Raw genomic sequence first — 41552 nt, 5'->3', positions numbered from 1 at the left:
GGCCCCCGGGCCCCCCCCCCCGCCCCGGCGGCCCCCCCCACGGCCCCGGCGGCGGTGGTGAGCAGGAGGACGGAGGCGGTCGCGGCGGCCACCCGGGCCGGGAGTGAGCTGTTCATGCGGACCACGACAGCACGCCGCCGGGCCCCCGGCGACCACAGGGCGCCCGCCCGGGTGGCCGCCCGCCCCGGCCACTCCCGCCCCGGCCAGTCCCGCCCCCGGTTACTCCCGCGCCAGCACGGCGATGGCCGCGAGCAGCAGCGCGGAGCCCGCCAGCAGGCCCACCGTCAGCGGCTCGCCGAGGAACAGCACGCCGATCACCGCCGCGGTCGCGGGCTCCAGCAGGACCAGCACCGCGGCCGTGGTGCTGGGCACGGTGGTCAGGCCGGTGAAGTACCAGCGGTAGGCGAACAGGGTGGGCACCGTGCCGAGGAAGAGCAGCGCGGGCACGGTCACCACCGGGTCGCCACCGGTCGGCAGGAGGCCGTGGAGGTCCTGGACGGCCGCGAGCGGGAGCAGGCAGAGCAGGCCGGTGGTGAAGGCGCCGGTGCCGGCCCGGGCCGAGCCGCCGCTGCGGGCCCAGAGGGTGAGGCCGCTCTGGCCGGCGCCCGCGAGGACGGCCAGCGCGACGCCGAGGGCCGGGCGCGGGCCCGCCGCCGGGGCGGCCACCAGGAGGGCGAGGCCGGCCAGGGCCAACGCCACCGCGGCCGCCGCCCGACGGGTCAGCCGCTCGCCGAGCAGCAGGTGGGCGCCGAGGCTGGTGAACACCGGCCCGGCGCCGATGGTGATCAGGGTGCCCAGTCCGAGGCCCGCCCAGCGCACCGAGCCGAAGTAGGCGCACTGGCTGACCGCGAGGCCGAGCCCGGTCAGCGCCGCGGCGCGCCACCGGGCGGCGCCCCGGTCGGCGCGGGGCCTGCGGCTCGGCAGCAGGGCCAGGCAGAGCGCGGCGACGCCGAAGCGCCAGCAGGAGACGCCCACCGGGCCGAGCCCGCCGGTGCGCATCAGCAGCGCGGACACGGCGCCGCCCACGCCCCAGGCGACGGCGGCGGCGGAAATGGACAGGAGGCCGTGCCGGAAGGGCACGGCGGTGTACGAGGGGGTCATGCGTCGGTACTCCACGATGAGGTGCCGGTTCGGGTCCGCTGGGAACGCGGGCGGCAGTCATCGCCCCGGCCGCGGGCAGGTCCCGTCGGGCCGGAGTGGGTGGAGTGGGCCGCCCGCTAGCGGGCCGGCGGGGGGAGGATCACAAGACGCACGGGGCCACCCTACGCCGCCCGGCCGCGGTGTTCGCGATCTTTTCCTCGCCCACGAACGGGACGTACGGTCGACCGGGCCGGGGGCTCCCGGTGGAACGCCCCACTCGACGAAGGAGCGGTACACGATGGACCAGCTGACGTACGACGAGGTCGAGGCCGCCGGGAAGCGGATCGCCGGGCGGGTGCGCCCGGTGGCGGTGGCGCCGGGGGACGACGGCGGGCGGACCTGGCTGGCCCTGGAGTTCCTCCAGCACACCGGCAGCTTCAAGGCCCGCGGCGCGCAGAACTTCCTGCTCGCGCACGCCGAGGCGGGCACCCTCCCGGACAGCGGGGTGACCATCGCCTCGGGCGGCAACGCCGGACTGGCCTGCGCCTGGGCGGCCCGTGAACTCGGCGTCCGGGCAACGGTGTTCCTGCCCGAGACGGCCTCCCCGGTGAAGCTGGCGCGGCTGCGCTCGTACGGCGCCGAGGTGCGGTTGGCGGGCCGGGAGTACGCGGATGCGCTGAGCGCCTGCGAGGAGTTCGCGGCCGGCAGCGGGGCGCTGTCCTCGCACGCGTACGACCACCCGCTGATCGCCGCCGGCGCCGGGACGGTGCTGGCGGAGATGCGCGCCGGGGTGCCCGGGCTGGACACCGTGGTGGTGTCGGTCGGTGGCGGCGGGCTGTTCGCCGGGGTGGCGGTGGCTGCCCGTGAGCACGGCGTCCGGGTGCTCGCCGTGGAGCCGTCGGGCAGCCGCGCGCTGAACGCCGCGCTGGAGGCGGGCCGCCCGGTGGACGTCCCGGTGGACTCCGTCGCCCAGGACGCGCTCGGGGCCCGCCGCGCCACCGTCCTCGCCGTGGACGCGGCCGCGCACGCGGGCGTCCGCTCGGTGCTGGTCGACGACGAGGCCATCGTGCGCGCCCGTCGGCAGCTCTGGGAGGACCGCCGGATCGCCGTCGAGTACGCGGCCGCCACGGCGCTCGCCGCCGCCGGCCTGGCCGAGGGAGAGCGGGTCGCCGTCCTGCTCTGCGGCGCCAACACCGACCCGTCCGATCTGGTGGATTAGCACCGCACCGCTGTACGGAGACCACTATTCCCATCATCGAAAGGACCGTCTATCATGCCGCCCCACTCGGCACTGATCGAATTCCGAGTGGGTCGATCGAATACGTAAGAGATCGGGGACAATGACGCCCCCTACCTGCAGGGATGTCCAGAAAAGAATGTAAACATTCAGTAATGAAATCTGTGCAGGGGGCCCTGAAAAGTCCTAGTGTGTGGCAACTCTCATCGCTCCGCCCACCCCGGAGCCCCCACCCACAGAGAGATCGTTCATGGCTTCCCTCAACCAGATCTCGCCGCCCGACCAGGGCACCGAATCCTCCTCCGGGACTCCCCACCGCTCACTGCGCCGCCACGTCGGGCTCATCGGCCTCATGTGGGCCTCGGTCGGCTCGATCATCGGCTCCGGCTGGCTGTTCGGCGCGAAGGAGGGCGTGATGGCGGCCGGACCGGCCGCCGTCCTGTCCTGGGGCATCGGCACGGTCGCGATCGTGCTGCTCGCGCTCGTGCACGCCGAGCTCGGCAGCATGTTCCCGGTCTCGGGCGGCACCGCGCGGTACCCGCACTACGCCTTCGGCGGCCTGGCCGGCATGTCCTTCGGCTGGTTCTCCTGGCTGCAGGCGGCCACCGTCGCGCCGATCGAGGTCGAGGCGATGATCGGCTACGCCCGGCACTGGTCCTGGGCGGGCGGCCTGCTCAACGACAACAACACCCTCACCGCCAGCGGCTTCGCCGTCTCCACCGTGCTCATGGCGGTGTTCGTCGCGGTGAACTTCCTCGGGGTGCGCGTCCTGGCCCGCACCAACAACATCGCCACCTGGCTGAAGATCTTCGTCCCGCTGCTCACCATCTTCGTGCTGGCCGCGACCAACTTCCACGGCTCCAACTTCACCTCGCACGGCTTCGCGCCGTTCGGCGCCCAGGGCGTGCTGGCGGCGATCAGCACCAGCGGCATCATCTTCGCCCTGCTCGGCTTCGAGCAGGCCATCCAGCTCGCCGGTGAGAGCCGCAACCCCAAGCGCGACATCCCCCGCGCCGTGCTCGGCTCGGTCGCCATCGGCAGCCTGATCTACACCCTGCTCCAGGTCGTCTTCATCGGCGCGCTGCCCGTCAGCTCCTTCGCCAACGGCTGGGACAAGCTCGACTTCCCCGGCATCGACGGCCCCTTCGCGGGCCTCGCCACCGTGGTCGGCCTCGGCTGGCTGGCGTGGGTGCTCTACATGGACGCCGTGATCTCCCCCGGCGGCAGCGGCCTGATCTACACCACCTCGACCTCGCGCATCTCCTACGGCCTGAGCCGCAACGGCTACGCCCCGCAGAGGTTCGAGGAGCTCGACAAGAACGGCGTGCCGTGGTTCGGCCTGGTCATCGCCTTCGTCACCGGCGTGATCTGCTTCCTGCCGTTCCCGAGCTGGCAGGAGCTGGTCGGCTTCATCACCTCCGCCAGCGTGCTGATGTACGCCGGCGCCCCGCTGGCCTTCGGCGCGATGCGCCGCCGCCTGCCCGCGCACGAGCGCCCCTACCGGCTGCCGGCGGGCGAGCTGATCTCCCCGGCCGCGTTCGTGGTCTCCAGCCTGATCATCTACTGGTCCGGCTGGCACACCCTCTCGCGCCTGGGCATCGCGATCGTGCTCGGCTACGTCCTGCTCGGCAGCTACGCCGCGTACGCGATCAAGAAGGGCCTGCCGAACGCGCCCCGGCTGAGCTGGAAGTCCGCCCAGTGGCTGCCGCCCTACCTGGTCGGCCTCGGCCTGATCTCCTGGCAGGGCAGCTTCGGGGACGGCACCGGCAACATCCCGATGTGGGCCGACATGGCCCTGGTGGCGGTGTTCTCCCTGGTCATCTACTACTGGGCGATCCGGGTGGCGCTGCCGACCGAGGCGATCGAACAGGAGATCGCCGACGTCGAGGTGGTCGACGAGGGCGGCCACTGACCGCCGACGACCGACAGGAAGGGCCCGCCGGCCGTGCGACCGGCGGGCCCTTCCGCGTCCTCAGAGGCTCAGCACCGTCCGCAGCGCCGTGGTGAGCTCGGCCTCCGCGTCCTGCGCCGGGCCGGGCGAGCGCCAGGCGACGAAGCCGTCCGGGCGGACCAGCACCGCTCCCCCCGGGCCGATGCCGTGCAGCGCGGCGAAGTCCGCCCCCGGCTCCGGCGCCAGGTCGTCCTCGGCGCCGTCGCCGATCCGGAAGCCGTCCAGCGGGACGGCCAGCCGGTCGGCCGCCCGCCTGCCGCCCGCCTGCCAGGCCCCGCCCTCGGGACCGGTGAGCAGCACCATCGCCTGCTCGTACAGGTCCAGCGTGGAGAGCTTCACGCCCGCGCGCCGCAGCCACTGGTGCGGGGCCCGGCTGCCCGGTTCGCCCGCCGACTCGAACTGCTCGGGGACCACCGGCCCGGACCGGTCCGCGCCGATCACCGCGCCCACCGGGTAGCGGTAGCCGAGCGCCACCGCCAGCACCCCGGCCTGCCGGCCCACACCCGGCGCCACCGCGTAACCCGGGTGGCTGTGCTCGGCGGACCGGGCCGAGGCCCGCTCGCCGGTCACCCGGGCCACCGGGAGGCGCTCCTGCCCGTACGTCTCCAGCAGCCGCGGCCCCGCCCAGCCGCACAGCACCGCGGCGACCTTCCAGGCCAAGTTGTGGGCGTCCTGGATGCCGGTGTTGGAACCGAACGCCCCGGTCGGGGACATCTCGTGGGCGGAGTCCCCGGCGAGGAAGACCCGCCCGGCGCCGTACCGCTCGGCCACCCGCTCGGCGGCGTGCCAGGGAGCCCGGCCGGTGACCTCGACGTCCAGCTCCGGCAGGCCGACGGCGGTGCGGATGTGCCGCTCGCAGCGCTCGTCGGTGAAGGCCTCCAGCGGCTCGCCGTGCTCGGGGTGCCAGGGCGCGTGGAAGACCCACTCCTCCTGGTTGTCCACCGGCAGCAGCGCGCCGTCCGCCTCCGGGTTGGTCAGGTAGCAGGCGATGAAGTGCCGGTCGCCGACCACCTCGGCCAGCCGCTTGGCCCGGAAGGTGATGCTGACGTTGTGGAACAGCTCGCCCTTGCCGGACCGGCCGATGCCCAGGCTCTCCCGGACCGGGCTGCGCGGACCGTCCGCGGCGATCAGGAAGTCCGAGCGCACCACCCGCTCCTCGCCGCTCTCCCGGCTGCGCAGCACCGAGGTGACGCCGTCCGCGTCCTGCTCGAAGGAGATCAGCTCGGTGCCGAACCGCAGGGCGCCGCCCAGCTCGCGGGCCGCCCGCCGCAGCACCGGCTCCAGGTCGTTCTGGCTGCACAGGCACCAGGAGCTGGGGCTGAACCGGGCCAGCCGGCCGCCCGGGTCGATCTCCCGGAACAGCCACTCCTGCTCGGCCCCGGTCAGCGAGGGCGCCTGGAGGATGCCGTGGTTGGGGGCCAGGATCGAGGCCGCCTCGCGGATCGCCGGCTCGATCCCGGCCACCCGGAACAGCTCCATGGTCCGCACGTTGTTGCCGCGCCCCCGCGGGTGGTGCGAGGTGTCGGCATGCTTCTCGACCAGCAGGTGCCGGACCCCGAGCCTGCCGAGGAAGAGTGAGGCCGACAGCCCGACCAGCGAGCCGCCCACGATCAGGACCGGCACCCGGTCGTCAATCTTCGGATTCATCGATTGCTCCGCCCTGTCAGGGGATTCCGCGGCCCGGCCACCGGGCCCGGCGCCGCCCTCGGCGGGCCCGCTCAGCCGGGGCCCCGCTCTTCCATCCCCCGCCGGAGGCGGCCCGTGCCGCCCCTTCGCCCGGATGGCCCGCAAATCTCGCGCCGCGCCCGGTGCGCCGCCCACGATCGACCTCAGGCCTGGCGCCGACTCGCCCGGCCGAACCCCCGTCGCACCGCCCTCCCAGGCCGGGGAGCACCCGCCGGGCACGGCCGACACGGCCCGCAGCGTGCGGCCCAGAGCAGAAAGTGGATCATGACAACTCTGTCCGAACCCCAGCCGAAGCAGCAGGACGAGGCCGACACCCGGCTGCGAGTGGTGCTGATGCTGGAGATCCAGGACGGCGCCCAGCAGCGCTTCCTCGACGTGTACGAGCAGTTGCGCCACCAGGTGGCCTCGGTCCCCGGCCACGTCAGCGACCAGCTGTGCCAGTCGATCAACGACCCGCGCCAGTGGCTGATCACCAGCGAGTGGAAGGACCAGGAGACCTTCCTGGAGTGGGTGGACAGCCCGGCCCACCGGGAGATGGTCAAGCCGATGCACGGCTGCGTCAGCGACAACTTCCGCTCGCTGCGCTACGCCGTGCTGCGCGAGACCTCCGCCGCCGGCTCCACCGGCACCCGGGCACCGATGGAGGTGCCGCCCGGGCTGCCGCGCACCACCCCGGCCGGGCACGTCGGCCCGCCCAAGGCCCCGCCGGGCCCGGACGGCGTGGTCCGCCACGCGCTGACCTTCACCGTCAAGCCCGGCAGCGAGCCCGAGGTGGCCCGCATCCTCTCCGGCTACGCCTCCCCCCGGGCCGAGGTCGACGAGCACACCCGGCTGCGCCGCACCTCGCTGTTCATGCTCGGCAACCGGGTGGTCCGCGCCGTCGAGGTGATCGGCAACCTCGGCGACGCGCTGCGCCACGTGGCGATGCAGCCCGAGGTGCGGGCCGTCGAGGAGGCGCTGAACCCGCACCTGGAGGAGGCCCGGCAGCTGGGCGACCCGCAGGCCGCCCGGGCGTTCTTCGCCAGGGCCGCGCTGCCCGCCCGGCACCAGGCGATCGCCAGCTCCCCCGCCTCCGCCCGGCTGCACCGGCACGCCGTCCTCTACCCGGTCCGTCCGGGCCGCGGACAGGACGTCGCCGAGCTGCTGGCCGAGCACGACAACCTGGCCACCGCCGACCCGACCGGGCCGGTCGCGGCCGCCACCGTCTTCCACCGCGAGGACGTGGTGGTGCGCCTGGTCGACCTGCGGGTGCCGGCCGAGGCCGACCCGGCCGCCGCCCTCGGCGTGGCCGACGACCGGCAGGCCGCCGTGCTCGCCGGACTGCTGGACCTCGGACCGCAGGGCGACCTGCGCACCGCCACCGGGCTCGGCGCCTTCCTCGCCGCCCGCGCCATGAACCCGGTCACCGACCGCAGTTCCGCCGACCCGATCAACAACTGACGCTCCGTCACATCACGGGAGAACTCCATGACCACCCAGTCCCCACGGATCGTCAGCGTCCACGACGCACCGGAGAACCGCCGCCACGGCGCCGAGCTGCGCACCATGCTCACCCCGACCAGCTGCGGCGCGACCAGCGGCTTCATGGGCCTGGCGATCGTCAAGCCCGGCGAGCGGATCCGCGAGCACTACCACCCGTACTCCGAGGAGTTCGTGTTCGTCGTCTGCGGCGACCTGGAGGTGGACCTGGACGGCGAGCCCCATCCGCTCAAGCCGGACCACGGCCTGATGATCCCGATCAACATGCGCCACCGCTTCCGCAACGTCGGCGACACCGAGGCCCGGATGGTCTTCCACCTCGGCCCGCTCGCCCCGCGCCCCGACCTCGGCCACGTGAGCACCGAGGGGACCGCGGCGTCCGGACCGCCGGAACACGCCAAGGTGGGCTCGTGACCCGGCGCGTCGCCGTCACCGGGATCGGTGTGGTCGCCCCCGGCGGGGTCGGCGTCCCGGCGTTCTGGGACCTGCTGACGGCCGGCCGCACCGCGACCCGGGGCATCACGCTCTTCGACCCCACCGGGTTCCGCTCCCGGATCGCCGCCGAGGTCGACTTCGACCCGGCGGCCCACGGACTGGGCCCGGCGGACGTCCAACGGGCCGACCGCTACGTGCAGTTCGCGATGGTCGCGGCCGACGAGGCGATCGCCGACGCCGGCCTGGACCTGGCCGCCGAGGACCCGTGGCGGATCGCCGTCTCGCTCGGCACCGCCGTCGGCGGCACCACCCGGCTGGAGCACGACTACGCCCTGGTGAGCGCGGCCGGATCCCGCTGGGACGTGGACCCCGGGCGGGCCGAGCCACAGCTGCACCGGGCCTTCGCCCCCAGCACCCTGGCCTCCGCGGTGGCCGAGCGGACCGGCGCGCACGGCCCGGTGCAGACCGTGTCCACCGGCTGCACCTCCGGCCTGGACGCGATCGGCTACGGCTTCCAGGCGGTCGAGGAGGGGCGCGCCGACATCTGCGTCGCCGGCGCCTCCGACTCCCCGATCTCGCCGATCACCGTCGCCTGCTTCGACGCCATCAAGGCCACCAGCGAGCGCAACGACGACCCGCAGCACGCCTCCCGCCCCTTCGACGCCGGCCGGGACGGCTTCGTGCTCGGCGAGGGCGGCGCCGTCCTGGTCCTGGAGGAGCTGGAGCACGCCCGCCGCCGCGGCGCCCGGATCTACGGCGAGATCGGCGGCTTCGCCACCTTCGGCAACGCCTACCACATGACCGGCCTCACCAAGGAGGGGCTGGAGATGTCCCGGGCGATCGACCACGCGCTCGTCCACGCCCGGGTGGACCGCACCGAGGTGGACTACGTCAACGCGCACGGCTCGGGCACCAAGCAGAACGACCGGCACGAGACCGCCGCGGTCAAGCGCTCGCTGGGCGCGCACGCCTTCAGGACGCCGATGAGCTCGATCAAGTCGATGGTCGGGCACTCGCTCGGCGCGATCGGCGCCATCGAGGTCGTCGCCTGCACCCTGGCGCTCGCCCACGGCGTCGTGCCGCCGACCGCCAACTACGAGACTCCGGACCCGGAGTGCGACCTCGACTACGTGCCGCGCACCGCGCGCGAGCTGCCGCTGAGCCACATCCTCTCGGTCGGCAGCGGATTCGGCGGATTCCAGTCCGCCGTCGTGCTCAACAGAACGGGGTGAGTTCCATGACGTCACGTCAGCAGGGCCGCCGGGCGGTGGTCACCGGCCTCGGCGTGGTGGCACCGAACGGAGTCGGGGCCGACGCCTTCTGGAAGGCCACCAGGCAGGGCGTGAGCGTCCTCGACCGGATATCCCGCGAGGGCTGCACCGGGCTTCCGCTCCGGATCGCGGGCCAGGTGAACGGGTTCGATCCGCAGTCGGCGATCGACAACCGCTTCCTGGTGCAGACCGACCGTTTCACGCACTACGCGATGGCCGCCGCCGACCTCGCGGTGGCGGACGCCGGGTTCCGGCCCGACCCGGAACAGCCCTTCGCGATCGGCGTGGTGACCGCGGCCGGCTCCGGCGGCGGCGAGTTCGGCCAGCGCGAGCTCCAGCAACTCTGGGGCCAGGGGCCGAAGTTCGTCGGCCCCTACCAGTCCATCGCCTGGTTCTACGCGGCCAGCACCGGCCAGATCTCGATCCGCGGCGGCTACAAGGGCCCCTGCGGAGTGGTCGCCAGCGACGAGGCCGGCGGGCTGGACGCCCTCGCACACGCCGTCCGCGCGATCGAGCGCGGCACCGACGCGGTGGTGGCCGGCGCCGCCGAGGCGCCGCTGGCGCCGTACTCGATGGTCTGCCAGCTCGGCTACTCCGAACTCAGCCTGGCCGAGCAGGCCGAGCTGGCGTACCTGCCGTTCACCGCGCAGGCCTGCGGCTTCGCCCCCGCCGAGGGCGGCGCGATGCTGCTGCTGGAGGACGAGCAGGCGGCCCGCCTGCGCGGCGCCCGGGTCCGGGCGGTGCTGGCCGGGCACGGCGCCACCTTCACCGGCGCCTCCCGCTGGGCGGAGTCCCGGGAGGGGCTGGCGGCCGCCATCCGGATCGCGCTGGACGAGGCCCGGATCGCGCCCGAGGAGATCGACGTGGTCTTCGCGGACGCCCTCGGGGTGCCGGCCGCCGACCGGGCGGAGGCCCTGGCACTGGCCGACGCCCTCGGCCCGGCCGCCGAGCGCGTCCCGGTCACCGCACCCAAGACCGGTACGGGACGGGCCTATTGCGGCGCCCCGCTGCTCGACGTGACCGCCGCCGTGCTGGCCATGGAGGACGGCGTGCTGCCGCCCACCCCCAATGTCACCGAGGTCTGCCACGACCTCGCCCTGGTGACCGGCCGCGCCCGCCCGGCCGAGCTGAACACCGCCCTGGTGCTCAGCCGCGGGCTGATGGGCTCCAACTCCGCGCTGGTCGTCCGGCGCGTGCGGCCCTGAACCACCCACACCTTCGAAGGGACACCCCCGTGAGCAACACCCTCAGTTATCCGGAACTCGCCGAGCTGCTCAAGGCCCGGGCGGGCGTCGCCGTCGACCCGGGCGACCTGGCGCGGCCGGGCGCGGAGTTCGACACCTTCGGCGTCGACTCGCTCGGCCTGCTCGGCGTGGTCGGCGAGCTGGAGAACCGGCACGGCCTCAAGGTCACCTCGGGCGCCGAATCGGCCAAGACCCCCGCCGAGTTCCTGGAGCTGATCAACTCCTCCCTCGCCACGAAGGCTGGTGCCTGAGATGCCCGGACACACCGACAACGAGATCGTCATCGCCGCTCCGCTCGACCTGGTCTGGGAGATGACCAACGACCTGGAGAACTGGCCGCAGCTGTTCAGCGAGTACGCCTCGGTGGAGGTGTTGGACCGGCAGGACAGCCTCGTCCGGTTCCGGCTCACCATGCACCCCGACGAGAACGGCCAGGTGTGGAGCTGGGTCTCCGAGCGGGAGACCGACCGGGACGCGCTCTCGGTGCGCGCCCGCCGGGTCGAACCCGGCCCGTTCGAGTTCATGGAGATCCGCTGGGAGTACGCCGAGGTGCCGGCCGGCACCAGGATGCGCTGGATCCAGGACTTCGCGATGAAGCCGACCGCCCCGGTCGACGACGCCGGCATGACCGGCCACATCAACCGGAACTCGAAGATCCAGATGCAGCTGATCCGGGAGAAGGTCGAGAAGCGGGCGGCGGAGCTGTGACCGGCGTCCACCGGGCACTGATCGTCGCCCGGATGAAGCCCGAGGCCGCACCGGACATCGCCGAGGTGTTCGCCGAGTCCGACCAGGGCGAACTGCCGCACCTGATCGGCGTCACCGGCCGCAGCCTCTTCCAGTTCGGCGACGTCTACCTGCACCTGATCGAGGCCGACCGCCCGCCGGGCCCGGCCGTCGCCAAGGTCGTCGGGCACCCGGACTTCCGGACCGTCAGCGACCGCCTGACCGCCTACGTGCAGGCGTACGACCCGGCCACCTGGCGGGAGCCGAAGGACGCGATGGCGCGGGAGTTCTACCGCTGGGACCGCTGACCCGGCGCCTCCCCGATGGGCCCGCCCCCGGCCGTGCGCCGGGGGCGGGCCCACGCGTGCCCGGCCGCAGCGCCCCGGAGCGGATCGGCCCGTCCCGGATCCGGCCGCCCCGGATTCACCCGGATCGCCCGGCCGTACGGGTGAACACTCCCGGGACTCCACCCGAAGGGCGCACGCTGCGTACCGGCGCTGCCACACTCCGGTGGCAGTCGGCCGCACGGTGGATGACCGTGGATCAGGCGCAACCCCCGCGAGTCCTCTTGCCCGGCACCGTGCCGGCAGTCGCGGTCCTGCGCACCGGAAGGATCATCCTCATGCGTTCTGCACGCACACTGCTCGCCGGGGCGGCCGTCGCCGCCATGATCACCGTCGGTACCCCCATGGCCTTCGCCGACGGTGCCGCCGACCAGGGCAAGAACCTGACCTGGCAGGAGAAGCAGGACAAGTCCGAGAAGACCTCCGACAACTCCAAGGCCACCGACGACAACAGGGGCGGTGCCGCCTCCGAGGAGCACAAGGGCGCCGACGAGCGCAAGGGCACCGACGAGCACAAGGGCACCGAGGAACACAAGGGCACCGACGAGCACAAGGGCACCGACGAGCACAAGGGCACCGAGGCCAAGGACGAGGACCACAAGAGCCCGCACGGCGGCGTGCACACCGGCGGCGGCGGTCTCGCGCTGTCCGGCAGCGGGCTCGCCTCCGGCGCGGTGCTGCTGCTCGGCGGCCTCGGGGCGGGCGCGTACGCCCTGCGCCGCGGCCGCCGCACCACCGGCGCGGTCGCCTGACGCCGGGGCACCCTGCTTCCGCCGCCTCCGGGCGCCTCCCCGCGCGGGGCTGGCGCACCGGGGGCGGTGGGCCGTCGTGGAACAGGTCGAGCGGAGGACAGGAATGACGGGCGGTCCCGCCTCTGGAACACCCCGGCTGCTGCGCGCGGGGATGGGCGCGGCAGCGGTCGGGCTGCTGCTGATCTACAACTCGGTGGACACCGGCTCGGACGCCGGCGCGGAGGACGGCCGGCCCGCTCCCCCGGCGGCCGCCGCGCCGACCGTCCCCGGTCCCGCGGGCGCCGCGGACGCGGACGCGGCGCCGCAGACGCCGGCGCTCAAACGCGCCAAGCCGACCCGGCTGCGGATCCCGCAGATCGCCGTGGACGCGCCGTTCACCGAACTGGCCGTCAACCCGGCCGGCCAGCTCGACGCGCCACCACCGGACGACAAGAACCTGGTGGGCTGGTACCGGGACGGCGTCACCCCGGGGGAGCGCGGCAGCGCGGTCCTGGCCGGGCACGTGGACACCGCCAAGGGCCCGGCGGTGTTCCTGCTGCTGAGCTTCCTGCTGCCGGGCAACAAGGTCGAGGTGAGCCGCGCGGACGGGACGGTCGCGGTGTTCTCGGTCGACTCGGTGGAGACCTTCGCCAAGAACGCCTTCCCCGACGCCAAGGTGTACGGCAGGACCCCCGACGCCCAGCTCCGGCTGATCACCTGCGGCGGCACCTACGACAAGAAGCGGCGGGACTACCTCGACAACGTCGTGGTCTTCGCCCACCTGGAGTCCTCGCACCCGGGCTGACCCGCCCCGCCCCTGCCGGGAGCGCGACGACCGCCGACCCCCTTCGCTCGGGGGCCGGCGGTCGCGCGTGCCGGTGGTCGTAACGTCGTACGGGCGTACTGTCGTACGGCGGCGGCTCAGCCGGTCACGAGGGCCTCGAAGGCGTGCAGGTAGGGGTTGACCGGGCGGACCGCGGTGACGGTCAGTCCGGCCTCCGCCATCAGCCCGACCATGCTCTCCTCGGAGTGCTTGGCACCGCCCACGTTGAGCATCAGCATCAGGTCCATCGCGGTGGTGAACCGCATCGAGGGGCTGTTGTCGACCAGGTTCTCCACCACCACGACACGGGCGCCGGAGCCGGCCGCCTTGACCACGTTGGCCAGGGTGCGGCGAGTGCTGTCGTCGTCCCACTCCAGGATGTTCTTGATGATGTAGAGGTCGGCGCGGACCGGGATCTCCATCCGGCAGTCGCCCGGCACCAGGCGGGCCCGGGCGGAGAAGGCGCCGCCGTCCTGGAGCCTCGGGTCGGCGCCCGCCACCACCTTGGGCAGGTCCAGCAGGGTGCCGTGCAACGCCGGGTGCTTCTCCAGCAGGCTGGCCAGCACGTGGCCCTGGCCGCCGCCGATGTCCGCCACCGAGTCGATGCCGGTGAGGTCCAGGTACTCGGCGAAGTCCTCGGCGGACTGCCGGCTGGAGGTGGTCATCGCCTTGTCGAAGACCTTCGCCGAGTCGCCCGCGTCGCTGTGCAGGTAGTCGAAGAACTCCTTGCCGAACAGCTCGGGGAAGACGTTGCGGCCGGAGCGCACGGCCTCGTCCAGCTTCGGCCAGGCCTCCCAGGTCCAGGGCTCGGTGCACCAGAGGGAGATGTAGCGCAGCGAGTTGGGGGCGTCCTCGCGCAGCAGCCGGGACATCTCGGTGTGCTCGAAGCGGTCGTCGCCGCTCGCCTCGAAGATGCCGTAGCAGGCGAGCGCGCGCATCAGGCGGCGCAGCTGGCGGGGCTCGGTGTCGAGTGCGACGGCGAGGTCGGTGACGGTGGTCGGGGTGTCGCCGAGCACGTCGGCGACACCGAGCCGGGCGGCCGCGCGGACGGCGGCGGCGCAGGCGGCGCCGAAGACGAGTTCGCGCAGGCGCATCGCGGCCTGGGGGCTGGTATGGGCGGGTGCGGTGGTCATGGCGGGTTCCTCGGGTCCTTGGGGGTTCCTGGGGCGGCGGGCGGCGAGGGGCGAGGGGCCGGCGGCGGGAGCGGGAGTGGGAGCGGGGAGCGACGGGCCGGCGGCCTGGGTGAGGGGGCGCCGGGGCTCAGCAGCGGCCGGCCGGCTCGGAGCGCTCGCAGGTGTTGCGGGCGAAGGTGTTGTCGGCGCCGGCGTCGCGGTCGGCGAGGTCGGCCGGACCGTTGCCGCTCAGTTCGTTGTCGGTGATCACGGCGCGGGCGTTGGAGACGCCGACGACGCTCCGGAAGAGGACGATGCCGCCGGAGAAGTCCGAGGTGCCCGTGTTGTCGCGGACCTCGTTCTCCGTCACCCGGGTGTCCTCGGTACCGGTGAGCACGATGCCGGCGCCCTGGATGGCGCCCAGGCGCGGGTTGGCCGGGCAGAACTTGTTGTTGCCGACGACGGTGTTGCGCCGGACGTCGAGGTTCCCGGCGCGGGGCACGCCCTCGTCGCCGACCACGAAGACGCCGGCGCAGTTGCCGCTGATCCCGTTGTCCTGGACGGCCAGCCCGCGCAACCGGCGGACGGTGACGCCCACCCGGTTGCCGGTCAGCTCGTTGCCCTCGACGACGGTGCCGCCGGTGTCGGGCGAGCCGCCCTCGCGGTAGGCGTAGTTGGCGAGGAAGACGCCGGACTGGCCGTTGTCGGTCGAGCGGTTGCCGCGGATGACGGCCCGGGTGGACATCTCCTGGCTGATGCCCTGCTGGGCGTTGTCGTGGACGTAGGTGCCGCTGACGGTCAGACCGGTGGTGCCGCTGGCGTCGATGCCGTTCTTGCGGAAGCCGGTGACGGCGAGGCCGTGGACGGTGACGTCGGACAGCGGGTGCTCCTCGGTGCCGACCACGCAGATGCCGTGGCCGGCGGCGGCGCAGGCGTTCTCGGTGCCGTCCCCCGGGACGATCACGCTGTCCCGGCCGGCGCCGCGCAGGGTGATGCCGGGGGTGGTGATGCGGACGCTGCCCCGGTAGGTGCCGGGGAACAGCTGGACGGTGTCACCGGGCCGGGCGGCGTCGACCGCCCGCTGAATCGATTCTCCTGGCCGGACGTGGTGCAGCGGGAGGCCACCGTCGGCGCGGGCCGCGGGGGCGGCGGCCAGGGCGGCGAGGACGGTGGTCAGGGCGGTGGCGGCGGCGGTGGCCGCGGCGAGGTGGTGGACCCGTCGCGTGGACATGAGTGGTGACCTGTTTCTTTCGGCGCGCGCGGTGTTCGTGCGGGTGTCGTGGTCCCCCGCACGGGCCGGCGGTATGGGCTGACGCGCTGTGCGCGGGCGGTGACGGCCGGTGGGTGCGGCCGTGTCGACGGTACGGGCGGCCGGATGGGCCCGCCACCAGGGCTGGGCTGCGGGACTGACGGGGCGTCGACCGGAGGTGGGACGGCCCGGCGTGGCGCGGGGTGGTGGGGGTCGGGCGCGTCCGGCGCTTCGGCAGCGGGCTCGGCGGCAGCGGGCTCGGCGGGTGCTTCGGCAGCGGGCTCGGCGGCCCGGGGTCAGCCCGCGGCCGGGGCCTGCGGCCCGAGGCGGACGGGCAGCGCGGCGAGGTGCCAGGCGGCCGGGTTCGGTCCGCGCTCGACGGCCTCCGGGCCGACCGCGAGAGCCAGCCGCGGGTACGTCCGCAGCAGCGTGTCGAAGGCGACGACGGCCTCCTGGTGCGCCAGCACCGAGCCCAGGCACCGGTGGGTGCCGTGGCCGAAGCCCAGGTGCGCCTCGTGGTGCCCCGCGCGGTCCGGCGCGCTCGCCCGGCAGACGTCCAGGCGCTCCGGCTCGGCGTAGGCCCGCGGGTCGTGGTTGGCCCCGGCGAGGATCGGCATCACCGCCTCGCCCTTGCGGATCGGGGTGCCGGCCAGGGTGAGGTCCTCCGTCGCGTAGCGCGGCACCCCGCCGATGGTCGGGCCGCACCAGCGCATCAGCTCGTCGACGGCGGCGGGCAGCAGGCCCGGGTCGGACCGGACCAGCGCCAGCTGTTCGGGGTGGGCGAGCAGCGCGGCCGTGCCGTTGCCGATCAGGGTGGCGGTGGTCTCGTGCCCGGCCACGATCAGGTTGAGGATCAGCGAGACGGTCTCCACCGGGGCGAGGTTGTCGCCCTCCGCGGCGGCCAGCCGGGAGAGCAGGTCCTCGGCCGGTTCGGCCCGGCGGCGCCCGACCAGGTCGCGGGCGGCGGTCACCATGGCGCGCAGCGCCTCGTCCAGGCCGGGCCCGGCGCCCCGGCCGAGGTAGGAGCTCCAGCGACGCCACTGCGGGCGGTCGGCCTCGGGGATCCCGAGCAGCTCGCAGATCACCGTGACGGGCAGCGGGTAGGCGAAGTGCGCCACCAGGTCGACCACGCCGTCCGGGCCGGCGTGCCGGGGCAGCGCCCGGGCGTACTCCTCGGCGAGCCGCTCGATCCGGGGCCGCAGGCGCTCCACCGCACCGGCCGTGAAGGCGGGGTGCACCAGCCCGCGCATCCGGCGGTGCCGGGCGCCGTCCGCGCCGAAGACCCCGGCGCGGAGGTACTTCGCGCACTCCGGCGGCATGCCGCGGGCGCGCCAGACCTGCTCGGTGCGGTGCGCGGGGACGGGGGCGGGGGCGGGGGCGGCGGGCTCGTCCGCCGGGCCGGACGGGTCGGCGGCGGTGCCCACGGCGCCGACGGCTTCCGCGGCGAGGACGTCCGTGGTGGCGTCCGTGGTGGCGGCGGCGGTGGCGAGCTCGTCGGCGACGGGGCCGTCGACGGCGTTCACGTCGTTGACGAAGCGCGGGTCGGACAGCACGGTGCGGACGTCCTGGTAGCGGACGGCGATCCAGAAGGGCTCCACGCCGGGGATGGTGGCGCGGGCGAGCGGGGCGCGCTCGCGCAGGTCGGCGAAGGCGGTGAAGGGGTCGCGGATCAGGTGGTCGGCGCGCAGGTCGACGGTCTCGACCGGTTCGGCGGTGCTCACGGCTGCCTCCTCAGGAGTCGCGAAGTCCATCTGGTCACGGATCGTGAAGGAGGCGGGTGGGGTGGTCCCCGGGTTCCGGCCCGGATTCACTCGATCGAGCACAGTGAATCGTTTCTCCGGGCCCGGCCGACCCTCCCGGGCCACCCCGCCCCGGCCACCCCGCTCCGCTCCGCTCGGCCCGGCCCGGCCCGCCCGACGCCCCGGTCCGGGCGCGTGGCATGCTCGGGGCCATGACCACCGTGCACGTACCGCCCGTCGCCGCCCTCCGCAACCCGATCGGTGCCCACGTCCCGGTGGCCGCGCGTGGACTGGCCGGCACCGGCCTGGCGTACGCGGCCCGGGTCGGCGCGGAGACGGTGCAGGTGTTCGTGGCCAACCCGCGCGGCTGGGCCACTCCCCCGGGCAACCCGGCCCAGGACGAGGAGTTCCGCACCGCCTGCGCCGAACGGGGCGTCCCGGCCTGGGTGCACGCGCCGTACCTGATCAACTTCGGCTCGGACAACCCGGCCACCCGCGAACGCTCCGCCGAGTCGCTGCGGCACTCGCTGCGCCGCGGCCACGCCATCGGCGCGCTCGGTGTCGTCCTGCACACCGGCTCGGCGGTCGGCACCGCGCCCGGCGGCGGCTCGCGCCGGGCCGAGGCGATGGCGCAGGTCCGGACGGACGTCCGGCCGCTGCTGGAGGAGCTGGACGGGCTGGGCGACGACGCGCCCTGGCTGCTGCTGGAGCCGACGGCGGGCCAGGGCAGCTCGCTCTGCTCGCGGCTGGAGGAGCTGGCCGCGTACATGGCGGCGCTGGACCATCACCCGAAGGTGGGAGTCTGCCTGGACACCTGCCACGCCTTCGCCGCCGGGCACGACCTGGCGGAGCCGGGCGGGGTGACGGCCGCGCTGGACGCCCTGGCCGCCGCGGCCGGTCCGGGCCGGCTGCGGCTGATCCACGCCAACGACTCCGAGGACGTGGTCGGCGCCCGCAAGGACCGCCACGCCAACATCGGCGCCGGGATGATCGGCGCCGAGCCGTTCCGCGAGTTGTTCGAGCACCCGGAGACGGCCGGGGTGCCCCTGGTGGTGGAGACCCCGGACCGCAAGCACGGCGGGGACGGCACCGGGCACGCGATGGACATCGCGGTGCTGAAGGAACTGCGGGACCGGGCGGCGGTCCGCGGCCCGGTCCTGCGGGACAGGGCGGCGGGCCGCGGCCCCGGAACCCGTCCGGCGCACCTGCGGGAGCCGGCCGCCGCGGGACGGCCGTGAGCCCGGAGGCCGACGGGCGGCCTCCGGGCTCGGGGGGCGGGGATCAGCAGCCGCAGTCGCTCTCGCTGTGCTCGGAGTAGTTGAACCAGGTGGCGTGCGGGCCGACCAGGCCGACGCCCGCGGAGCCGGACTCCAGGTGCTGTCCCTCCGACTGCGTCGGAGCGAAGCCCCCCGCCATGGCCGAGGTCGGGACCGCCACCACGGCACCGGCCACGGCGACGATCACGGCGAGCTTGCGGATCTTCCCACGAAGCGACATCTGATGTCCTTTGGTTCGTCTCTGGTCCTCAACCCGCGCCCCCGACCGGCCTGTTCGGCCGCCCGACGGGCCGGGCGGCGCCCCACCGGGGGCGCCGCGCCAACGTTGGCACACGAACGCGCGGCTTCGGGCGCGCGCCGCAACCGGGCTGAGGCGTTCGGGTGAGGCAACTCCCCCGGCCGGGCGAATCCGGGCGTACGTCGAGGAATCCGGGCGTACCCGCGTGAATCCGGTCGAACGGCCGGACGGAGGGGGCCGGACGAGTACCCGTCCGGCTGCCCCGCGGCCGCAAGTCTTGCGGTGATGGACCGGGCGAACTGAACAAATCCCGGCGATTTGGTGCAAGGTGCCGCCCGGTCCGAGCATGAACGGTCGCTCCATGACGCTCCACCGAGCGCGAGCACCAGCAGGAGCAGCACCACGAAAGGCGCACCACCCTCATGCAGACCAGTCCCGCCGCACCCCGGCAGGCGACCCGACCGAGCGGCCCGGAGACCCCGGGACCGGTCGGCTCCCCGCCGGACGGCCCCGCGCCCCGGACCACCGGCCGCCGCTTCGGGCTGCTGACCGCCACCGCCCTGGTGATGGGCAACATCATCGGCGGCGGCATCTTCATGATCCCCGCCGCCGTGGCCCCGTTCGGGACGGTCAGCCTGGCCGCCTTCGGAGTGCTCACCGTGGGCGCGATCGCGCTGGCGCTGGTCTTCGGACAGCTCGCCCGCCGCAACCCGCGCACCGGCGGGCCGTACGTCTACGCCCGCGAGGCCTTCGGGGACTTCGCCGGCTTCCTGTCCGCGTGGTCGTACTGGATCACCACCTGGGTCAGCAACGCCGCGCTCGCCGTGGCCGCCGTCGGGTACCTGGACGTACTGCTGCCGCTCCACCACTCCATCCCGCTGGAGATCACCGCCGCGCTGGCCTTCCAGTGGCTGCCGGCCCTGGCCAACCTGGCCGGCACCCGCTACGTCGGGGCCGTCCAACTCGTCTCCACCGTGCTGAAGTTCATTCCGCTGCTGCTGGTCTCGGTGGGCGGCCTGTTCTTCTTCGACCCGAAGAACCTCGGGCCCTTCGACGCCACCGGCCACGGCTGGGCGGGCGGCATGACCGCCGCCGCGGCGATCCTGCTTTTCAGCTACCTGGGCGTGGAGTCGGCCGCGATGAGCGCCGGCAAGGTCCGCGACCCGGAGCGCAACGTCGGCCGGGCCAGCGTGCTCGGCACCACCGGTGCGGCGGTGGTCTACCTGCTCGGCACCATCGCGGTGTTCGGCACCGTGGCGCACCAGCAACTCGTCCACTCCGCCGCGCCGTTCTCGGACGCCGTGGACGCCATGTTCGGCGGCAGCTGGGGCGGCACGGCGATCGCCGTCGCCGCGCTGGTCTCGATGACCGGCGCCCTCAACGGCTGGACCCTGCTCTCCGCCCAGGCCCCGTACGCGGCCGCCAAGGACGGCCTGTTCCCGGCCGCCTTCGGCAAGGAGCGGCGCGGGGTGCCGACCTTCGGCGTGCTGGTCAGCGTGGCACTGGCCTCGGCGCTGACCGTGGTCAACTTCGCCAGCGGCGCGAAGGGCGCCTTCGACATGCTGGTGCTGGTCACCACCTTCACCGCCACCGTGCCGTACCTGCTCTCCACTGCCGCCCAGCTGTACTGGCTGGTGCGCGGGGCGGGCGAGAAGGTCGACCGCGGGCGGCTGGTGCGCGACGCCGTCCTCGGCCTCGGCGCCTTCGCCTTCTCGCTCTGGCTGCTCGCCGGGGCCGGCTACGCCGCCGTCTACCAGGGCGTGCTGTTCCTGTTCGCGGGCATCCTGGTCTACGTCTGGATGGCGGGCCGCCGCCGCGACTGAATCCCCCGGCGGCAGCCGGAAAACCGGACACACCACCCCGAACCCCCGTGACGTACGCCGGACTTGTCCGGTGCACGTCCGATGTGCACGAGGATTTCACTTCCCGGGTCTACCCGCGTAGGTGACCGGATCGCCACACTGGCGCACGCAATTCAGCAGTTCTTCCGATCTGATGATGGAGCGTCCGCCATGGCCCCCACCGCACCCGTGCGCCGGTTCCTGTCCTGCATACCGGCTGCCGCCGCCCTCGCCGCCGCGACCGTGCTCACGGCCGGCACCCCCGCCCAGGCCGCCCTGCCGACCCCGATCTCCGCGGCCACCGCCCGCAGCTACCTCGCGGCGATGCCCGCCACCGCGGAGACCCACGGGGACACCTACGACCGCACGCTGTTCCCGACCTGGATCACCATCAGCGGCACCTGCGACACCCGCGAGTGGGTCGTCAAGCGGGACGGCAGCAACGTCGCCACCGACACCTCCTGCAAGGCGACCAGCGGCAACTGGTCCTCGCCGTACGACGGCGCCACCACCACCAACGCCTCCTCCTTCGACGTCGACCACCTGGTGCCGCTCTCCGAGGCCTGGGCCTCCGGCGCCTGGGCCTGGACCACCGCACAGCGCCAGGCCTTCGCCAACGACGTCACCCGCCCCCAGCTGCTGCTGGTCTCCGCGAGCAGCAACCGCTCCAAGGGCGACCGCGACCCGGCCGAGTGGCTCCCCCAGGCCTCCTACCGCTGCACCTACGCCCGCGCCTGGGTGCAGGTGAAGCAGTACTACGGCCTGGGCGTGGACAGCGCCGAGAAGACCGCGCTCACCGGCATCCTCGACAACTGCTGACCCGGAAACCCCTGCGGCCCGGCGCTCACCCCGCGCCGGGCCGCGGTGCCGCGCACGGGCGCGGCGACGGCGCCGGGCGGGCGCGGCGGTGGTGCCGGGCGGCGCGGCGCGGTCAGTCGGCCGAGTCGGCCGGGAAGTCGACCGGGTAGGCCTCGGCGAAATCGGCCGAGCGGGCCACCTCGCGCCACCTGGTGTCCTCCTCCAGGAGCCGCCGGTCCATGGCGATCGAGCCCTCGACGGCGTTGACCCCGAGCGGCAGGTGGTGGGGGATGTCGCGCCGCTTGGCCACCCGGACCAGGATCTCGGCCGCCCGGACCGGGTCGCCCGCGGCGCCGTCGCCCCCCTGCCGCAGCCGCCTGTTCACGGCGCCGACCGTCTCGTCGTAGGCCTCCGGGACGTCGTGGACGACCATCGAGGAGCCTGCCCAGTCGGTGCGGAAGCCGCTGGGTTCGACCACCAGCACCCGCACGCCGAACGGCGAGGTCTCGGCGCGCAGCACCCGGCTGAACCCGTCGATGGCGAACTTCGCCGCCTGGTAGGAGGCGATGCCCGGGGATCCGCCGACCCGGCCGCCCATCGAGGAGAACTGCACGACCAGACCGCCCTTCTGCTCGCGCAGCAGCGGGAGCGCGGCCTTGGTGACGTGGTAGACGCCCCAGAAGTTGGTCTCGAACTGGGCGCGGAAGTCGGCGTCCTCGGTGGTCTCGATCGGCGAGACGTTGGCGTAGCCGGCGTTGTTCACCAGCACGTCGATCCGGCCGAAGGCGGCGTGCGCCTCGGCGAGGGCGGCCCGGGTGGCCGCCGGGTCGGTGACGTCCAGCGCGATCGGGCGGATCCGGTCACCGAACTCCTCGGCGAGGTCGGCGAGTTGCTCGGGGCGGCGGGCGGTCGCGGCCACCCGGTCGCCGGCTTCGAGTGCGGCGCGGACGAGGGCGCGACCGAAGCCGCGCGAGCTGCCGGTGATGAACCAGGTCTGTTCCGTGTTCTGCTCCATGGCTTCTAGTAAAACATCGTTGCGTTATTAGCGCAACGATGTTGCGGTATTACGGCAACGGTGTTGCCCTACCATGGGCGGGTGGATGCAGCATCGGAGTTCCAGCGCGCACGCTCACCCGAGGCCAAACGCCGGCGCGAGGCCGCGATCCTGGCCGCGGCCCGCTCGCTCGGCCACGAGCACGGCATCAGGGACGTGACCCTGACCGACATCGCCGCCGCGGTGGGAATGCACAAGTCGGCGCTGCTGCGGTACTTCGAGACCCGCGAGGAGATCTTCCTGCGGCTCACCGCCGAGGGCTGGGCGGAGTGGTCGGACGCGCTGACCGCGCGGCTGCGGGAGAGCGCGGAGCCGGGCCCGGCCGCCGTGGCGCGGGCCTTCGCCACCACGCTCGCCGCCCGCGGGATGTTCTGCGACCTGCTCGCCCACGCCCCGCTCAACCTCGAACGCAACGTCTCGCTCGACGCGGTGCGCGACTTCAAGCTCGCCACGCTCGCCGCCCGCGAACCGATCGGCGCGGCCGTCCGCGAACAACTGCCCGCACTGGACGACCAGGACGTCACCGACCTGATCGCCACCGCCGTCTCCCTCGCCGGGGCCATGTGGCAGATCGCGAACCCGGGCGCCGAGGTCGCCGCCCTCTACCGCACCGACCCCCGGCTGGCGCACGCCGTCATCGAGGTCGAACCCCGGCTCGCCCGCATCCTGACCGCCACCGTCACCGGGCTGGCCGCCGGCCGGGCCGAGCCGCTCGGCTGACCCACCCGCCCGGCCCGTTCGACCCGCGCCAACTCCCGTTCCGGTGCACTCGGATGGATCATCTGACGTGCCGCGCAAGGGATTTGACCCTAGGTTCCGGTGCCAGGGGGTCAACCGAGCGGAAGGCTGTTTCTGGCATGGCTGGCAAGTTCGAACTGTACGTGGACGAGGGCGGCATGCACCGGTTCCGGCTCAAGGCGAGCAACGGGGCGATCGTGGTGACCGGCGACCCGCAGGAGAGCAAGGACGACTGCCTGAGGAGCATCGAGTCGATCCGCAAGCTCGCGCCGTACGCGGAGCTCAAGGAGACCGCCGGGTCCGTGTGACGGACGCGAACCGCGCCGCGGGTCGGCGGTGCAAATCGCCGACCCGCGTTCTCCTCTACGACAGATCCCTTTGGCCGGGTGCACGCCGGACGCGGACAGAACACTGGCATGCGCGTCGCCATCGTCACCGAATCCTTCCCGCCCGAGGTCAACGGAGTCGCCCACAGCGTGCTGCGGACGGCCGAGCACCTGGTCCGCCGGGGCCACCGGCCCCTCGTCGTCACCCCCGCACCGGCGCGGGGCGCCGAATGCCCGCCGGAGACCTTCGGCGGCACCCCGGCGGGCGAGATTCCCGTGGTGTGCATCCCGTCCGTCCCGCTGCCGGGATACCCGCAGGTGCGGATCGCCCTGCCCAGCCGGCAGCTGTCGGCCGCGATCGCCGGGCACCGTCCGGACATCGTCCACCTGGCCAGCCCCTTCGTGCTCGGCGCGCGCGGGATGCAGGTCGCGGCGCGGCTCGGGGTGCCCGCCGTGGCCGTCTACCAGACCGACCTGGCCGGCTACGCCCACGCCTACCGGGCCGGGCGGGGACTCGGGGAGGCCACCGCCTGGCGGCGGATCCGGGCCGTGCACCGCGCGGCCGCCCGCACCCTGGCGCCCTCCACCCCCGCCGCCCAGGACCTGACCGCGCACGGGGTGCCGCGGGTGCAGCTGTGGCCGCGCGGGGTGGACTCGGTGCGGTTCCACCCCCGGCACCGGGACGAGGCGCTGCACCGGGCGCTCGCCCCCGGCGGGGAGGTGCTGGTCGGGTACGTCGGACGGCTGGCCCCGGAGAAGCGGGTCGACCTGCTGGCCGCGGCCTCGGCACTGCCCGGCGTACGGGTGGTGGTCGTCGGGGACGGCCCCTCGGCGCCCGGGCTGAAGGCCTCGATGCCGGGCGCGGTGTTCCTCGGCCGGCGCACCGGTGACGAACTGGCCCGCTGCTTCGCGACCCTGGACGTCTTCGTGCACACCGGCCCGCTGGAGACCTTCTGCCAGACCATCCAGGAGGCGATGGCCAGCGGCGTACCGGTGATCGGCCCGGCGGCGGGCGGACCGCTGGACCTCGTCGCCCACCACCGCACCGGCCTGCTGGTACCGCCCCGGGACGGCGCGGCGGTGGCCCGCGCGGTGGCCGAGCTCGCCGCCGACCCGGCGCGGCGGGCCGGGTACGGGCAGGCCGGCCGGGCCGAGGTGACCGCGCGCACCTGGGAGGCGGTCGGGGACCTGCTGCTGCGGCACTACGCCGAGGTGCTGGCGGAACACCGCGGGCTGCCGCTGCCGGCCGCCGCCCCCGCGCCGGTCGAACCGGTGGCGCCCGTCCTGCCGGAGGAGCTGCCGGCATGACCCCCGTTCCCGACGACAGCGCACGGACGACCGGCGGGGCTCGGCCGACCGGTGGGGCTCCTCGGCCGGCCGGCGGGGCACCGAGGGCCGACGACGCGCCCAGGGCCGGCGAGGCGCTGACTATCGTCCGGCTGGCCAACTTCGTCACCCCGGTCTCCGGCGGCCTGCGCACCGCGCTGCGCCACCTCGGCGCCGGGTACCGGGCGGCCGGGCACCGTCCGGTGCTGATCGTCCCCGGGGAGCGGCGCTCCGAGGAGGAGACCGAGCAGGGGGTGGTCGTCACCCTGCCCGGCCCGGTGCTGCCGGCCGCCGGCGGCTACCGGCTGCTCACCGACCGGCGGGCGGTGGCCGCCGAACTGACCAGGTTGTCCCCCGACCGGCTGGAGGTGTCCGACCGCACCACGCTGCGCTGGACCGGCGCCTGGGCACGGCGGCACGGGGTGCGGTCGGTGATGGTCTCTCACGAGAGCGCGGCCGGGGTGCTGCGCACCTGGGGCCTGCCCGGCCCGCTGGCGGGCACGGCGGCCGACCGGCTCAACGCGGCCACCGCCCGCGCCTACGACGCGGTGCTCTGCACCACCGACTGGGCCGCCGCGGAGTTCCGGCGGATCGGCACCCCGAACCTGGTCCGGGCCCCGCTGGGGGTGGACCTTGAGGCGATGCGGCCACTGCCGCCGGCCACCTGCGCCGCCGAGCGGGCCCGCTACGCCGCTCCGGACGAGACGCTGCTGGTGCTCTGCTCGCGGCTCTCGGCGGAGAAGCGGCCCGAGCGGGCGATCGAGGCCCTGGCCGAGCTGCGCGCGCGGCGGCACCCCGCGGTGCTGGTGGTCGCCGGGACCGGCCCGCTGCGGGAACGGCTGGCGGCCCGGGCCGCACGGCTGCGACTGCCCGTACGCTTCCTCGGGCACCTGGGCGGGCGTGCCGAGCTGGCCCGGCTGCTGGGCTGCGCGGACGTGGTGCTCGCGCCCGGGCCGGTGGAGACCTTCGGCCTGGCCGCGATGGAGGCCCTGGCCTGCGGAACCCCGGTGGCGGTCAGCCGCTCCTCCGCGCTGCCCGGCCTGATCGGGCTCGCCGGAGCGACGGCCGTCGACACGGGCAGTGGATTCGCCTCCGCGGTACGGCAGTTGCTGGGGCGGCCGGAGGACCTGCGGCGGGCCGCCGCCCGGACGCAGGCCGAGCGGTACGGCTGGCCGGCGGCGGTGGCGGCGTTCCTGGCGGCGCACGGCGCGCACCACGACGAGGCGGTGGACGGGGGTCGGGACGAGCATGCTGGAAGCCGGGCGTGACCGGGCGGCGCGGGAGCGCCCCGCGGCGGGCGAACCACTGCGCTTCGTCGCGCTCGGGGACTCGCTGACGGAAGGGGTCGGGGACCGGGTCGGCGAGGGCTGGCGCGGCTGGGCCGCCGTCCTGGCCGACGCGCTGGCACCCGAGGGGCGGGCCGCGGAGTTCACCAACCTGGCGTACAGCGGGGCGCTCACCACGGAACTGACGATCCGTCAGCTTCCGCGGGCGCTGGCGCTGCGGCCGCAGCTGGCGGCCGTGGTGGTCGGCGGCAACGACACCCTGCGCACCGGCTTCGACATCCGGCGCGCCACGCTGGAACTGGACGCCACGATGGGGGAACTGTCCGGCCACGGCGCCAGGCTGCTGACCGCCTGCCTGCCCGACCCGGGCAGCCTGCTCCGGCTCCCGGCACCGCTCGCCCGGCCGCTGGCGCGCCGGATGCGGGCGGTCAACACCGTGGTGCACGCCCTCACCGAGCGCCACCGGGCGATACACCTGCACCTCACCGAACTGCCGTGGCTGGCCGAGCGCCGGCTGCTGAGCGTGGACCGCCTGCACCCCAGCGCCGAGGGCCACCACCTGATCGCCCTGCGGTTCCACGACCTGCTCACCGAGGCCGGCCACCCCCTCGGCCCACCGCCGGCCGCCGCCCCCGCCGAGGCCCCGCCGGGCCCGGCCGCCGACCTCTGGTGGATGGCCACCCGGGGCACCCGCTGGCTCGCCGCCCGCAGCACCGACCTGCTGCCGGGCCTGCTCGCCCTGGCCGCCGCCGAGGGCGTCGCCCGCCTGCGCGGCGGCAGCGGACGGCACGACGAACAGATGGCGCGCGCGGCGGCACAGGCGCTGGCCTCCCTGGGGTGAGGGGCCCGCGTCGGCCCCGCAACGACGGCTGTCCGAGGAGGAGTTCACCGGCGCCGGAACGTGGCACCGCGCGTGGTCCGAGGAGGAGCGCGCGACACTGCGCGGAAGCGTCGGGAGCAACCCCTGCCGGGCGTCCGGCGGACACCCGGAGGAGCCGCACCGCCCGGGTCCGGACGGGAACCGGCTCCGCGCCGTCGACGGGGTCCGGGTGCCGGTGACCACGCCGGACGGCCCCGGAGTACCGCCGTGGGCCGACCCGGACCGAACGCCGCGAGCGGCCGAACCGGGCGGCGCCGGGCCTCCCGATCGCCCGATCGTGGGGGATCGGGAGTGCCGCCCGGAGGGAACCGTAGAGGTGGGCCCGGTTGTCGTGTCCGGGGAGAACATGACGGAGGGAGTCGGGGTGGAGAACGCGGGCACGGTCGGCCGGGAGGTCCTGGCGGCGGCGGGGGTGCTGTTCCCGGATGGGGCCGGGCGGGTGCTGGTGGTGCGGCTGCCGTACGACCGGAAGCACCCGGTGGCGATCCCGGGCGGCGGGTGGGAGCCGGCGGACCGGTCGCCCCGGGAGACCGCCCTGCGGGAGATCCGGGAGGAGCTGGGCTTCACGCCCCGACTGGGACCGCTGGCCTGCGTGGACTGGGCGCTGCTGCGCCACGGCGACCTGCCGATCGTCGCGTACCTGTACTGGGCCGAGCCGCTGACGGCGGCGCAGGCGGCGGCGTTCCGGCCGGACGCGGCGGAGGTCGGCGGCTGGACCTGGCTGACGACGGAGCAGGCCGGGCACGCGCTGCCGCCCCGGTTGTCGCGCCGGGTGACGGCCTGCCTGCTGGCGCCGCGGGACGACGGGCCGCTGGAGCTGGAGGACAGCCGGCCGGTCGGGCACACGCTCCGGCGGCTGCCCGCCGACGGGCCGGTGCCCGCGTACACCGGGCTGGCCGCGGCGCCGGGGCTGACGCCGCCGACCGAGGAGCGGCCGGAGCCGCCGATGGACCGGGAGACCTACTACGCCACCCGGCCGCGCATCCGGGCCAAGGCGCGGGCGCTGTTCACCGATGCCGCCGGCCGGGTCCTGCTGGTACGGCTGCGACCGTGGGACGGGCCGCGCGGGCAGGTCCCGTACTGGACGCTGCCGGGCGGCGGGGTCGAGGCGGACCGGGAGATGCCCCGGGCGGCGGCCCGGCGGGAGATCCGCGAGGAACTCGGCTGGGAGGTCGAACCGGGGCCGCTGCTGGCGCTGGACTGGCAGCCGGGTGCGGCGGCCGACCCGGCGGCGGACCCGGCGACCGGCCGGGACACCGCCGTCCTGGTGTACGTGTTCGACGGCGGCACGGTGACGGAGCGGATGCTCGGCTCGATCGTGCTGCCGGAGGAGGAGCTGGTGGAGTGGCGGCTCTGCGATCCGGCCGAGGCACGGACGCTGCTGACCGGCCCGTCCTGGGACCGGACGGCCGCCGCGCTGGCCGCCCGGGAGCGGTCGGGCGGGCCGGCCGAGCTGGTGCGCGGGCAGGCCGCGGGGCCGGACCTGCCCCGGGGGTGAGCCCCGCCGGACGGAGCCCGGCGGCGGCCCGAACCACCGCCGGGGCCTCGCCCGTGACCCGCGCGGCCATGGCTCGCGCACCCGCGACCCGCGCACCCGCGACCCGCGCACCTGCGACCCGCGCGCCCGGGCGCCGCGCCGGGGTGGCGTCTCGGGGCGACTGTCCCAGGGTGGCGCCTCGGGGCGGCTGTCCCGGGGCGGTGTCCCGGGACAGCGCGTCAGACCTCCAGCTCGGCCTCGATCCGGCCCAGCTGGTGGCGGGCCATCGCGAGGTTGGCGCGCGCCTTGTCCAGTGCGAGGTAGAGGAACAGGCCCTTGCCGGTACGGCCGGTGAGCGGGCGGATCAGGTGGTACTGGCTGCTCAGGGTGATCAGGATGTCCTCGATCCCGTCCTGGAGGCCGAGCATGTCCATGGTGCGCATCTTGGCGCGGACCACGTCGGTGTTGCCGGCGGCGGCGACGTTGAGGTCCAGGCCGCCGGGGCCGTCGAGGGTGGCCAGCGCCATGCCGCTGTTGTAGTCCACCAGGGCCGCGCCGATGGCGCCCTCGATGCTGGTCATGGCCTGCTTGAGCGCGCCGGGTGCGTCGGTCATCTGGGTAACTCCCGTTCGGTGATGGGTGGTTCGGGACGGATGGGGACGATGGTTCGGTGGTCGGCCCGGGTCTGCCCGGGTCAGCCCGTGTCGCGCGGATCCTTGGGCACGAGGGCGTCGTTGAGCAGCCCCGCGATGCGCTGGGCGCTGCGGCGGGCCTCCAGGTGCAGCCGGCCGACGTTGACGTCGGGGTGCGCCAGCAGGGTCAGCACGCAGCTGCCGCCGGCCGCGTACGTGGCGACGTAGCCGTTCTCGCCGCGCACCAACGACTCGCGGAACTCGCCCTGACCGGTGGTGTCGGCGAGCCGCTGGGCCAGCGAGAGCGAGGCCGCCGTCATCGCGGCCAGTCCCGAGGGTTCGGTGCCGTGGGTGTCGTGCGCGACCAACAGGCCGTCCACGCTGGCCACCAGACCACCCGCGAGGTGCGGTACGCGGTGCTTGACGGCACGCAGTTCGGCGAGCAACTCGGTCTCCAAGGCGATCAGTTGTCTCCTTCCGACACGCTGCTTGAGTGCCCGCCTCATGGCCGGAACGACGGGGTCGCGGGCGGGGAATGGGTCAAAGTCGGGCCTCCAGAAGGTCTCGGATCCGGGTCAGCAGCGCGACGTCCGGATCGGGGACGGCCAGCGGGTGGGCCGCTGCCGTGATGGGCGGGCGTTCGGGGCACGTGGGGGCGTCGGTCCCGCTGCGGGCCGCCTCGGGGGCGGAGGCGGGAGTGGAAGCGGCAGCGGGGGCGGGAACGGCCGTGACCGGGGTGCCGGGGAGGCCGGCGCCCCGGAGGCTGGCGCCGGGGACCCGGCGGTGCAGCCCTCGGGCCGGTCCGCTCGCGGCCGGCGGGGGGACTTCGGGCCGGGGAGCGGTCGTCGGCCGCGCCTCGGACACCGGGACCGCCGCCGGGGCCTCCGGCGCCGCAGGTGCCGCAGGTGCAGCGGGCACCGCGGATGCCGGGGCGGGCGGGCGCGGCTCGTCGGGCGGGCGCGGGGCGTCCAGCAGTCCGGCGGCGGCCAGTCGACGGACATCGGCCGTCACCCCGAAGCCGGAGCGGCCGAGCAGCCGGGCCAGGTCCGCCGGGGTCCTGCGACCGTCGGCGTGGTCCAACAGCTCACGTCGCCGGCGGCCGCACGAGCGGTGGGACGACCGGCGGCCGCACTCGGCCGGGCGGACGGGCGCGGTGTCGAGCTGCGCCCACGGCCAGATCCCGTCGAGCAGTTTCCGGCGGCGCTCGACCTCGCGGCGGATCCGGGCCGGGTCGACCTCCGCGACCGGCCCGAGCCAGTGCCGGGCGTCGGCCTCGAACCGCCAGACGCCGCCGGCCGGGTCGGCCAGCACGAAGAACGCGGCGTCGAACAGCGTTCCCAGGTGGCCGAGTTCGAGCTCTCCCCGGGTGAGCAGCCGCCGTTCGACCAGCGCCTCGCCGACCCTCGCCCCCGGGCCGTGAGCCCGGAGCAGTTCCGCCCAGTCCTCGGGGGTGGTCCGACCGCAGCCGATGAGCAGGTCGGCCAGTCCGGGCGCCCGGAGGGACTCGGCGGCGGCCACCCGCCCGTCGACCAGGTGGAGGCTGCCGAGCGGCCCGCGCAGGGCGCCGGTGGCGCGGCGGTCGGCGAGCAGGGCGAGCGCCTCGCCCGGGGACCTCGGGGTGGCGGCCTCCGCCGGGGACGGCGGCGCGGTGCCGGTCGCGGCGGTCACGCGCTCACCCCAGCACCAGCTCCTCGGCGAGTGCCTGGAGGCGGAAGCGGGCGGCGGCGAGGTTGCCCTCCGCGCGGTCCAGCCAGAGGTGCAGGACGAGCCTGTTGTCGAAGACGGTGTCGATGAAGCGGATCAGGTGGTAGCTGCGGCCGGCGGTGACGATGATGTCCTCCAACGGGGCCCGCCGGTCCTCCGTCACGGTGAAGGTCTGGCTCTCAACGGCCGCCCGCACCAGGTCGGTTGCCTCGGCGGCGGAGGTCTCGTGCTCTCCGGTCGGGCTGTCCCCGAGGCTGCCGAGGGCGAGCCCGCTGCTCCAGTCGACCAGGCTCGCGGCGCGGGCCCCGTGGATCGCCATCGCTCCGGAGAGGCATTCGTCGATACCGGGCACACCGGCTCCTTCGCGGGGTCTGGGCGGCCGGGCGCAGCGCGGCACCGGCCGGTTCACCACCAGCAGTGGCTAGTTCGACACGGAAGGCTACTGCCGGATTCCATATGACGAACATTCCAATGGCATATTCACATCAGTAACGGCCAGTTCCAGCCAAGAACTGACGGCACATCAGACCGGATGCGACCTCGCCCCCACCGGTCGGCCAGGGAGGTTGGAGTACCGTTCACCGGCCACCTGGCACGGCACCTTGGCCGGTATCGAGCCCCAAGAGAGGGTTTCGAGCCCGAAAGTACGATAAGAGGGCGCGGGCGCGGAAGGCGAACACGACGAAGGGGCCCGCTCCGCTGGACGGAACGAGCCCCTTCGATGGGAGCGCCAGGCCCGGATCGCACGGACTCTCCCTACTGAAAGTAGGGCGTGCTCTGGTAGCACCGCTGACGCCTGTTCGAGATTCCGTTTCCCGGAAGATCACTTCCTCTCGACGGGGTGAACACTAGCAGGACATCACGCCTGGTCAGAAATCGTGGCCGGGCGAACGGCAGCGGCCCCGGGGCGAACGGGGCGAGGCGGGGCGCCCCCGGGCCGGGGGGCGAACCGGCGCCCGACCGGGGCTGCGCGCCGGGGCCGGACCAGGGCTGCGCGCCGGGGCCGGACCGGGCCCAGGGTCAGCCCAGCAGTGCCCGGTAGCCCTCGATCAGGGCGGTGAGCCCGAGCCCGAAGGCCCGGTCGGCACGCTCGCGCCCGGCGGGGACGGCGTCCAGGGCGTCGGCCAGCCGCGGGGTGGCGCCCCGGTCGACGGCGTCGACCATGACGTCCGGGGCGACCAGGTCCAGCGCCGAGCCCAGGACGAAGCTCTCCAGGGCGGTGATCAGTCCCATCACGTCCTGCGCGGCGAAGCCCGCGTCCTCCAGGGTGGCGACGGCCCGCTCGTACAGCTCGTGCATGAACGATTCGGCCAGCGGCGCGGTGGCGAGCAGCCGGATGATGCCGGGGTGCTCGGCGAAGGCGTCCCGGTAGGCGTGCGCCCAGGTGCACAGCGCGGCGTCCCAGGACTGGTCCCACATCGACTGCTCGCCGATCGTGCGCACCAGCTCGGCACGCATCAGGGCGACGATCTCGGCCCGGCCCGCGACGTGGTGGTAGAGCGCGGAGGGGCTGACCTTGAGCGCACCGGCCAGCGCGGGGATGGTGAGGTCCCCCGCCTCGTCGACCAGCCGCAGCGCGGTGTCCACGATGCGCTGCCGGTCCAGCAGGGGTGTGCGCGGCCTGGGCATGCCCGGTTCCTCACCTTCGGGGTCGCCGAGCGGCCCGTCGGCACCGGCAGACCAAGATCATCGTTATCCAAGCGTTACTGAACGGCTTTCAGTAAAACTCTTCCGCACCCGCCGGTGCCGCGCCTACGGTAACCGAACCCCATTCGGTTAGGCAGGCCGCGCACCCGTCGGCCCGCCCTGCCCCGGAGAGGACCCACACCCCCGCATGCGTGCCGAAACGATCTTCACCGGCGGCCGGATCCACACCGGAGACCCCGCCCTCCCCCGCACCCACGCCCTCGCCGTCGGCGCGGGGCGGATCGCCGCCCTCGGCGACGCCGCCCTCGCCCTGCGCGACGAAGGCACCGAGACCGTCGACCTCGACGGCGGCGCCCTGCTGCCCTCCTTCGGCGACGGACACGTCCACCCGCTGCTCGGCGGCATCGGCCTGCGCGGCGCGCCGGTCCGCGACTGCACCAGCCTGGAGCAGGTCGTGGCGGCCGTCCGCGACTGGGCGCAGCGCCACCCCGAGGCCGAGTGGATCACCGGCGACGCCGTCGACCCGTGGCTGGCCGAGGGCGGACTGTTCGACGCCCGACTGCTCGACGCCGCCGTCCCGGACCGCCCGGTGCTGCTGCGCACCATGGACCACCACACCGGCTGGGCCAACAGCGAGGCGCTGCGCCGGGCCGGGTACGGGCCGGACACCCCCGAGCCGGTGGGCGGCGAGATCGTCCGCCGGCCGGACGGCAGCCCGCTGGGCACCCTGCGCGAGTTCGGTGCGCTCAACCCCGTCCTCGCGCTCGTCCCGCCGCCGCCGTTGGCCGAGCAGGTCGCCGCACTGCGGGAGAGCACCGCCGCGCTAGCGGCCGCCGGGATCACCTGGCTCCAGGACGCCTGGGTCGAGCCCGCGCAGGTGGACACCTGGCTGGCGGCCGTCGCCGAGGAGGGCCTGCCGGTCCGGGCCGGGCTCGCCCTGCTGCTCGAACCGGACGGCTGGCGCGAGCGGCTCCCCCGCCTGGCCGCCGACCGCGACCGGGTCGAGGCCGCCGGGCACGGGCGGCTCACCGCGCGGGCGGTCAAGTTCTTCGCCGACGGGGTCATCGAGTCCGGGACGGCCGCGCTGCTGGAGCCGTACAGCGACTGCCCGCACTCCCACGGCGTCGCCAACTGGACCGGCGCCGAACTGGCGGAGGCCGTCACCGCCGTGGACGCGCTGGGCTTCCAGCCGCACATCCACGCGATCGGCGACCTCGGCGTACGGATCGCGCTGGACGCCGTCGAGGCCGCCGCCCGCCGCAACGGGCCGCGCGCCCGCCGGCCGGTGATCGCCCACGTGCAGCTGGTCCACCCCGACGACCTGCCGCGCTTCGCCGAGCTCGGCGTGATCGCCAACTTCGAGCCGCTCTGGGCACAGACCGACCCGCTGATGACCGAGCTCACCCTGCCCCGGATCGGCCCGGAGCGCGGCTCCCGGCAGTACCGGATCGCCGCCCTGCTGCGCGGCGGCGCCCGGGTGTCCTTCGGCAGCGACTGGCCGGTCACCCGTTACGAGCCGCTGGCCGGGCTGGCCACCGCCGTCACCCGGCAGACCCCGGGCGGCCTGCCGGACGGCGGCTGGCTGCCCGAGGAGCGGATCGGGCTCGCCGAGGCGCTGGCGGCGTACTCGGCGGGTGTGGCGCACCAGGCCTTCGAGGAGGCCGAGTGGGGTGTGCTGCGACCGGGCATGCGGGCCGACCTGGTGCACCTGGCCACCGACCCCTACGCGGTGCCGGCCGGTGAGCTGGCCTCGATCGGGGTGGCGGGCACCTGGCTCGGCGGGCGGCGCACCCACGGCGGCCCGCCCGGTGGCGCCGACCGCTCGACCCGCTGAGGCGCCCCGCTCCCCCCCGGCCGACCCGGCCGCCCCGGCCGACCCGGCCGCCCCGGCAAACCCCAGCCGCCCCGACGGACTTCCCGACCGGTTCCGGCCGTCCCCCACGGCGGCCGTGCCTCGTTCCCCGGTCGGCGGCCGGCGCGTGTCCGCCGCCGACCGTCGCTTCCTCGTTCGCACGACCTCAGGAGAGCTCCCCCATGAACCCGCCCTCCGACGCGGCCTCCTCCTCCGCGCTCCGTCCCCCCGGCTCCGCTGCCGCTTCCGGCTCCGCCACCTCCACGTCCGCCTCCCCGGGCTCCCCGGGCTCCCCCGGCGGCTCCGGCGGCTCCGGCGGCCTGGGACGCGGGGTGCTCGGTACCGGCGACATCGTCTTCTTCGTCGTGGCCGCCGCCGCGCCGCTGACCGTGATGGCCGGCGTGGCACCGTTCGCGATCTCCTTCGGCGGCATCGGCACGCCGGTCGCCTACCTGGCCACCGGCGTGGTGCTGGCGCTCTTCGCGGTCGGGTTCACCGCCATGACCGCGCACATCCGCAACGCCGGCGCCTTCTACGCGTACGTCACCCGCGGCCTCGGCCGGGCGGCCGGGCTGGGTGCGGCACTGCTCGCGGTGCTCTCGTACAACGCCATCCAGATCGGGATGTTCGGCGCCTTCGGGTTCTTCGCCCGCACCACCGCCGCCGACCTGCTCGGGCTGGACCTGCCCTGGCCGGTCTGGGCGCTGTTCGGGGTCGCGGTGGTCTGGTTCCTCGGCTTCCGCTCGATAGACCTCGGGGCCAAGGTGCTCGGGGCGCTGCTGATCGCCGAGACCGGCATCCTGCTGGTGCTCGCGGTGGCGGTGCTGGTCAAGGGCGGGGCGCACGGGCTGAGCCTGTCCTCGTTCGCCCCCGAGCACGTGCTCTCCGGGGGGATGGGCGGCGTGCTCGGACTCTCCTTCGCCGCGTTCATCGGCTTCGAGGCCACCGCGATCTACCGTGAGGAGGCCCGGCAACCGCACCGGACCGTGCCGCGCGCGACCTATGCCGCTATCGCCTTCCTCGGCCTCTTCTACACCTTCGTCACCTGGATGATCGTGCAGGCCTTCGGCGACACCGAGGCCGTCGCCGCCGCCACCGCCGACCCGGCCGGGATGTTCTTCACCGCGATGACCGACTACGTCGGCGGCTGGGCGACGGAGGTGCAGCGGGTGCTGATCGTCACCAGCCTGCTCGCGGCACTGCTCGCCTTCCACAACACCATCACCCGGTACGGCTACGCGCTGGCCAACGAGCGGGCCGCCCCGGCCGCCCTCGGCCGGATCCACCCGCGCCACGGTTCGCCGTGGATCGGCGGCATCGCGCAGTCGGTGCTGGCGGCGGTGGCCGTCGGGGTGGCGGCGCTGATCGGGGCGGATCCGTACAACCAGTTCTTCCTCTGGGTGAACTCCCCAGGGGTGGTGGGCATCCTGGTGCTCCAGGCGCTGGCCGGCCTCGCCGTGTTCGCCTTCTTCCGCCGCAACCGGGCGGCCGCCACGAGCGCCGGGGTGTTCCGTACGGCCGTGGCACCGCTCGCCGCCACCGTGCTGCTGTGCGGGGCCACGGCGCTGGTGGTGTGGCGGCTCGACCTCTTCACCGGCGCCGGCCCGGAGGTCAACTGGCCGCTGGTCGCGATCGTGCCGGTGGTCTTCCTGACCGGCGTCGGGATCGCCCTGCGGCTGCGGGCCCGGCGGCCGGAGGTGTACGCGCGGCTCGGGACGACCGAGGTCGACGCGGGCTGAGCCACGGGCGACGGGCGGGGGACGGGCGCCGGGCGCCGGGCCGGGGGCGGGGGACGTGCCGAGGGCGGGGACGGGCGCCGGGCGACGGGCAGGCTGCGGGCCCCACGTACCAGCTCCGACCCGGCCCTCGCCTGGTCAGATCTGGCCGACGGCCTCGGCGAGGAGCCGGTAGGAGTCGAGCAGCGCGGTGCGGTCGTAGGTGCTGGTGGTGACCAGGAACTCGTCCGCCCCGCTGCACTCGACCAGCTTCGCCAGCTCGGCGGCGGCCTGCTCCGGGGTGCCCGCGATGTGGCCCTTGAGCGACTGCTCGAACGCGGCCCGCTCCCGGGCGGTCATCGCCCGGGCCCGGATCTCGGCGGCGGAGGTCAGCGGCGGGAACTCGCCGTGGGTGCGGGAGTACGCGCCGGACCAGGCCTCCGGGACGAGCAGCTCGCACGCCCGCTCGGCCGTGTCGGCGACGGCCACCGTGCCCGAGACCACCACGTACGGCTCGGCGGCCTGCGCGGACGGACGGAAGCGGGCGCGGTAGCGGTCGATCGCCTCCAGCATCCGGTCCACTCCGCGCGGGGCGGCGATCACCAGCGGCAGTCCCGCGTCGGCGGCCAGGTCGGCGCCCGTGCCGGTGGCCAGGACGAAGGCCGGGACGTGCAGGCCTTCGGCCGGACGGGCGTGGACCCCGCGGTTCGCCGGCTGCGAGCCGTCGAAGTAGCCGAGCAGTTCGGCCAGCTGGGCACCGAACGCGTCCGCGGCGTCCTTCTCCCGCCCCAGCGCCCGCCGGACACCGTCGGTGAAGCCCACCGAGCGCCCGAGCCCCATGTCGATCCGCCCCGGGAACAGTGCGGCCAGCACCCCGAACTGCTCGGCCACCACCAGCGGCTGGTGGTTGGGCAGCATCACCCCGCCGGTACCGACCCTGATGCGCGTGGTGGCGGCCGCCACCGCCGCAGCGAGCACGGTGGGCGCCGACCCGGCCACCCCCGGCACGCCGTGATGCTCGGAGACCCAGAACCGGTGGTAGCCGAGCCGCTCCACCTCACGGGCGAAGGCCACGGTGCTCCGCAGTGCCTGGGCCGGCTCCTCGCCCTGTCTGGTCCGGGAGCGGTCGAGCACGGAGAGCCTGGTCGTGGGCGCGGCAGTGGTCACGTCGTCGGACAACGCCTGCGCCCCGCACGGGCATTCCCCGTGCGACCGGGCCGCGGCCGACGGCCTGCCGGTCAGTCGCCCGCTCCGGGTATTCGGCCCGGACGCGTGTCCGTGGCCTCGGCCCTGACCGGGGCCGGTGCCGGTGCCGGGGCGGTGACCTGGGCCGGGGCCGTGACTTTGGCGTGGGCCTTGCGGCGGCCCCAGGGCTTGTACACCGAGAGGATCACGTTGAACAGGTAGAGCGTCAGCGCCACCGCCGGAACGATCACCGTGTTGTAGCGGACGAAGCCGAGGTCCGCCACCGTGATCGGGCCGGTCGGGTGCGCCTCCACCACCCGCACCGCGTCGTGCAGCCGGTCGGTGAGGGCGAGGACGGAGGCCGTCATCGCCCCGAGTGTCAGCCAGAACTTGGTACTCACCCAGTAGTACCGGAACAGCCCCCAGGACGTGCCGAGCCCGAGCGCCACCCCGCTCAGGAAGGTGAGCAGGCTCAGCGGCAGGATCAGCGCGTCACCGAGCAGGCCCATCGCCCGGTAGGCGGTGCGCAGCCGGTCGGCGTCCCCGGTCGTCAGGGCCGTCACCGCCAGGGTGAGCAGGCAAAGCATCAAGGCCAGCCAGCTCACCGAGGCGACGACGTGCAGGACGACCAGCGGTTTGCGCACCGCCGGCGGCAGGCGGCGGCCCCCGGACGCGGGTGCCGCCACCCGCCGTGGCGTCGGTTCGGACGCCGCGACGGCGCCGGTGGGCGAGCGCACGGGTACCTCCTTCGAGTCGGGGTCACCAGGACGGCCCCAGACTCTCCCGTCCCTGCCTCATCCGGCATCTGACGGTGGAAGTAACCTCGTCTACTCCCGAGCGAGTACACAGCCTCGGCGTGGCACCGGCGACGCCTCCCCCGGGAGCAGCACCGCCCCTCAGTCGGTCACCGCGAACCCCTGCGCCGCGCCCAGCCGCTGCAGCGAGGCCGGGCCGGGGATCCCGTCCGCCGCCCCCGCCTCGTACCCGCAGCTCCGCTGCCAGGCCGCGTACGCGGAGACCGTCCGGCTGCCGAACGAGCCGTCCACCCAGCGCTGGTCGAGCAGTCCCTCGTCCACGAGCGCCTGCTCCACGATGGCCGCCTCGGCCGGGTAGGTCAGGTGCCCCTGCTCGGCCCCCGGGTCGGTCCGGGCCGCCTCGATCACGTGGGCCACCGAGACCGTCCGCTGCCCGGGCAGGTAGCCGAGCAGCCGGCGCAGCGAGCCCGCGCCCGGGACGCCGTCCGCCGCCTGCCCGGAGTAGCCCAGACTCCCCTGGTAGTCCGAGTAGTTCTCGGTGTCCGCGTCCGTCCAGTTCGGGCCGGGGCCGGAACGGTAGTGGTCGCCGAAGCCGTGCGCGACCAGCGCCCGCCCGACGGCCGTCACCTGGTAGCCCTGGGCCCCGTAGCCGTACGCCAGGCCGTTGATGCTGACCTGGTAGCGGGCGGGCGCGGCGGGGGGCACCGGGTGCTGCTGGGAGGGCGGGATGTCCGGGGAGCCGGGCCCGGCCGTGACGTCGGGCCAGGAGCCCGGGTCGGTGTGGTCGTTGTAGGGCACGTGGGCATGCGCGTACCAGCCGCCGAAGGCCTCCCAGGTCCGCTCGTCGCGGTGGCCGGAGAAGTCGGTGGGCCGGCCCATCGGCCAGATGTCGGGCACGCCCCAGGAGGAGATCCAGGCGTGGATGCGGTCCCAGCCCGCGCACGGGGTGTCGACCAGCCGCGGGTAGACGCCGCCCTGGTAGCGGCAGTAGGGGAAGAAGACCGCCTCGATCTGGATCACCACCCGCCCGGCCCGGTTGGTGCGGGTCGGGCTCTCGGCGGGGCTGAGCAGGCTCTTCGAGCGGGAGTCGGCCGGGAACAGCTGCGCCGTGCGGCCGCTGAACGGGTCCCAGACCAGGTGCGGCGCGCTGCCGGCGCCGCTGCCGGTGAAGTAGCCGACCAGGTCCTCGTAGGGGCACCAGTCCTGCGGTGCGGCGGCGGTCGCGTTGCGGTCCCAGGTGATGTGGGCGATGGCCTTCGGCGGGTACTGCTGATCGGTCGGCGCGTGGTCGCCGAGGTCGTGGATCTCGGCACCGGGCAGCCACGGTTCGGGCATTGCGGGCTCCTCCGAACGGCGTAAGGGCATCACTTCCGGTATCGGCAGGTACGGCTCGCGGATTGACCCCGACGGCGCAAATGCCCGGCGGTGAACCCCCCGTGCCCGTCCGGACGTTCGACTCTGCAGGGGGCGTTCGCCCCCGTGTGCGATTCCGGCGCCCGTGCGGGGGCGGTGGATCGCGCGGGAGGGGGCGCATTGCACCCCGCCGGGGCGCCGCTGTCAATCGTTGACATCAAAAGTGGTCTAGTCCACGGTAGTCCGGCGGACCGGCACCAGCCCGCGCCCGGGATCTCCCTGTGCGCCCAACTGGCCTCCGTGGAACCGAATCTGACGATCCGATGGAGAAATCCGCACCATGCAAAGAGTCTGCCTCGCCCTGCCCACCATGCGGCCCTGCCCCGACACCATCGCGGAACTCGCCGAGGAGGCGGCCTACGCCGTCGCGACCTTCGGGGTCGAGGTGCACCTCCTCGTCCTCGACACCACCGACGCCGTCGGGTTCGCGGAGAACGCGGGCGCCGTGGCCGCGCTGGAGCCGACCCCCGGCGTGGCCGTCCACCACCTGGGCGAGGCGGGGCAGCGGGAGTTCCTGCGCCGGGTGTCCGAGCGCTCCGGCGCCGCCGACCCCGAACTGCTGCTCGACCTGATGCTCCCGCGGGCCGTCGCGTACGGCTCCTGCGTCAACCGGCTCTTCCTCGGCGCGGCCGCCCTGGGCTGCACCTCGGCGCACCTGCGCAACGACGACGCCGACTTCCAGGTCGTCGACGGCCGGAAGGTCTTCCCGATCCACCACGAGCTGCTCTCGATCGGCCGCCCGGCCGGCGAGGCGGCGGCCGGCGTGTCGCGCTCCGAGCTCGACCCGGCCGACGCGGACAAGCCGGTGATGCTGGTCAGCGGCTCCTTCATCGGCGAACTCAACGTGGACATCAGCGAGATCCACGAGATGGACCCGGCCGTCTACCGCGACGTGGTGCGCCTGTGGACCCCGCCGGTGTGGTCGGAGGAGGAGAGGGACGCGATGGTGGACGTGTCCTTCAAGGGCGCCGGCTCCGAGCCGTTCAGCACCGACGAATCCGTCCTCGGCGTGCCCGACATCTGGGACGTCTACATGTGCAACATCGCCCTGGACCACCGGGCCTACGAGGTGCTGCCGCTGCTGCCCTCGATCGAGACCATCGGCAGCGACTACGCCCTGCTGCACGCCATGGTCCACTCCCGGCTGCCCGGCGTCGTCCACAACCGCCACATCGTCAACTACTACACGCCCGAGCGCCGCACCGGCACCGGCTTCGTCTCCTACCAGATGCGGTTCGTCAAGTTCCTGCTCTCGATGCTGTACCTGTACCCGGTCTACGGCGGGATGATCGACCTCGGCCGCGGGCTGCTGGACGAGCGGCACGGACTGAAGGTCGAGCCGATCATCGACCTGGTGCGGGGCAGCGTCGACTGGGACCCGGCCGGGAACGTGCACTGCCTGGACGTCCTGGACCGCTCCTACCGCAAGCTGGGCGGCAAGTACGCCGAGCTCGCGGACGTGGTGGCCGGGCAGCGGCAGCAGCTCCTGGACGAGGCCCGGCAGGACGCCGAGCGGTGGGCGGTGCTGGTGGAGGCCTGGGCGCCGATGGTGGCCGCCGCCCGCGCGGAGGGGCTCGACGCCGGCACGGACGGCGCGGACGCCGGCACGGAGGCGCCGGCCCGGTGAGCGAGGACCTCCGGATCCGGCAGCTGGCCGACGACGACTGGGACGCCGTGGTCGCGCTGGAGCACGACGCCTACGCGGCCGACGGCCTGTCCGAGGGCCGGGAGGCGCTCCAGTCGCGCGCCCGCAGCTCGCCCGGCACCTGCTTCGTGCTGGAGCAGCGCGGCGTGGTGCGCGGCTACCTGCTGAGCCTGCCCTACCCGCCGCTGCGCTGCCCGGACCTCAGCCGCCCGGAGGAGCAGGCCTTCCGCTCGACCAACCTGCACGTGCACGACCTGGTGATCGCCGAGGACCTGCGCGGACGGGAGGTCGCGCTGGGCTTCATCCGGCACTTCCGGGAGCACGCGAGCGGGCAGGGCTACGAGCGGATCTCGATGGTCGCGGTGCGCGGGGCGGACATCCTGCTGCGGCTGCTCGGCTACCGGGCGCACCGGGAGGTGCCGGTGCCCGCCTGCTACGGGCGACGGGCGGTGTACATGTCGATGCCGGTGCGCTGACCTGCGCGGATACGCGGACGGATGATCACTCGTTCGGCCCAGTTCGACCGGCGAGGATCACCCCGTCGGGTGAAGCTGGTGGCGGGGGCGCCCCCCCGCCGCCGCCCCCCCGACACCCCCACCCGCGCCCGCCTACCCCGGCGACCCCCATAAACGCCCAGCCCTCCCCCAAGTAAACAA

At 74.7% G+C, this 41552-nt stretch carries 39 protein-coding genes; 24 read left to right on the top strand and 15 right to left on the bottom strand.

Annotated elements, in window-relative coordinates:
- Positions 1-219: 219 nt before the first annotated feature.
- Complete coding sequence (locus ACFVHV_RS20355) at positions 220-1101, bottom strand: DMT family transporter (protein ID WP_380352513.1); 882 nt, start codon at positions 1099-1101, stop codon at positions 220-222.
- A 277-nt stretch (positions 1102-1378) separates the two neighbouring features.
- On the opposite strand from ACFVHV_RS20355, the gene ACFVHV_RS20350 reads away from it, so the two are divergent.
- Together ACFVHV_RS20350 and ACFVHV_RS20345 are read left to right on the top strand one after the other, a co-directional pair.
- Positions 1379-2299 carry a serine/threonine dehydratase gene (locus tag ACFVHV_RS20350; protein WP_380352511.1) on the top strand — a complete coding sequence of 307 codons (921 nt, stop codon included), beginning with the start codon at positions 1379-1381 and terminating at the stop codon, positions 2297-2299.
- Between the two features lie 268 nt (positions 2300-2567).
- Entirely contained in the window at positions 2568-4229 is a 1662-nt protein-coding gene (locus ACFVHV_RS20345) for an APC family permease (RefSeq protein WP_359912317.1), read from the top strand.
- 60 nt (positions 4230-4289) lie between these two features.
- Here the strand turns inward: ACFVHV_RS20345 and ACFVHV_RS20340 are convergent, their stop codons facing one another.
- The gene (locus tag ACFVHV_RS20340; protein ID WP_359912319.1) at positions 4290-5915 is read right to left on the bottom strand and encodes an FAD-dependent monooxygenase; all 1626 of its coding nucleotides are present in this window, start codon (positions 5913-5915) and stop codon (positions 4290-4292) included.
- A 303-nt stretch (positions 5916-6218) separates the two neighbouring features.
- Between ACFVHV_RS20340 and ACFVHV_RS20335 the strand changes: the two genes are divergently transcribed.
- The 9 genes from ACFVHV_RS20335 to ACFVHV_RS20295 all read left to right on the top strand — a co-directional run bounded on the left by ACFVHV_RS20335 (position 6219) and on the right by ACFVHV_RS20295 (position 12989).
- A complete protein-coding gene (locus ACFVHV_RS20335; RefSeq protein WP_359912321.1) occupies positions 6219-7394 on the top strand; it encodes a SchA/CurD-like domain-containing protein in 1176 nt (391 codons plus the stop codon).
- A 27-nt stretch (positions 7395-7421) separates the two neighbouring features.
- Positions 7422-7847: a cupin domain-containing protein gene (locus ACFVHV_RS20330; RefSeq protein WP_359912324.1), complete on the top strand. Its 426-nt coding sequence runs from the start codon at positions 7422-7424 to the stop codon at positions 7845-7847.
- Positions 7844-9100 (top strand): beta-ketoacyl-[acyl-carrier-protein] synthase family protein, encoded by a 1257-nt coding sequence (locus ACFVHV_RS20325; protein ID WP_380352509.1) that lies wholly within the window; start codon positions 7844-7846, stop codon positions 9098-9100. Before ACFVHV_RS20330 ends, ACFVHV_RS20325 begins: the two co-directional genes overlap by 4 nt.
- Before the next feature lie 5 nt (positions 9101-9105).
- The gene (locus ACFVHV_RS20320) at positions 9106-10344 is read left to right on the top strand and encodes a beta-ketoacyl synthase N-terminal-like domain-containing protein (protein ID WP_359912330.1); all 1239 of its coding nucleotides are present in this window, start codon (positions 9106-9108) and stop codon (positions 10342-10344) included.
- A 29-nt stretch (positions 10345-10373) separates the two neighbouring features.
- A complete protein-coding gene (locus ACFVHV_RS20315; protein ID WP_359912333.1) occupies positions 10374-10634 on the top strand; it encodes an acyl carrier protein in 261 nt (86 codons plus the stop codon).
- 1 nt (position 10635) lies between these two features.
- Positions 10636-11091 carry an SRPBCC family protein gene (locus tag ACFVHV_RS20310; protein ID WP_359912336.1) on the top strand — a complete coding sequence of 152 codons (456 nt, stop codon included), beginning with the start codon at positions 10636-10638 and terminating at the stop codon, positions 11089-11091.
- Entirely contained in the window at positions 11088-11417 is a 330-nt protein-coding gene (locus ACFVHV_RS20305) for a TcmI family type II polyketide cyclase (RefSeq protein WP_359912339.1), read from the top strand. The genes ACFVHV_RS20310 and ACFVHV_RS20305 overlap by 4 nt, the downstream gene beginning before the upstream one ends.
- A 314-nt stretch (positions 11418-11731) precedes the next feature.
- The gene (locus ACFVHV_RS20300; RefSeq protein ID WP_380352507.1) at positions 11732-12205 is read left to right on the top strand and encodes a hypothetical protein; all 474 of its coding nucleotides are present in this window, start codon (positions 11732-11734) and stop codon (positions 12203-12205) included.
- 103 nt (positions 12206-12308) lie between these two features.
- Complete coding sequence (locus ACFVHV_RS20295) at positions 12309-12989, top strand: class F sortase (protein ID WP_359912345.1); 681 nt, start codon at positions 12309-12311, stop codon at positions 12987-12989.
- A gap of 116 nt (positions 12990-13105) precedes the next feature.
- Here the strand turns inward: ACFVHV_RS20295 and ACFVHV_RS20290 are convergent, their stop codons facing one another.
- From ACFVHV_RS20290 to ACFVHV_RS20280, 3 genes are all read right to left on the bottom strand, one after another.
- Positions 13106-14140 carry a methyltransferase gene (locus ACFVHV_RS20290; RefSeq protein WP_359912348.1) on the bottom strand — a complete coding sequence of 345 codons (1035 nt, stop codon included), beginning with the start codon at positions 14138-14140 and terminating at the stop codon, positions 13106-13108.
- A 127-nt stretch (positions 14141-14267) separates the two neighbouring features.
- On the bottom strand, positions 14268-15350 hold the full coding sequence (locus tag ACFVHV_RS20285) for a nitrous oxide reductase family maturation protein NosD (RefSeq protein WP_380352505.1): 1083 nt from the start codon (positions 15348-15350) through the stop codon (positions 14268-14270).
- Between the two features lie 314 nt (positions 15351-15664).
- Positions 15665-17089, bottom strand: a complete 1425-nt coding sequence (locus ACFVHV_RS20280) for a cytochrome P450 (protein WP_380352503.1) — start codon at positions 17087-17089, stop codon at positions 15665-15667.
- A gap of 230 nt (positions 17090-17319) precedes the next feature.
- On the opposite strand from ACFVHV_RS20280, the gene ACFVHV_RS20275 reads away from it, so the two are divergent.
- The gene (locus tag ACFVHV_RS20275; protein ID WP_380352501.1) at positions 17320-18345 is read left to right on the top strand and encodes a deoxyribonuclease IV; all 1026 of its coding nucleotides are present in this window, start codon (positions 17320-17322) and stop codon (positions 18343-18345) included.
- Between the two features lie 43 nt (positions 18346-18388).
- On the opposite strand, the gene ACFVHV_RS20270 is transcribed toward ACFVHV_RS20275, so the two are convergent.
- Positions 18389-18604 (bottom strand): hypothetical protein, encoded by a 216-nt coding sequence (locus ACFVHV_RS20270; RefSeq protein WP_359912359.1) that lies wholly within the window; start codon positions 18602-18604, stop codon positions 18389-18391.
- Between the two features lie 440 nt (positions 18605-19044).
- Between ACFVHV_RS20270 and ACFVHV_RS20265 the strand changes: the two genes are divergently transcribed.
- Both ACFVHV_RS20265 and ACFVHV_RS20260 read left to right on the top strand, forming a co-directional pair.
- The gene (locus tag ACFVHV_RS20265) at positions 19045-20445 is read left to right on the top strand and encodes an amino acid permease (RefSeq protein ID WP_380352499.1); all 1401 of its coding nucleotides are present in this window, start codon (positions 19045-19047) and stop codon (positions 20443-20445) included.
- A gap of 189 nt (positions 20446-20634) precedes the next feature.
- Positions 20635-21282 (top strand): HNH endonuclease family protein, encoded by a 648-nt coding sequence (locus ACFVHV_RS20260; protein WP_380352497.1) that lies wholly within the window; start codon positions 20635-20637, stop codon positions 21280-21282.
- Positions 21283-21394: 112 nt separating this feature from the next.
- On the opposite strand, the gene ACFVHV_RS20255 is transcribed toward ACFVHV_RS20260, so the two are convergent.
- The gene (locus ACFVHV_RS20255; protein ID WP_380352496.1) at positions 21395-22276 is read right to left on the bottom strand and encodes an SDR family NAD(P)-dependent oxidoreductase; all 882 of its coding nucleotides are present in this window, start codon (positions 22274-22276) and stop codon (positions 21395-21397) included.
- Positions 22277-22357: 81 nt separating this feature from the next.
- Between ACFVHV_RS20255 and ACFVHV_RS20250 the strand changes: the two genes are divergently transcribed.
- From ACFVHV_RS20250 to ACFVHV_RS20225, 6 genes are all read left to right on the top strand, one after another.
- Positions 22358-23035 carry a TetR family transcriptional regulator gene (locus ACFVHV_RS20250; protein WP_359912371.1) on the top strand — a complete coding sequence of 226 codons (678 nt, stop codon included), beginning with the start codon at positions 22358-22360 and terminating at the stop codon, positions 23033-23035.
- Between the two features lie 137 nt (positions 23036-23172).
- Positions 23173-23361 carry a DUF1508 domain-containing protein gene (locus ACFVHV_RS20245; RefSeq protein ID WP_359898239.1) on the top strand — a complete coding sequence of 63 codons (189 nt, stop codon included), beginning with the start codon at positions 23173-23175 and terminating at the stop codon, positions 23359-23361.
- A gap of 108 nt (positions 23362-23469) precedes the next feature.
- Complete coding sequence (locus ACFVHV_RS20240) at positions 23470-24687, top strand: glycosyltransferase family 4 protein (RefSeq protein ID WP_380352494.1); 1218 nt, start codon at positions 23470-23472, stop codon at positions 24685-24687.
- Positions 24684-25973 (top strand): glycosyltransferase, encoded by a 1290-nt coding sequence (locus ACFVHV_RS20235; protein WP_380352492.1) that lies wholly within the window; start codon positions 24684-24686, stop codon positions 25971-25973. Before ACFVHV_RS20240 ends, ACFVHV_RS20235 begins: the two co-directional genes overlap by 4 nt.
- Positions 25954-26832 (top strand): SGNH/GDSL hydrolase family protein, encoded by an 879-nt coding sequence (locus ACFVHV_RS20230; protein WP_359898242.1) that lies wholly within the window; start codon positions 25954-25956, stop codon positions 26830-26832. The genes ACFVHV_RS20235 and ACFVHV_RS20230 overlap by 20 nt, the downstream gene beginning before the upstream one ends.
- 385 nt (positions 26833-27217) lie before the next feature.
- Positions 27218-28369 (top strand): NUDIX hydrolase, encoded by a 1152-nt coding sequence (locus tag ACFVHV_RS20225; RefSeq protein ID WP_359898243.1) that lies wholly within the window; start codon positions 27218-27220, stop codon positions 28367-28369.
- A gap of 218 nt (positions 28370-28587) precedes the next feature.
- Here the strand turns inward: ACFVHV_RS20225 and ACFVHV_RS20220 are convergent, their stop codons facing one another.
- The 5 genes from ACFVHV_RS20220 to ACFVHV_RS20200 all read right to left on the bottom strand — a co-directional run bounded on the left by ACFVHV_RS20220 (position 28588) and on the right by ACFVHV_RS20200 (position 32313).
- A complete protein-coding gene (locus ACFVHV_RS20220) occupies positions 28588-28962 on the bottom strand; it encodes a hypothetical protein (RefSeq protein WP_359898244.1) in 375 nt (124 codons plus the stop codon).
- Positions 28963-29042: 80 nt separating this feature from the next.
- Entirely contained in the window at positions 29043-29438 is a 396-nt protein-coding gene (locus ACFVHV_RS20215; protein WP_359898245.1) for a roadblock/LC7 domain-containing protein, read from the bottom strand.
- A gap of 82 nt (positions 29439-29520) precedes the next feature.
- Positions 29521-30648: a hypothetical protein gene (locus ACFVHV_RS20210; protein WP_380352490.1), complete on the bottom strand. Its 1128-nt coding sequence runs from the start codon at positions 30646-30648 to the stop codon at positions 29521-29523.
- A 4-nt stretch (positions 30649-30652) separates the two neighbouring features.
- Positions 30653-31036: a hypothetical protein gene (locus ACFVHV_RS20205; RefSeq protein ID WP_359898247.1), complete on the bottom strand. Its 384-nt coding sequence runs from the start codon at positions 31034-31036 to the stop codon at positions 30653-30655.
- Positions 31037-31704: 668 nt separating this feature from the next.
- Positions 31705-32313, bottom strand: coding sequence for a TetR/AcrR family transcriptional regulator C-terminal domain-containing protein (locus ACFVHV_RS20200; RefSeq protein WP_380352488.1), 609 nt, complete (start codon positions 32311-32313; stop codon positions 31705-31707).
- A 205-nt stretch (positions 32314-32518) separates the two neighbouring features.
- Between ACFVHV_RS20200 and ACFVHV_RS20195 the strand changes: the two genes are divergently transcribed.
- Together ACFVHV_RS20195 and ACFVHV_RS20190 are read left to right on the top strand one after the other, a co-directional pair.
- On the top strand, positions 32519-34165 hold the full coding sequence (locus ACFVHV_RS20195) for an amidohydrolase (RefSeq protein ID WP_380352486.1): 1647 nt from the start codon (positions 32519-32521) through the stop codon (positions 34163-34165).
- 200 nt (positions 34166-34365) lie between these two features.
- Positions 34366-35922, top strand: coding sequence for an APC family permease (locus ACFVHV_RS20190; protein WP_380352485.1), 1557 nt, complete (start codon positions 34366-34368; stop codon positions 35920-35922).
- A 135-nt stretch (positions 35923-36057) separates the two neighbouring features.
- Here ACFVHV_RS20190 and ACFVHV_RS20185 read toward each other — a convergent pair whose 3' ends face one another.
- The 3 genes from ACFVHV_RS20185 to ACFVHV_RS20175 form a co-directional block, all read right to left on the bottom strand.
- Positions 36058-37065 carry an LLM class flavin-dependent oxidoreductase gene (locus tag ACFVHV_RS20185; protein WP_359898257.1) on the bottom strand — a complete coding sequence of 336 codons (1008 nt, stop codon included), beginning with the start codon at positions 37063-37065 and terminating at the stop codon, positions 36058-36060.
- A gap of 71 nt (positions 37066-37136) precedes the next feature.
- Positions 37137-37820 carry a DUF2269 domain-containing protein gene (locus ACFVHV_RS20180; RefSeq protein ID WP_380352483.1) on the bottom strand — a complete coding sequence of 228 codons (684 nt, stop codon included), beginning with the start codon at positions 37818-37820 and terminating at the stop codon, positions 37137-37139.
- A 159-nt stretch (positions 37821-37979) separates the two neighbouring features.
- Positions 37980-39173, bottom strand: a complete 1194-nt coding sequence (locus ACFVHV_RS20175) for a peptidoglycan-binding protein (RefSeq protein WP_359898252.1) — start codon at positions 39171-39173, stop codon at positions 37980-37982.
- Between the two features lie 358 nt (positions 39174-39531).
- Here ACFVHV_RS20175 and ACFVHV_RS20170 point away from each other — a divergent pair, with 358 nt between their 5' ends.
- Together ACFVHV_RS20170 and ACFVHV_RS20165 are read left to right on the top strand one after the other, a co-directional pair.
- Positions 39532-40878 (top strand): DUF6271 family protein, encoded by a 1347-nt coding sequence (locus ACFVHV_RS20170; RefSeq protein WP_380352481.1) that lies wholly within the window; start codon positions 39532-39534, stop codon positions 40876-40878.
- Positions 40875-41372 (top strand): GNAT family N-acetyltransferase, encoded by a 498-nt coding sequence (locus tag ACFVHV_RS20165; protein WP_380352479.1) that lies wholly within the window; start codon positions 40875-40877, stop codon positions 41370-41372. Before ACFVHV_RS20170 ends, ACFVHV_RS20165 begins: the two co-directional genes overlap by 4 nt.
- Positions 41373-41552: the final 180 nt, after the last annotated feature.

Origin of the sequence: Kitasatospora sp. NPDC127116 (assembly GCF_042677365.1) — a bacterium.
GTDB classification, from domain to species: Bacteria; Actinomycetota; Actinomycetes; order Streptomycetales; family Streptomycetaceae; genus Kitasatospora; species Kitasatospora lactacystinica.
This window is presented reverse-complemented; position numbering and strand designations above follow the sequence as displayed.

Excerpts from the sequence above, each read along its gene's own strand:
- ACFVHV_RS20265 (WP_380352499.1), top strand. The coding sequence starts at position 19,045 with ATGCAGACCAGTCCCGCCGCACCCCGGCAGGCGACCCGACCGAGCGGC.
- ACFVHV_RS20240 (WP_380352494.1), top strand. The coding sequence starts at position 23,470 with ATGCGCGTCGCCATCGTCACCGAATCCTTCCCGCCCGAGGTCAACGGA.
- ACFVHV_RS20245 (WP_359898239.1), top strand. The coding sequence starts at position 23,173 with ATGGCTGGCAAGTTCGAACTGTACGTGGACGAGGGCGGCATGCACCGG.
- ACFVHV_RS20220 (WP_359898244.1), bottom strand. The coding sequence starts at position 28,962 with ATGACCGACGCACCCGGCGCGCTCAAGCAGGCCATGACCAGCATCGAG.
- ACFVHV_RS20255 (WP_380352496.1), bottom strand. The coding sequence starts at position 22,276 with ATGGAGCAGAACACGGAACAGACCTGGTTCATCACCGGCAGCTCGCGC.
- ACFVHV_RS20200 (WP_380352488.1), bottom strand. The coding sequence starts at position 32,313 with ATGCCCAGGCCGCGCACACCCCTGCTGGACCGGCAGCGCATCGTGGAC.
- ACFVHV_RS20260 (WP_380352497.1), top strand. The coding sequence starts at position 20,635 with ATGGCCCCCACCGCACCCGTGCGCCGGTTCCTGTCCTGCATACCGGCT.
- ACFVHV_RS20350 (WP_380352511.1), top strand. The coding sequence starts at position 1,379 with ATGGACCAGCTGACGTACGACGAGGTCGAGGCCGCCGGGAAGCGGATC.
- ACFVHV_RS20300 (WP_380352507.1), top strand. The coding sequence starts at position 11,732 with ATGCGTTCTGCACGCACACTGCTCGCCGGGGCGGCCGTCGCCGCCATG.
- ACFVHV_RS20275 (WP_380352501.1), top strand. The coding sequence starts at position 17,320 with ATGACCACCGTGCACGTACCGCCCGTCGCCGCCCTCCGCAACCCGATC.
- ACFVHV_RS20175 (WP_359898252.1), bottom strand. The coding sequence starts at position 39,173 with ATGCCCGAACCGTGGCTGCCCGGTGCCGAGATCCACGACCTCGGCGAC.
- ACFVHV_RS20295 (WP_359912345.1), top strand. The coding sequence starts at position 12,309 with ATGACGGGCGGTCCCGCCTCTGGAACACCCCGGCTGCTGCGCGCGGGG.
- ACFVHV_RS20235 (WP_380352492.1), top strand. The coding sequence starts at position 24,684 with ATGACCCCCGTTCCCGACGACAGCGCACGGACGACCGGCGGGGCTCGG.
- ACFVHV_RS20335 (WP_359912321.1), top strand. The coding sequence starts at position 6,219 with ATGACAACTCTGTCCGAACCCCAGCCGAAGCAGCAGGACGAGGCCGAC.
- ACFVHV_RS20345 (WP_359912317.1), top strand. The coding sequence starts at position 2,568 with ATGGCTTCCCTCAACCAGATCTCGCCGCCCGACCAGGGCACCGAATCC.
- ACFVHV_RS20330 (WP_359912324.1), top strand. The coding sequence starts at position 7,422 with ATGACCACCCAGTCCCCACGGATCGTCAGCGTCCACGACGCACCGGAG.
- ACFVHV_RS20170 (WP_380352481.1), top strand. The coding sequence starts at position 39,532 with ATGCAAAGAGTCTGCCTCGCCCTGCCCACCATGCGGCCCTGCCCCGAC.
- ACFVHV_RS20340 (WP_359912319.1), bottom strand. The coding sequence starts at position 5,915 with ATGAATCCGAAGATTGACGACCGGGTGCCGGTCCTGATCGTGGGCGGC.
- ACFVHV_RS20355 (WP_380352513.1), bottom strand. The coding sequence starts at position 1,101 with ATGACCCCCTCGTACACCGCCGTGCCCTTCCGGCACGGCCTCCTGTCC.
- ACFVHV_RS20190 (WP_380352485.1), top strand. The coding sequence starts at position 34,366 with ATGAACCCGCCCTCCGACGCGGCCTCCTCCTCCGCGCTCCGTCCCCCC.
- ACFVHV_RS20320 (WP_359912330.1), top strand. The coding sequence starts at position 9,106 with ATGACGTCACGTCAGCAGGGCCGCCGGGCGGTGGTCACCGGCCTCGGC.
- ACFVHV_RS20285 (WP_380352505.1), bottom strand. The coding sequence starts at position 15,350 with ATGTCCACGCGACGGGTCCACCACCTCGCCGCGGCCACCGCCGCCGCC.
- ACFVHV_RS20195 (WP_380352486.1), top strand. The coding sequence starts at position 32,519 with ATGCGTGCCGAAACGATCTTCACCGGCGGCCGGATCCACACCGGAGAC.
- ACFVHV_RS20270 (WP_359912359.1), bottom strand. The coding sequence starts at position 18,604 with ATGTCGCTTCGTGGGAAGATCCGCAAGCTCGCCGTGATCGTCGCCGTG.
- ACFVHV_RS20310 (WP_359912336.1), top strand. The coding sequence starts at position 10,636 with ATGCCCGGACACACCGACAACGAGATCGTCATCGCCGCTCCGCTCGAC.
- ACFVHV_RS20290 (WP_359912348.1), bottom strand. The coding sequence starts at position 14,140 with ATGACCACCGCACCCGCCCATACCAGCCCCCAGGCCGCGATGCGCCTG.
- ACFVHV_RS20230 (WP_359898242.1), top strand. The coding sequence starts at position 25,954 with ATGCTGGAAGCCGGGCGTGACCGGGCGGCGCGGGAGCGCCCCGCGGCG.
- ACFVHV_RS20225 (WP_359898243.1), top strand. The coding sequence starts at position 27,218 with ATGACGGAGGGAGTCGGGGTGGAGAACGCGGGCACGGTCGGCCGGGAG.